The following is a 55,591-nucleotide window of genomic DNA, read 5'->3' on the forward strand; positions in this document are numbered from 1 at the left end:
ATGCCGAAGAGCGGCTGGGTGCCCAGTGCCACCAGGTTGGCGCCGACGACGAGCCACAGCGTGGTGGTGCCGTCCACGCCGGCAACCGTCTTGGCGTAGCTGATGGCGAGGGTGCCGAACACGGTGGAGACGGCGGCGATGAAGGCGCAGCAGATGACGCGGAGGACGTCGCGCCAGTGGCCCTTGAGGAGGTCGGCGACGGGGAGCTTGGAGATCTGCGCGGACTTCTGTGCTTCCTCGAAGGCCGGCGGCTCGTGCAGGGTGCGGCGGATGAAGAAGGCAACCACCACGACGACGGCGCTCAGCCAGAAGGGGACGCGCCAGCCGATGCCGTACTTGATCTCGTCCGGAAGCGCGAGCACGGGGATGAAGACGAGGGCGGCGAGGATCTGGCCGCCCTGGGTACCGGTGAGGGTCCAGGAGGTGAAGAAGGAGCGGCGGTTGTCCGGGGCGTGCTCCAGCGTCATGGAGGAGGCGCCTGCCTGCTCGCCGGCGGCGGAGAGGCCCTGGCAAAGCCGGGCCAGGACCAGCAGGGCCGGAGCCCACCAGCCAACGGTGTTGAAGTCCGGAAGGCAGCCGATCAGGAAGGTGGAGGCACCCATCAGCAGGAGGGTGAACATCAGGACCTTCCGGCGGCCCACCCTGTCGCCGAAGTGGCCCAGGATGACGGCGCCAACCGGCCGCGCCACGTAGGCGAAGCCGAAGGTGGCGAAGGACATGATGGCCGCGTTCGCGTCAGCATTGGGGAAGAAGACCGTGGGGAAGATCAGGGCTGCGGCGGAACCGAAGATGAAGAAGTCGTAGTATTCGACGGCGCTGCCCAGGAAGCTGGCGAGGGCTGCCTTCTTCGGCGTCCCGGCCGGGGCGGCGATGCCTGGCTCAGTGGACGGAAGTAACTGGCTCATGGAGTTCCTTAGATGTGACGACTTTGTCGCGGATGGATCAGGGGGCTCGCAGCCGGCGCGGCCTGGGGTAGGGGCTTGGCCCGGCACGGCTGGACGGTTGGGAAAACCCGAACAGTAGCCACATGGTGGGAGCTACTTGTGCGATACAGCAATGATGGCTGTGAGTGGAGTCACTTGTCAAGAAAATAATCATCATCTAGAAATAGCTCTCACTATGTGGCAACATCGAGGTATGAGTGTGAATCAAACCACAGCTGACGACGACGCAGCTGTCGACATCAAAGAGGACGCCAAGGCGGCCAAGGCGGACCGTACGGACATGGTGGGCAAGGCCTTGGGCCTCCTGGTCCTCCTGGGCGACGAGCCCCGCGGCGCGAGTGCCGCGGAAATCTCCCGCCGTGCGAACCTGCCCTTCAGCACCACCTACCGCCTGCTGGGATCGCTGACGCGGGACGGGTTCGTTGATTATGAACCGGACGGGCGCCGGTACCACCTGGGCCTGAGGATCTTCCAGCTGGGCCAGCGGGTCTCGAACCACCACGGCTTCGCAGGAACGGCCATGCCGGTTTTGCGCCGGGTGACCGAGCAGACGGGTGAGGCAACCATCCTGAGTGTCCGGGACGGCCACCACCACCTGACGGTGAACAAGGTGGACGGTCCGCAGATGTTCAGGGTCACCAGCGACCCCGGACACCTGGGCTCCCTCTCCACTACCGCCGTCGGCAAGGCCCTGGTGGCCTTCGCGGAGGATGCCGAGCGGGAAAAGCTGTTGGCGGAGCTTCCGCTGGAGCGGTTGACGGAGAAGTCCATTACGGACCGCGACGCCTTCCGCGCCGAAATCGAGAAGGTCCGGGCCCAGGGGTATGCGGTGATGGATGAGGAGAACGAGGCCGGCATGCGCGCCGTCGCGGTCCCGCTCCTCAACTCCCAGGGCCACGCGTTCGCCTCGCTGGCCACTGCCGTTCCTGTCTTCCGCCTGAGCCTTGAAGGCCTGGAGGCGCACGTTCCCCTGCTGCAGGAGGCCGCGGCGGAACTGGCCGCGCGCCTTCCGCAGCGGTGAGCCAGGGCGTGCCCCATCGCACGAATACCGCAGATTCAGGCCCATCTGTTCGTATGTAGAACAAGAGTGCGAGAAGTGAACATTTGTTATATCGTTATTCCAGTCACCTGCTGGCGGCGTGTGCCCGAGGGCAACGCCGGCCGCCCGGTGCCGTATCAAAGGAGCTGCACGGATGAGTAATCGAACTGAGTCCTACCTCGTGGGACTGGTCGGCGACGGCGTGATGCCGTCACTCACCCCGCCCATGCACGAACGCGAAGGTGATGTGCAGGGACTGCGCTACCTTTACCGGCCCATCGACCTCCTGGAACTGGGCCTTTCCGGGGAATCCGTGGGAGAGCTCCTCAAGAGCGCCCGGAACCTCGGCTTCAATGGCCTGAACATCACCCACCCCTGCAAGCAGCTGGTCCTGCAGCACCTGGATGAGGTTTCTCCGGACGCCCGCCGGCTGGGCGCCGTCAACACCGTGGTGATCGAGGACGGCCGGTTCGTCGGCCACAACACCGACTTTTCCGGCTTTGCCGCCGCACTGGCTTCCGGCCTCCCTGCCGCAAAGCTGGACCGAGTGGTGCAGCTGGGTGCCGGCGGTGCCGGTTCCGCCGTCGCCTACGCCCTGCTCTCCGCCGGTGTCCGCCACCTGGACCTCGTGGACATGGACGCCGCCCGCGGTGCCGCCCGGGCCGCTGAACTGGCCGGCTTCTTTCCGGACAGCACCGTGACGGCACGGACGACGACGGAGCTGCCGCGGCTGATGCCCTTGGCCGACGGCCTGGTGCACTGCACCCCCGTGGGCATGGCCGCCCACCCCGGCGTTCCCCTCGACCTGGACCTGCTGGAGCCCCGGCACTGGGTGGCGGACATCGTCTACCGCCCCATCGAGACCGAACTTGTCCGCGGCGCCCGCGCCAAGGGCTGCGACGTGCTGGACGGCGGCCGCATGGCCGTGGGCCAGGCCGCCGACGCCTTCCGCATCTTTACCGGCCTCGAAGCGGACCCGGACCGCATGCGCAGCCACTTCCTGGAACTTGTGGCCGCAGAGGAGGTGGCTGCCTGATGCGCACCGGAATTGCCACCGTCTGCCTCTCCGGCACGCTGAAGGAAAAGATGCAGGCCTGCGCCATCGCGGGCTTCGACGGCATCGAGATCTTCGAACAGGACCTGGTCACTTCGCCGCTGAGCCCCGAGGATGTGCGGAAGATGGCCGCAGACCTCGGTCTGGGACTGGACCTCTACCAGCCGTTCCGGGATTTCGACGGCGTCACCCCGGACCTGCTGAAGGCCAACCTTCGGCGTGCTGAAGCGAAGTTCAAGCTGATGTCCCGGCTGGGCATGGACACCATCCTCGTCTGCTCGAACGTGGCTACGGCCACCATCGACGACGACGACCTCCGCGCCTCCCAGCTCTCCGAACTCGCGGAGCTGGCAGGGGAGCACGGCATCAGGGTCGCCTACGAGGCCCTGGCCTGGGGCAAGTACGTCAATGACTACGAGCACGCCTACCGCCTGGTGGAGATGGTGGACCACCCCAACTTCGGCACGTGCCTTGACTCCTTCCACATCCTCTCCCGCGACTGGGACACCGCGCCCATCGAGAAGATCAACGCGGAGAAGATCTTCTTTGTCCAGCTGGCGGACGCCCCCAAGCTCTCCATGGACGTCCTGTCCTGGAGCCGCCACTACCGCGTGTTCCCCGGCGAAGGCCAGTTCGAGCTCGCCAAGTTCATGGGCCACGTGGTCCGTGCCGGCTACGCCGGCCTGGTCTCGCTGGAAGTCTTCAACGACGTCTTCCGCCAGTCCGACGTCGACCGCACGGCCGTGGACGCCATGCGGTCGCTGATCTGGCTGGAGGAACAGAGTGCCAAATGGCTGTCAGGCACCGCGGAAGCCGCAGGCGGCAGCAGTGCTGCCTCCCGCCGTCGTTATCCCATGGAACTGGCCACCCTGCCCAAGGTGAACGAACCGGCCGGCTTCAATTTCGCCGAGGTCAAGGCGGACGACACCGTGCAGCTTGAGAAGCTCCTGGGGCAGCTCGGCTTCGAATTCGAGGGCCGGCACCGCACCAAGGACGTCCAGCTGTGGACCATGGGCCAGGCCCGCGTGATCATCAACGAGCAGGCGGCATCACACGCCGAGCCGTCCATCGCCGCGCTGGGTTTCGACGTCGATTCCCCCGTGATTGCCTCGGCCCGCGCGCAGCAGCTGAAGGCGCCCGTGGTGGCCCGCAAGGTCCAGGCGGACGAGGAAGTATTCCAGGGCATTTCCGCCCCGGACTCCACTGAGATCTTCCTGTGCCAGGGTAGTCCCGACGGCACGGCCGCATGGACGCATGAGTTCGGCGAGGGGCTGGAGCACCCGCGGGTGGCGCGGAACGCGGTCATTGACCATGTGAACCTCGCCCAGCCGTGGCAGCACTTCGACGAAGCCGTCCTCTTCTACACCAGCGCCCTGGCACTGGAACCGCAGCCGTTCGCCGAAGTCCCCAGCCCCAGCGGGCTGGTGCGCTCCCAGGTCATGCAGACGTCCGACGGCGCGGTGCGGCTGGTGCTGAACCTGGCGCCGGTGCAGCAGGCCGCCGGGCAAGGTACCCAGAGCGTGCCCAAGACTTACCAGGAGCACATCGCCTTCGCCGTGGACGACCTCGTGGCCGCCGCCAGAGCCGCCCGTGACCGGGGGCTGGAATTCCTGCAGATCCCCGCGAACTACTACGAGGACCTGGACGCCCGCTTCGACCTCGAACCCGGATTCCTGGCCACCCTCAAGGACCTCAACCTCCTGTACGACCACGATGCCGACGGCGAATTCCTCCACTTCTACACGGCCACCGTTGGCAGCGTGTTCTTCGAAATGGTGGAACGCCGCGGCAACTATGACGGCTACGGGGCACCCAACGCCCCGGTCCGCCACGCAGTGCAGTACGACTCGCTGCACCGCACCTGAGCAGCACTGCCTGTACACCTGACAACCGCCCAAACCGAAAACCAGAAAGGAGCCAGCCGTGCCGGAAGACATCAACGCCGAGCTTGAAACGGACGAGTCTGTGCCGCCCGCCGAGCCCAAGGCAGCCCACCTGCCCCTGGACCTCGCCATCGAAACCCAGGCTGACCTCAGTGCGGAGATCAGTGCCCTGGGCGAGGCCTATGCCCGGGCCCTCAAAGACGGTGCGCCCGCCGAGACCCAGCCCCGGCTGGACTACCCGCCCTACCGCTCCAGCATCCTGCGGCATCCCACCAAGAGCCTGCAGCATGCGGACCCGGAGACCATCGAACTGTACTCCCCGGCCTTCGGGCACCAGGACGTCCATGCACTGGAATCGGACCTGACCATCCAGCACAACGGCGAGCCGCAGGGTGAGCGCATCATCGTGTCCGGCCGGGTCCTGGACGGCGACGGCCGCCCGGTGGCCGGCCAGCTGGTGGAGATCTGGCAGGCCAACTCCTCCGGCCGCTACATCCACAAGCGTGACCAGCACCCCGCGCCGATCGATCCCAACTTCACCGGCATCGGCCGCTGCATCACCGGCCCGGACGGCTCCTACCGGTTCATCACCATCAAGCCCGGCGCCTACCCGTGGAAGAACCACCTGAACGCCTGGCGCCCGGCGCACATCCACTTCTCCCTGTTCGGCACGGAGTTCACCCAGCGCATCATCACCCAGATGTACTTCCCCGGTGACCAGCTCTTCCCGCTGGACCCGATCTACCAGACCATCGTGGACCAGGATGCCCGCGACCGGCTGGTGGCCACATACGACCACAGCCTCACCGAGCCCGAGTGGGCCCTGGGCTACAACTGGGACATCGTCCTGACCGGGCCCAAGCGCACCTGGACCGAAAACGAGGCGTTCGGTACCGCAGGCGACAGCAATGAAGAGGCAGGGGAATAGGCAGATGAGCAACCAGACCAAACTTGTTCCGACCCCCGGCCAGACCGTCGGTCCCTTCTACGGCTACGCCCTGCCCTTCGAGAAGGACAACGAGCTGCTGGCCCCGGGTTCACCCGGCTCCATCCGGCTCCAGGGCACGGTGTACGACGGCGCCGGACACACCATCCCCGACGCCATCCTGGAAATCTGGCAGCCCGACGCCCAGGGCAACGTGGTCCAGAAGACCGGGTCCCTGGTCCGCGACGGCTACACCTTCACCGGGTGGGGCCGCGGCGCCGTGGGCAACTCCGGCGTCTTCACCTTCACCACGGTCAACCCCGGTCCCACCAAGCCGGGCGCGGCACCGTTCATCTCCGTGGCGCTCTTTGCCCGCGGCCTGACCAACCGGCTGTTCACCCGCATCTACCTGCCGGAAGACACCGGGGCGCTGGCCAGCGACCCCCTGCTCAGCTCCCTGGATCCGGAGCGCCGCAAGACACTCATCGCCCGCCGCGACCCTGACGGCGGCCTCACCTGGGACATCCGCCTGCAGGGTGAGGGCGAGACCGTCTTCCTGGACTTCCAGTGACCGGAGCCGCCGGCCTGGGAGATACGGCCGCCTTCGGAGGAGAGGGCGACGCCGGACTGCTGAGCCCCGTCTCGGCGTCGCCCCTTGTGGCGGCGCTGACCGGGGACCGCGCAGTCCTGGCAGCGATCCTCGCCGTCGAGTCCGGCTGGGCCGCCGTGCTGGAGAAGGAGGGCCTAGCACCTGCCGGTGCCGCCGCCGTCGTGTCCGCTGCCGCGGAACCCGGCCGGTACAGCGTGGCCGCCATCGCCCGGCGTGCCCAGGGCGGCGGCAACCCGGTCATCCCGCTGCTTGCCGACTTGCGGAAGCAGGTTGCCGCGCTGGATGCCGCCAATCTTGGGGCGGGGGAAGCCGTGCATACCTCCCTGACCAGCCAGGACGTCCTGGACACCGCCCTCATGCTGGTGGCCCGCAACACCGCGGCGGCGCTGCTGGGTGACCTGAAACGCACGACGGCGGCGCTCGCGGCCCTGGCGGAACGGCATGCGGATACGTTGTGCGTGGGCAGGAGCCTGACGCAGCATTCCCTGCCCTTCACGTTCGGACTGCGGGCCGCACAGTGGTTCCAGGGCACGGCTGCCGCAGGCCGGCAGCTGGCGGGCCTGGACTTCCCGGTCCAGTTCGGCGGCGCGGCGGGCACCCTCGCGGCTGCCACTGTACTGACCCGCGGTTCAGCTGCCACCCCCTTCGGGCTCGCCGATGCCCTGGCCTCCCAGCTCGGCCTGGCCACGGCCCCTGCACCGTGGCACACCAACCGGCTGGCCGTGACGTCGCTGGGCAACGCCCTGGCCGCGGTGCTGGACGCCTTCGGCAAGGTCGCGGCGGATGTCCTGTTCCTGAGCCGTCCCGAGGTCGGCGAGCTGGCTGAGCCGCGGGCCGCCGGCCGGGGGGTCTCTTCCGCCATGCCGCAGAAACAGAACCCCGTGTTGTCCGTGCTGGTCCGCAGCGCCGCGCTGCAGGCCCCGGCCCTGGCCGCCCAGCTGCACCTGGCCGCCGCCAACTTCAACGACGAACGCCCGGACGCCGCGTGGCACACCGAGTGGCCCGCCCTTCGGCAGCTCCTGGCCCTGTCCCTCGGGGCCGCCGGCCACGTCCGCGAGCTGGCCGAGGGCCTCCAGGTGTTCCCGGACGCCATGCGCCGGAACCTGGACCTCGCCGGGCCGCTGCTTTTGGCTGAAGGCGTGGGTGCGGCTGTTGCCCCGCTGCTTCCGGACAAGGGCGGGCTCAGCGGAAAGCAGCAGCTCCAGGCCGTGGTGGACCAGACGCTCCAGGCCCCGCCCGCGGAGCAGGCCGCCACGTACCGCAAGCTGCTCCGCGAGGCGGTCCCCGCCGGGGTCCTGAGCGACCTTCGGCTGGAGGAAATCCTCAACCCCGCCAGCTATCTCGGCGAGGCCCCGGAAATCGCGCGGCGGATCCTGGCCGCGTATCCGGACTTTGCCGCCAATCCACCTGCAGACACCGAACCGAATGGAGCTTCCCGTGGCTAAGCCAGCCCTGAAGGCAGCGCTGCTGTCCCCCCAGCGACCCCTCGGAGACCATCCGTTGGTGGTGGCCGGTCCGTCACTGGGCACGTCCACCATTCTTTGGAATCGCACCGCTTCCTTGCTGGGGAACGACTATGACGTGGTGGCCTGGGACCTGCCCGGCCACGGCGTCTCGCCCGCCGCCACCGAAACGTTCGACGTCGGCGCGCTGGCTGACGCCGTGGTGGACCTCGTTGATTCCATCGCCCCCGGCGCATCCTTTCACTACGCCGGCGTCTCGCTGGGCGGCGCCACCGGCCTGCAGCTGGGCATCAAGCACGGGGAACGGCTCAAGAGCCTGTCCGTGCAGTGCAGCGGCGCGAAGCTGGGCACCCCGGAGGGGTGGCTCGAGCGCGCCGAAACCGTGCGCAGCCAGGGCACGCCGGTGATGATCCAGGGATCGGCCGAGCGCTGGTTCGCGCCGGGCTTCATGGAGCGCGAGCCCGAGCTCAGCAGCCGGCTCCTGCACGCCCTGCGCGACGCCGACCGCTTCAGCTATGCGTTCTGCTGCGAGGCGCTCGCGGCTTTTGACGTGCGTGACGAACTGGGCAGCATCCGGGTGCCAACCCAGGTCATAGCCGGCGCGCTGGACGGGGTGGCCCCGCCGTCGTCCGCGGAGGAAGTGGCCGCAGGCATCACCGCCGGCGGCGGCACTGCCACGGCTGTCACGCTGGAGGGCGTGGCGCACCTGGCCCCCGCCGAGGCGCCTGCCCACGTGGCAGACCTGATGCGCAGCCTCATCTCCTGGGCAGAATCGCGGGGAGCAGGCGCATGAGCGGCTTCGAACAGGCGGGCGCGGAGCGTCACGGCGTGGTCCAGCCGGACGCCACCAGCCGGGACATTTACGACGGCGGCATGGTTGTCCGCCGCGAGGTCCTGGGCGATGCGCACGTGGACCGGGCCAACGCCAACAAGGACGAGTTCACCGAGGACTTCCAGGACATGATCACGCGGATCGCGTGGGGCGGCATCTGGACCCGGCCCGGCCTTTCCCGCCAGATGCGCTCCGCCGTCACCATCACCGCGATGGTGGCGCACGGGCACTGGGAAGAGCTGGCCATGCACATCCGGGCCGCCGTCCGGAACGGCCTCAGCAGGGACGAAATCAAGGAAATCCTGCTCCAGACGGCCATTTACTGTGGCGTCCCCTCGGCGAACACGGCCTTCAAGACAGCCCAAGAGGTCTTCCATGCAATGGACAGCACTGCACTGGACAACGCCGCAATGGACAACGCTGCAACGGACAACACACACACCGACGAACCCCAACCCAACTAGGTAGCGCGAAGTGTCGTTTTGACCCCCGAAAACGACACTTAGCGCTACCTAGTTGGGAAACCCAGACGCAAACCAGAGGAACGAGTTATGAACCAGGCTTTTGTGTACGACGCCGTGCGCACCCCGTTCGGTAAGTTCGGGTCCGGCCTCGCGGCCGTCCGCCCGGATGACCTTGCCGCGCACGTGATCAGGGAGTCCGTGAAGCGGGCCCCGGGGCTTGATCCGGAGCGGATTGATGAGGTGGTGTTCGGCAACGCGAACGGCGCCGGCGAGGAGAACCGGAACATCGCCCGGATGGGCACCCTGCTCGCGGGGCTGCCGGTGTCCATCCCGGGCACCACGGTCAACCGGCTCTGCGGGTCCTCACTCGACGCCGCGATTATCGCCTCCCGCCAGGTCAACGCCGGTGATGCCGACCTGATGCTGGTGGGCGGCGCCGAATCGATGTCCCGGGCGCCGTGGGTGCTGCCCAAGACGGAGAAACCCTACCCGGCCGGAGACATGACCCTGGCCTCCACCACCCTGGGCTGGCGGCTGGTGAACAAGGCCATGCCCAAGGAGTGGACCATCTCCCTCGGCGAGGCCACGGAGCGGCTGCGCGAGAAGTACGGCGTGACCCGTGAAGCGCAGGACGAGTTCGCCGCGAACTCGCACAACCTCTCCGCCGCTGCGTGGGATGAGGGGTTCTACGACAACCTGGTGGCACCGGTTCCGGGCACGGACCTGGTGCGGGATGAGGGCATCCGCCCCGGCTCGTCGGCGGAGAAGCTGGCCGGGTTGAAGACGGTGTTCCGGACCGAGGACGGCACGGTCACCGCGGGGAATGCTTCGCCGTTGTCCGACGGCGCCTCCGCGGCCTGGGTGGGGAGCGAGGCCGCCGCCGGGCTGCTGGGGCTGGACCCTTTGGCCCGGATCGCGGGCCGCGGCGCGCACGCGAACGATCCGCAGTACTTCGGGTACGCCCCGGTGGAGGCGGCGAACAAGGCCCTTGCCAAGGCGGGGATCGGCTGGGACCAAGTGGGCGCCGTCGAACTTAACGAAGCGTTCGCCGCGCAGTCCCTGGCGTGCATCAACGCCTGGGGGATCGACCACAAAATCGTGAACCGGCACGGCGGTGCCATCGCGATGGGCCACCCGCTGGGTGCGTCCGGAACCCGGATCCTGGGCACCCTCGCCCGGAGCCTGCAGGCCTCCGGGGAACGCTGGGGCGTGGCCGCGATCTGCATCGGCGTGGGCCAGGGCCTGGCCGTGGTCCTCGAAAACGTGACCGCTGCCGGAACCAACACTGGAAAGGACCAGTAATGCTGACTTTTGTAGATTCTGTCCGGGAGGCCGTGTCCGGCATCAAGGACGGTTCCACCGTAATGATCGGCGGGTTCGGCAACGCCGGCCAGCCGTTCGAACTTATTGACGCGTTGCTGGACTGCGGCGCCACGGACCTGACCGTGGTCAACAACAACGCCGGCCAGGGCGATCAGGGCCTGGCGCTGCTGATCAAGGAGGGCCGGGTGAAGAAGATGATCTGTTCCTTCCCGCGGCAGTCCGATTCCTGGCACTTTGACGCCAAGTACAAGGCCGGCGAGATCGAACTCGAACTCGTGCCGCAGGGCAACCTGGCCGAGCGGATCCGGGCCGCCGGGGCCGGGATCGGCGGGTTCTTCACCCCCACCGGGTACGGCACGATGCTGGCCGAGGGCAAGGAAACCCGCATCATCGACGGCCGCGGCCAGGTGTTCGAAACACCTATCCACGCCGACGTCGCCCTGATCAAGGCACTGAAGGCCGACGGCAAGGGCAACCTTGTGTACCGCAAGACGGCCCGGAACTTCGGTCCGATCATGGCCGCCGCGGCCAGGCAGACCATCGTCCAGGTCTCCGAGATCGTCCCCGTCGGGGGACTGGACCCGGAAAACGTGGTGACCCCCGGCATTTACGTCAACACTGTGGTCCGCGTGCCCGCGGCCAGTACCGCCTCCCCTGCAGGAAAGGTCGCTTGAGATGAGCACCGCAACAACCCTCCAGACCTCCGCCACACCCCTGGGCCGGGACGACCTCGCCCGGCTCGTGGCCAGGGACATCGCCCCGGGATCGTTCGTGAACCTGGGCATCGGCCAGCCCACCCTGGTATCCAACTACCTCACCGGGGAACAGAACATCACGCTCCACACGGAGAACGGGATGCTCGGCATGGGGCCCGAAGCCAAGGGCGACGAGATCGACGAGGACCTCATCAACGCCGGCAAGATCCCGGTCACCGAACTCCCGGGCGCCTCGTACTTCCACCACGCGGACTCGTTCGCGATCATGCGCGGCGGACACCTGGACATCTGTGTCCTGGGCGCGTTCCAGGTCTCCGCCACCGGTGACCTCGCCAACTGGCACACCGGGGCGCCCGGTGCGATCCCCGCCGTCGGCGGCGCCATGGACCTCGCCACCGGCGCCAAAGACGTGTTCGTGATGATGACCCTGCTGACCCGCGAAGGTGCCTCCAAGATCGTGGAGTCCTGCACCTACCCGCTCACCGGCGTCGGCTGCGTCACCCGCGTCTACACAGATAAAGCCGTCTTCCTCACCGGCCCCGACGGGGTCACCGTCCGCGAAACCTTCGGCTGCACCCTCGAGGAGCTGCAGGAGCTGGTCCCCGTCCCGCTGAGGGCCGCGGCGGCAGCGTAAAGGCCCCTAGGATTGGTTACCATGACCGACGCAGCAGCGGGGGCCCCGCAGGCCAGTGACCAGTATGTCCAGTCCCTGGCCCGCGGGCTCGCGGTGATCCGCGCGTTTGATACGGAGCATCCGGTCATGACCCTCACCGCGGTGGCTGCCCGGACCGGCCTCACCCGCGCCACTGCGCGGCGGTTCCTGCACACCCTGGTGGAGCTGGGCTATGTCAGGACCGACGGCAAGACGTTCGCGCTCACGGCCAAGGTGCTCCAGCTGGGGTACGCGTACCTGTCCGGATTGTCACTGCCGCAGCTGGCCCAGCCGCACCTTGAGGAACTGTCGCTGAAGCTTGGTGAGTCCACCTCCGCCGCCGTGCTGGACGGCACCGACATCGCGTACGTCGCGCGCGTGACGACGCGTCGCATCATGACCATAGGCATCACCGTGGGCACCCGTTTCCCCGCCTATGCCACCTCCATGGGGAGGGTGCTGCTGGCCGCGCTGTCCCCTGCCGACCTCAAGGCGTACCTTTCCGCCGCCGACATCAAGCCGCTGACCCCACGCGCGTTGGGGAGCGTCAAAGAGCTCCTGGCTGTCCTGGACACGGTCCGGGCCCAGGGCTGGTGCCTGCTGGACCAGGAACTCGAACTTGGCCTGATGTCCGTGGCCGCGCCGGTCTACGACGGATCCAAGGTGGTGGCGGCAGTGAACGTGTCCCTGCAGGCCCAGTCCGTGGCTGCCAAGCCGGACCCTGACGCCTACCTTTCATCGGTTGCCGAGGAAATCGTCGCCACCGCAAAGCTGATCTCGGCCGACCTCACGGCCCGGGGCTGACCACGCCCCTTCCGTCCTCAAACTGGAAGAGGCCGACGGCGGGTGCTTCCCGCCGTCGGCCTCTTCCTTTTTGTTGCCCGGCACTTACCGTACGTGGTTGCCCAGCTGCCGCAGCGGGGTTTTGCTCGTTTCGCGGGCCCACAGGGCACCGGCTACCGCGAGGACGGAGGAGCCTGCCACGATCCACGCGGCGGGACCCCAGTTGGCCTTGTCCGCGCCCACCAGGGCCGTGCCCAGCAGCGGGGTGAAGCCGGCGCACAGAATACCGATCTGCAGCCCGATGGCCATGCCGGAATACCGGACCTTGACATTGAAGAGCTCGGAGAACCAAGCAGGGTAGATCGCGTTGGACATGGCGTACGTGCCGGCCGTGATCAGCGTGCTGGTCAGGAAGATCATCGGGATGTTTCCGGTGGAAATCACCGAGAAGTAGACGAAGATCATGGCTCCGGATCCGAGGACGCCGGCGATGAACACCGGACGCCGGCCGAACCGGTCCGAGAAATGGGCCATGAGCGGCTGCGTGCCGATGGCCAGGACGTTTCCGAGGATGCTGACCCAGAGCATGGTTGATGCCGGCACGCCCACGGTGACGGCGTACGCGAGGCCGAAGGACTGCATGAACGTGTTCGTGACGGTTTCGAAGGACATCAGGGCCACCTGGAAGAACTGGGCCGGGTGGGTCTTGAACATCTTGGCGAAAGGGAGCTTCACCAGTTCGCCGTGGTCGTGCTTTTCCTCAAAGACTTCAGGTTCCTCCAGCGAGCGGCGGACCAGGTACGCGACGATCAGCACGATGATGGATCCCCAGAAGGGGATTCGCCAGCCCCAGGCGAGGCGGTCCGCCTCGCTCATGGCGGCCACGGGAAGGAAGGCCAAGGATGCCAGGACGATGCCGGCGGAGATGCCGCTCATGGCGAAGCTGGCGAAGAATCCGCGACGGCCTTCGGGAGCTTCCTCGGTGGAAAGGGCAGATGCGCCGGCGGTTTCCGCTCCTGCTGAGAGTCCTTGCATCAGCCGGAGCAGAACCAGCAGCGCGGGTGCCCAGTAGCCGGCGCTATTGAAGTCCGGCAGGATCCCAATGAGGAAGGTGGCAGCGCCCATGAGCACGAGGGTCAGGACCAGTGTGTTCTTGCGGCCGATTTTGTCGCCCAGATGGCCGAAGACGACAGCACCGAAGGGCCGGGCGACATAGGCGACGCCGAAGGTGGCAAACGACGCGATGAGCGCCACCGTGGGGTCTCCAGTGGGAAAGAAGATCTTGGAGAAGATCAGCGACGCTGCGGTCGCGTAGATAAAGAAGTCGTAATACTCGAGTGCCCCGCCAAGGAACGCGGCCAGGGCCGCTTTCCTGGCGCGCTTGAGCTGCCGTTCGGCCTCGGCAGATGTCTGGGCCTCGGTGCCTGCTGCGATGTTCGTCATTCCGGTGATCCTTCCACGCTGAAGGCGTTGGGTTTATCGTGGATTTGTACGCATATCGAACATATGTGCGCAATGCGTTTTATAAGAGCATACTAGGTGGTGAGGCCGATCACAACGCCTCCGCCCGCAGCCCCTCCCGGCAGCGCGATGACACGGACACGAAAGGCATCACATGGAAGACCCCACGCCACCGGCCCGGTTGTTCCTGATCGGCTCCGCTGCCTCAGAGGCAATGTCGCCCCGGGTATGGAATCCCGTGCTCCGCCGGCTCGGCATCCCCTGGGCGTATGAAGCCTGGGACGTGCCACCGCAGGGCGGCATGGACCGAGTGCGGAACCGTCTGCGGCAACCGGACATCATCGCCGCGAACGTGACCATGCCCCACAAGCACTGGGCAGCTGAAGCCGCCGACGAGGCCACGGAAGAAGTCCGACTAAGCGGTGCCTGCAACATGCTGCTGCGGAAGGGGACTGCGCTGTTCGGCCACAACACCGACGTCACGGCGGTGCGGGCTCTTCTGGGCAGCGGGCCCCAGCGGCATGCCCTTCTGATGGGGGCCGGAGGAGCGGCCAGGGCGGCTTTGATCGCACTCCTGGGGCAGGCCGGCACGGTGACCATTACCGACCGGGATCCCCGTGCCACGGCGGAACTGTCCAGCCTTGCCGGGGAGTTCGGGATGGATGCCCGCAGCGTCGGCTGGGAGCAGGCGCCGGGCCTGGCCGCCGAAGCCTCCCTCATTGTCAACGCCACGCCCATCGGTAAAGGCAGGTCCGACCGGCCCGTATGGGGCGAGGGCCCGCTCGCTGCCGATGCCCTGGTCTACGACTTCGTCTACGCCGGCCACGTCACGGGAACTATTGCCCGCGCCCGTGAACTCGGCGCACGGGTGGTGGACGGCTGGGACCACCTGCGTGAGCAGGCCGTCGCGATGGTTCCCCTCCTGGGCCTGGGCGGGCGGGCCAATTCCCTGCTTGCGGAAACGCTCGAGCAGCTGAGGGACGCCCACTGAAGGATATGATCTAACAGGCCTGGCCCGGGCCACAGGCCCACAGGGCCGAGCCAGGGCGGCCAGGGAGGAGCGCGCAGGTCATGGAAGAGCAGGCAGCCTACTTTGTGAAGTCGGTTGAGAAGGCCTTTGACGTCCTGCTCGCCTTCACGCCGGACCATCCGCGGCTCACCGTCTCCCAGGTTGCAGCCCGCACCGACATGACACGGGCCTCCGCGCGGCGCTTCCTCATGACCCTGGCTGACCTCGGTTACCTCCGCGCCGACGGTCCCGCCTATGAGCTGACCGCCCGCTCGCTGGATGTTGGCAGGTCCTACCTGGCCGGCCTGACGCTCCCCGGTGTGGCTGAGCCCCACCTCAAGAACCTGGCCGCCGACCTGAACGAAACAACGGCTTTGTGCATCCTGGAGGGTGCCGACGTCGTCTACGTTGCCTGCGTGCCGTCGCCTCGGCTGCTGAGCGTCACCATCACCGTGGGCACCCGGTTCCCGGCCTGGGCAACCTCCATGGGCAGGGTCCTCCTTGGCGGACTGCCGGAGCCTGAGTTCCAGCGGTACCTCGAAGCGGTCCAGCTGCACCGCTATACCCACCGTTCGGTCGCCAGCGTGGAGCACCTCCGTGCCGAAGTTGAGGCAGCCCGGGACAGGGGATGGTCCATGGTGTCCGAGGAGCTGGAGGAGGGCCTGCGGGGCGTGGCCGTACCTGTCTGGCGCGGCAACGACATTGTTGCCGCAGCCAACGTGTCGCTGCAGACCCACCGGGCCTCCGCCGCCGAAGTCGAAAAGACCGTCGTCCCCCGACTCATGGAGACGGCTCGGCGGATTGCCCTCGACTTTGGCGGGCCCGGCACGGCGCATGAGTCCCCGCACCCAGGCCCTGGGCGGCCTGACAGGCGAATCGTTACCGCAACGCCCGGCAGGCCACTCCCGCCGCCGCGGCTTGAGCCATAGACTCTAGCCAACTACGTGCAGCAGAGCCGCTCCGCGACGTTCCCGCCGGTCAGCCGGCAGGGCGCCACCCGTGAGGCCCTGCCGCGAGCTACTGCAGCGAGGGGAGTTGGCGTCGGGTGAAACTGGGCATACCGCGGGAACGCCGGGAGGGTGAACGGCGTGTGGCGGCCACACCGGAAACGGTGAAGCAACTGGCGGCGCTCGGCGTCGAGGTACTCCTGGAGGAAGATGCCGGTGCGGCGGCAGGGTATCCGGACCTGGCATACACCCAGGCCGGTGTGCACCTCGTCCGTGAACTCGACCTGGCCCAACTGGATGTCCTGGCCCACGTCCGGCCCCTGGACCCGGAAACCGCCCGCTCCCTGAAAAGGGGAGCCGTTACGGTGGGGCTCGCATCGCCGTCGTCCGAACTCCCAACGGTTGAAGCGCTCGCCGAGGCCGGGGTGACCGCCTTTGCCCTGGAACTGGTGCCCCGCATCTCCCGGGCCCAGTCCATGGACGCCCTCAGCTCCCAGGCCCTGGTGGCCGGCTATCGGTGCGTTCTGGAAGCGGCCATCCGGCTGCCCAGGTTTTTTCCGCTATACATGACCGCCGCCGGGACCGTTCCGCCCGCCCGTGTCCTGGTGCTGGGCGCCGGCGTGGCGGGCCTCCAGGCCATCGGCACCGCAAAACGCCTGGGTGCGCGCGTCTTCGCCAACGACATCCGCCCGGCCTCCGCGGACGAGGTGGCATCCATGGGCGGCACCTTCGTCCGGCTGGACCTGGAAGCAGGCGAGGCGGCGGGGGGTTACGCCCGCCAGCTCAGTTCCGACGCCGGCACCCGGCAGCGCCAGCTGCTCGCCCCGCATGTGGCCCAGGCGGACGTGCTGATTACGACGGCGGCCGTCCCGGGCAGGCGCGCCCCGCTCCTGGTCACCACCGAAATGGTGCAGGGCATGCGGGCCGGATCCGTCGTCGTCGACCTCGCCGCAGAGTCCGGCGGCAACGTCGAAGGCGTGGTACCCGGCCAGGACATCCCGGTGCCCACGGCGGACGGCTCCGGCTTCGTCACGCTGGTGGGCCTGAAGGATGCCCCCTCGGCCATGGCTTCGGATGCTTCCCGCCTCTACGCGAAGAACGTTGCCAACCTGATTGCGCTCATGGTCCGGGACGGCGCCCTGGTCCACGACTTCAAGGACGAAGTGCTGGCGGGCGCCTGCCTGACCCATGACGGGGAAGTGCAGCACCAGCCGACGGCGCAACTCCTGGCGGAGCGGGCCGGCAGCCGGCGGGAAGGGGTGCTCTGATGGACGGGATCAGCCTGCTGACCATCACGGTGCTGGCGGTGTTCGTCGGCTTCGAGGTGGTTTCGAAGGTCTCCAGCACCCTGCACACGCCCCTGATGTCCGGCGCCAACGCCATCCACGGGATCATCCTGGTGGGCGCCATCATTGTGGCCGGCCAGGCAGCGGACCCGTGGGTGCTCGCGGTGGCCCTCCTCGCCGTCGTCCTTGCCACCGCCAACCTGGTGGGCGGTTTCGTGGTGACCGACCGGATGCTGCACATGTTCCACGCAAAGAAACCGGCGGGCACAAAAGGGGCAGCGGGGAAGGTGGACGGCAGATGAGCATCCTCGATCCCGTGTGGACCTCGCTCCTGTACCTCATTGCCGCCGTGTTCTTCATCCTGGCGCTGCGCGGGCTCAGCTCCCCGCGGACGGCCCGCCGCGGCAACCTGGTCGGTGCTGCCGGCGCCCTGATCGCTGTCGTCACGGTGTTCCTGTCCGCCAGGCTGGAGAACATCCCCTGGATCCTGGCGGCCATAGCCGTGGGCTCAGCGGTGGCGGCCCCTGTGGCACGCCGGGTCAAAATGACGCAGATGCCGCAGCTCGTGGCGCTTTTCAACGGCGTGGGCGGCGGGGCGGCGGCGCTGGTGGCGCTCCTGGAACTCAGCCATGCCGGCGACCCCTGGATGCGGCTGGCGATTGTCTTCACGCTCCTGGTGGGCGCCGTGTCCTTCGCGGGCTCGGGGGTCACGTTCGCGAAGCTGCAGGAACTCATGACAACGAGGCCGGTGCTGTTCCCGGGCCTCCCCGTGGTGATGGCCGCGGTGCTGCTCGCCGCCGTCGCGGCCGCGGCCGCCGTCGTTTTCAGCGGTTCCCTCCCGCTCGCGGCGCTGCTGCTGGTCCTCGGCCTGGCGGCGGGCATCCTGCTGGTGCTGCCCGTGGGCGGGGCCGACGTCCCGATCGTCATCTCGCTGCTGAACGCCTTTACGGGCCTGGCCGTGGCGGCGTCCGGCGTGGTGCTGGGGAACGTGCTCCTGGTGGTGGCCGGCACGCTGGTGGGCGCCTCGGGCACCATCCTTACCCGGGCCATGGCGGCTGCCATGGGACGGAGCGTGGCCGGCATCCTGTTCGGTGCCTTCCGGGGAGGTTCGACGGCGGGATCCACCGCCGTGAGCGAGCGTCCGGTGCGGTCCTCCAGCGCGGAGGACGTGGCGGTGCTCCTGGGCTACGCGCAGCGGGTGATCATTGTTCCGGGCTATGGCCTGGCGGTGGCGCAGGGCCAGCACACGGCCGCCGAACTGGCGCTGGCCCTTGAAGGGCGGGGCATCGAGGTGGACTTCGCCATCCATCCCGTGGCAGGCCGGATGCCCGGTCACATGAACGTGCTCCTGGCCGAGGCGAACGTGCCGTACGAGTCGCTGAAGGAAATGGGCGAGATCAACCCGCAGTTCAAAACCGCGGATGTTGCCCTGGTGGTGGGAGCGAACGACGTCGTGAACCCCGCGGCCAAGACGTCCCAGGGCTCGCCCATCTACGGCATGCCCATCCTGGAAGTGGCCGACGCCCGGCAGGTGATCTTCCTCAAGCGGTCCATGCGGCCGGGTTTCGCCGGGATCGAGAATGACCTCCTCTACGAGCCCCAGACCTCCCTGCTGTTCGGCGACGCAAAGGATTCACTGGCGCAGGTGCTCGGGGCGGTCAAGGCGCTGTAGCTTCCTGCCTGCTGCCTGCCCGCTTCGAACCCCTCGCGGGGCAGGCTAGTCTTCTTTCAGAAGTAGCCTTTCCATTCGCCACCAAAGGACGCCATGACTGCCAACAGCTCCACTTCACTCCAGCGCGCTGCAATCATCGTCAATCCAGCCAAGCCCGTGGACATCGACGTGCGCGGCCTGGTGGCCAAGCACTGTGTGGAAAACGGCTGGGGCGAGCCGCTGTGGTTCGAAACCACCAAGGAGGATCCCGGCGTCGGGCAGGCCAAGGACGCACTTGCCCAGGGCGCGGACATTGTCATCGCGGCAGGCGGCGACGGAACCGTGCGGTGCGTCGCCGAGGTCCTCTCCGGGGGCGACGTCCCGATGGGCCTGCTCCCGCTCGGCACGGGGAACCTCCTGGCCCGCAACCTGGGAATGGACGTCACGGACTACGACGGCGCCATGGCCGGTGCCCTGATCGGAACCGAGCGGAAGATCGACGTCGTCCGCGCCCGCCGGAGCGATCCGGACAAGGAGCAGCTGTTCCTGGTCATGGCCGGGGTGGGATACGACGCCACCATCATGGCCGACACCAACGAGGACCTGAAGGACAAGGTGGGCTGGCTGGCCTACGTGGACGCCGGCATCCGCAACCTCCCGGGCAAACCGGTGAAGGCCACCATCGTGATTGACGGCAAGACTGCCGTGCACCGCGGGGTCCGCAGCGTCATGGTGGGCAACTGCGGCAAGGTCCAGGGCGGCCTGGAGATCTTCCCGGAAGCCAAGATGGACGATGGCCTGCTGGACGTTGCCGTGCTGGCCCCGCACCACGGAAAGCTGGGCTGGCTGTCCGTGGTTGCGGGGATGATCGGCAAGGGCCGGGGCAAGGACACCGCGGTGGAGTACTACCAGGGCAAGACCGTTGAGATCACCCTGGAGCACAACGACGACTACCAGCTGGACGGCGACCACGAAGGCCAGGGCAAGCACGTCCTGATGACCATGGACCCGTCGGCTTTGACCGTCCGGATGTAGCCGTCGCTAGGCCAGGAGTTTCCCCCACCGCGGATCAAGCAGCGGTGCGCCGGCGAGCCTGAGGGCGTGCCAGAGGGTCACTGCCACGGAATCCAGCACGGGCACGCCGGTGCCTTCCTCGATCCCGGCCGTGATGTTGGCACCGTAGAGGTTGGTGCACAGGTAGACAAGGGCGTCCGGCGCGGTCGAAGCGAGTTCCAGGGAACCGGGCCGCATTTCGTCATCGGTTACCCGGGCGAAGGACTCATTGTCGCTCAGGCCCAGGGCGCGGTGGTCCACCGTCTTGATGCCTTCCCGCTCGTAGGAGGCGATCACCTGGTGGTTCACGTCCTCCGTATAGGGCGTGAACAGCGCTATCCGTTCCGTACCGAAGCTCCGGAAGGCCTCGAGGTAGGCCAGGGTGGACGTGGTGGCAGGGAGGCCGGTGGCGTCGGTGATTTCGTGCACGAGTTCCTGGTCGTGGGCCGAGCCCAGCCAGGAGCCGGAGGTGCCGTTCCACGCGATAACGTCCACGTCCGCCGTCGCCAGCAGCCTGGCAGACTCCCGCATCACGGCGGGATCAAACTGCCGGTCCGAGGAGTCGTCCAGTGCGATCCTGGTGACGGGGATGCGCGTGAAATGGACGGTGACGTCAGTCCGGTCACCGAGGATACGGTAGGTCTGCGGTTCCAGGCAGGTGTTGGAGGACGGCACGATCATGCCGATCCTGTGCGGGCGCGTGGTTGAAGGCATGGGGGGCTCCTAGAGGGCTGCGGCGGCAACGCCGGCGGGGATGGCGGGCTGGTGGTGGCGGAAGCCGTTGCGGGCGACGAAGCGTCCGGCAGCGCCGGGATCATGGAATCCATCGGAATCCAGCACCACGCGGCCGTGGGACACAACGACGGCGGGCCAGCCGGTCAGTGCCATCCCGTGGAAGGGGGAGAAGTCCGTCCCCATGTGCAGGGCGCCGCCGTCGACGGAACGCTCCTCGGCCGGGTCGAAAACCACCAGGTCGGCGTCAAACCCTTCCTCGATGCGGCCCTTGCCGGGAACGGCGTTAATCCGGGCAGGACCGGCGGAAAATACCTCCACGAAGTCCTCCACGCTGGCGCCGGCGGAGGTCATGGCGGTGAAGGTGACAGGCATGCGCGTCTCCACGCCCGGCAGGCCGTGCGGCATGGCCCGGACGTCGTCGGTGCGCTCGCGTTTCTGGGACAGGTCGTAGCAGGAGTGGTCCGAGGACATGGCGTGGATCGCTCCTGAGTTCAGCCGTTCCTTCAGCGCGGCCACCGTTTCGGCATCGCGCATGGGCGGGCAGCAGGCATACCACTCCGGAAACCTTGAGGCGTATACGGAGTCATCGAGGGTGACGTAGTGGGGGCAGGTTTCGGAGAAGGCCGCCAGTCCGCGTGCGCGTGCTTCGGTTACCAGGTCCACCGCCCCCGGCGTTGACTGGTGGACAAAGTACACGGGAGCGGAGGTGTATTCCGCCATGGCGAGCGTTTCCTTGACAGACACTTCCTCGGCAAGTCCGGGCCGGGTCCGATGCAGGTGCCCTATGCCGATCCTGCCGTCCTGTGCGTGTTGTTCCGTGCAGTCGCTGATGATCGGATCATGTTCGGCATGGATATACGTGAGTCCGTCCAACCGGACCATCTCACGCATGACCTTGAGGATAGTGTCCCCGTCCGCCATAGTGGTGCCGCGGTTCGTGGTGTACATCTTCACGGAGCGCACACCCTCCGCGGCGAGCTGTTCGAGCTGCCACGGCACGGTTTCATCCCAGGTGATGACAGCGCCGTGGAGGGCGACGTCGCACCGGGACTCGGTGGCCAGCTCCTTCTTGTGAAGCACGGCTGCGAGCGGCGTTTCCTGGGCGTCCCGGGGAATTCCGAAGTCGATGATGGTGGTGGTGCCGCCCCAGAGGGCCGCGGTGGACGTGGTGCGGTAGTCGTCCAGGGTGCGGAAGCGCCCGGTCACCTGGGCCACGTGGCAGTGTCCGTCCACGCCCCCGGGGATGACCAGCATCCCGGTGGCGTCGATGGTCCGCACGGCCCCGGGCGCGGGTTCAGTGGCGTCGAGGAGTTGCGTGACCACACCGTCCCGGACAACGATATGGGCGATCCGGCGTCCGAAACTGTTGACGACGGTGGCGTTGGTAATGACAAGGTCTGGCTGGGGGACATCGGTGTCCTTCTTCTGATGAAAGCGGTCTAAGTGGCTGGTACCGCCGGAGCGGCGCTGTTCCGGGCTGCGGAGAGGGCGGCGTCGAGGTTTTCACTGAGCCCCTTGCTGTCCTTTGGCGGTGGCGGGGCGAAGGCGCCTGCGCGGTGCGGACCGGACTGGAGCCCCACCACGGCCTCCGCCATCCGGATTCCGGCGGAAATGCCGTCAACAACAGGCACGGGAATCTCCCCCTCGAGTTCCCGGGCCAGTCCTGCGAGGGGAGCCCCGGCCAGGATAACGACGTCGGCTCCGTCCTCCGCGATGGCCTGCCGGCTCAGTGCCAGGAGGGTCTCCTTGAAGTCCTGTTGGACTGAGCCGATGCTGTTGAGTGTTTCGTTGATGGATCGGATGGAAGCGAGCCTTCCGAGGAGGCCGAACCGTTCCACGCAGTCGCGGTACCAGGGCTTGATCCGGTCCGAGATGGCAATGATGGAAAACCGGTGCCCCTGCAGGGCGGCGGCGCAGAGCGCGGCTTCGGTGATGCCGATGACCGGCACGTTGGCCAGTTCCTTGAGGCCAGGCATGCCGGGATCGCCGAACGCAGCCACCACCACTCCGTCTACGGGATCGGCGCCGGGCCGGGTATGTTCGGCGATGATTTCGGCGACGGCGCCGGCGGCGATGAGGGATTCGAAGCGGGTCTCAATATATTCCACGCCGTGGCCGGCGGTACGGACCACCAGTTCGGTGCCCGGTGCAGCAGACCGCAGGGCTTCGGATTCGATCAGGGCAGTGACATCGTCGCTGATGTTGGGGTTGATGACGAGGAGTCTCATTTTTTCTTCCGGTGAAGTTGGGGTTCTGTTTTCTGGAAGTCCTCCGGGAACTGCTCGCGGTACTTGCCGATGTGTGAGGCGGACTGGGCCGCGGCCGTGTCCGGGTCTCCGCTGGCGATCGCGGCATACAGGGCGCGGTGTTCCTGGATGAGTTCGGGCAGGTCGCTGACGTGCCGGAACAGCCAGTGCATGCGCCCCTGGAGCGGTTCAAGCGCGGACTTGAGGAAGTTGTTGTCCGCAATGCGGGTGATGGCGTCGTGGAATTCGCTGTTGGCACGGTGGGCTTCGCGGACGGCGCCCTTCGCGAGGAAACCCTCGGCGTCGTCGAGCAGGCCCTTCAAATATGCCAGGTCCTCCTGGGTTGCCCGCACGGCGGCAAGCCGGCATGCCAGCACTTCAAGGGACTGCCGGACGTCAAAGAGGTCCTCTACGTCCTTGGGGCTCAGGGTGCTGACTTCTGCGCCCCGTGCACCGCGGTCGCTGATGAGGCCCTCCTGGCGGAGCATGCGGAGTGCTTCCCGCACGGGCAGCCTGGAGACGGCGAATTCCGCCGCCAGGTCCCGTTCCACCAGCCGCGTGCCGGGAGCGTAGTGTCCTTCGAAAATCCGGGTGCGGAGGGTATCCCGGACGGCCTCGCGCAGCGGGCGTTCCTTGTCCTGGGTATCTTCTGCGGTAAGCATGGTGCTCCATTCGGATTCTTCGTGTGGCGTTTGCTCCCGGCAGCGGGGGCGTGGATGGAATGTTGCCTTGGATGGCTAGCTTAGACAGGAAGCCGCTTGTTGTAGTTCAGGGTCAGGACGGAGGCGCCCATCACGATCGCGGAGCCTACGAAGTAGAGCAGTGCCCAGGTGTAGGAACCGGTGGCCCCGACGATCAGGCCTACGGCGATGGGAGTGACGAAGCCGGAGATGTTGCCGCTGAAGTTCATGGCACCGCCCAGCACGCCGGCATTGGTACGCCCGCCCAGGATGGAGGGGATGCTCCAGAAGAGGCCCACCCACCGGAGGAAGAACATCACCATCGACAGCAGCACTACAGCGGCTGTGGAATCCGGGACCACCGTGACACCGATGAGGCCGCCGATAACCACGGCGCTGGAGATGCCCAGCAGGGTGCGCATCACACGGTTGGCTGAGGCGCCGGAGGCACGCCACTTGTCGGCGATGGTGCCGCCAATGATTTCGCCCACGAACCCTGCTCCGAAGATCACGAAAGTGGACCAGCCGATGGTCTTGAGGTCAAACCCCTTGGCCTGGGCGAGGTAGAGCGGTCCCCAGGTCAGCAGGCCGTAGAACACGCCGTTGAAGCCCAGCCAGCCGAAGCACATGGCCCAGAAGGAACGGAACCGCAGGTAGGGGAGCAGGGCGCGCTTGCCCTGGCTGCCGTCCAGCTTTGCCTCGGCGTCCTCTGCAGCGTGGGAAGCCTCGATGTACGCCGCTTCTGCCTCGTTGACGCCGCGGTGGTCACGGGGGTTGTCGCGGACGTACCACCAGACGGCGAGGCCCATGAGGACAGTTGCAGCACCGGCGATGACGAAGGCCATGCGCCAGCTGCCCGTTGACGCGATCAGCCCCGCGATGATGATGCCGCCGAGGCCGGCGCCCAGGGGTGCGCCCGCGTCGAGGATGGTTGCGCCGCGGCCACGCTCGGATTTGTGCATCCAGATGGCGTTCAGTTTGCCGCCGGCAGGCATGACCCCGGCCTCGGTGACCCCGATGCCCATGCGGGCAATGAACATGCTGAGGAAACCGCCGGCCATGCCGGAGGCAGCAGTGGCCGCACCCCAGCCGACGCAGGACGCCGTCATGACCTTGCGGGGTCCGAATTTGTCGATGAGCCAGCCAACGGGAATCTGCATCAGGGCGTATGTCCAGAAGAAGGCGGAAAGCAGGAGGCCCACGAGCTCCGGGGCAAGGTTGAATTCTTTCTGGATGATCGGGAGCGCAACGGAAATGGAACCGCGGTCGATGTAGTTGACTGCGACCAGGACCAGCAGCAGCAGGAAGAGCTTCCAGCGGACAGCGGTGCGTCGTTGCACCCCGTCCTTCTGTGGTTCACCTGCGGTGGCGGAATCCAGGCTGCCGTCAGCGGCGGCTGTTTCAGTATTCGGGAAAGACACGGCTTCTCCTTCACGGGGAAGTTTGCGGATAGGGGAGGAACGAACGGGCGGGCGCGGCCGGCATTCGAGGGGCCCGGCCTGCGGGTGGAGGACAAACGAGAGAGTGGGCGATCCGGAGCGCATACCTGCTCTTTGCCATTTTTGGGATCCCAATTTGGGATCCCAAAATCAAAGGTAGAAGTGACCGGGACCACTGTCAAGGCTTTTTTCCGTGCGGGACCGTTGCAGCTCGAAAAACCGCTTTGTGACTGCCGCGAACCCCAACTGAGTAGCGCTAAGTGTCGTTTTGGAGGGTCATAACGACACTTAGCGCTACCTAGTTGGGGAGGCCCGGGGCCGGACGGTGGGCCAGGATTTCGGCCAGCTCGGCAAGCCGGTGGGCGCGGGCCGATTCCGCCGGGGTGAACGGCTCCCCGGGACGCACAAAGGTGATGGGGCCGTGCCAGGCCGTGGGAATCTTGAGCCGCGTTCCGGCGTCGTGCCTTTCCAGGCGCGCCTCGGCCGGGGAAAGAATCCGTGCCCGCAGCAGTTCGGCCACGGCAAGCGGCAGTTCATCCGGCGCGTCGGCGATCCGCGCCGCGAGGCTGAGCGCCTTCGTCTGGCCGTCCGCCATGGCCAGGGCTGTGGTGGGCCAGGCGCGGGACCGGGTGCCGCCGGCCTGCTGCAGCGCCTCGAGCAGCTGGTGTTCGTCCACATCACCGGGCGTCGACAGGACGAACTCGTCCAGCACGCCGCCGGCCACGGGGTGCACGTGGATGCTCAGGATGTTCGTGTCCAGGCGGGCCAGGGCCTTGGTCACCTTCTGCAGCGATCCCGGCTCGTCCCGCAGGACGGTGCGGGCCCGCCACAACGCCGGCGCCACAGCCAGCCGCCGCCGCTGCCGCAGGGCCGGAGCATGCAGCCAGCCGCGGAGCACCCGCGCCGCGGAGGGTTCCGCCACCCAGATGACCAGGACGGTGGCGGTGACGGTCAACACGAGGACCTTGGCCAGGTAGGGGAGCTCGGTGCCCACCACCAGGGCGTGGACCAGGAGTTCGATCGGAAGCATCACGGCCACGTTGGCCAAGGTCAGGCGCGTCCGGGTGGGTTCCGGCATTAGGCCGCAGACCTCGCAGCTCAGTTCAGCCTCGGGAGTGGTCCTTGCGCTGGGCTTCATGGTCCAAGGATTGCGCGGCGCTGTTTCGCGGGTGTTGCCCGGCTGTTCCGATCTCGCGACGCGCGCCGGGCGTAGGATTCTGGAGGAACGTCAGCGCAGCCGCCCCGTCAAACCGGAAACCGGGCCTCCCAGGCACCCTGTCCCGCAGGAAAGGCGCTATTCCACGTGAAGCTGCTCGCTGAAATGTTCAGCATCGCTCCCGGCAACAAGGACCACCACCCGGCCCTGAGGTGCGCGGTGGGCGTCTTCGTTCCGCTCTTCTCCCTGGTGCTGCTGGGCCGGCTGGACCTGGCCATCTTCGCGTCCTTCGGTGCCTTCACCGGGATTTACGGCCGCGGCGAACCCCACGGCACCCGTTTTGCCCTGCAGCTGCGGGCGGGGTCGCTCATGCTGCTGGTTATCCTCCTCGCAGCGCTCGCCGCCCGCGCGGGTGCGGCCTGGGGACTGGATGACGCCGGTGCCACCTGGCTCCTGGTCCTGGCCACCACGCTGGTGGCAGGCGGCTGTTCGGTGGCCATTTCCTGGTTTCGGCTGCGGCCTGCGGGGTCCCTCTTCCACATCTTCGCCTTCGCTGCCATCGCCTCGATCCCCAACCAGCCGCCGCTGTGGGAGGGCATGCTGGTTGCTGCCGCCACCACGGCCTTTTCCCTGCTGGTGGGCTTCTCCTCACGGGTGCTGCCCAGCCACCGCACGGCATGGGTCCGGCCGCGGCCCATCCGCCGCACCCCGGAAGAAAAGCGCGCCGCCTGGCTTGAGGGCCTCGGTTACCTGGTGGCTGCCGGGCTGGCCGGTGCGCTGGCCACCTGGGCCGGCAACAGCCTCGGGTTCGGCCACAACTACTGGGCCATGGTGGCGGCCGTCGTTCCGCTGGTGGGCCACACCACGCGGCACCGTGTCCGCCGCGGCGTGCAGAGGATCATCGGCACCGTGCTCGGGCTGGTGGTGATGGCGGGGATCCTGGTGCTGGGGCTTCAGCCGTGGCAGACCGTGCTGGTCATGGCGCTGTGCCAGTTCGGCGCCGAAATGTTCATCATCCGCCAGTACCTGCTGGCCCAGGTATTCGTCACGCCGCTGGCATTGGTGTCCACCCTCCTGGTGGTCCCGTCCTCGCCCGGGATCCTCCTCCGCGACCGCATTATCGAGACGGTCATCGGAGCCGTCGTCGGCATTGCCGTGGTGCTTGCCCCCGGAGCCGGGCGCCGCTTCCGGAAACGGACGACGACGGCGCCTGCCAGGGGTGCGCCGCCCGCCTGAGATTCCGCCTGGGTAGGCTTGAACCATCCATTCAACGGAAGCGCGGGTGTGCGGTGGCCAATTCTGCCTCGGGTGACTCGGTGGTTGACCGGATCGTCCGGCTGATCTCTGCCTTTCCGGAGGACGTCAGCGCCCTGCAGCTGGCGGAACTCGCTGAACGCGCGGGTTTGCCGCTCACCACCACCCACCGGCTGGTCCGGCAGCTCGCAGGCCACGGCCTGCTGGAGTCCGCTCCTGGAGGCATGGTGCGCCCCGGGCTCCGGCTCTGGGAACTCGTCAACCGCACCGCCCCAACCCTTGCCCTGCGCCAAGCGGCCATGCCGTTCATGGAGGACATCCAGCAGGTCCTTAACCAAAACGTGAACCTGGCGGTGCTGGACGGCTGGGAAGCCCTCTTCGTCGAGCGCCTGTCCCGCCGCGGCTCGGTGGCCAACCGGGCCCGGGTGGCCGGCCGGATGCCCGTGCATACCTCGTCCGCGGGCCTGGCGCTGATGGCGCACCAGGACAAACTGCTCCAAAGCCGGTACCTCGAGCAGTTTGAGGACCCCGACGGGAAGATCGGCACGGACGCTGTCCGGGTGCTGCTCAGCGAAACGTTCCACCAGGGCTATGCGCAGCTGAAGGGCGTTGTGGATCCGGACACCTGGGGCATCGCCGTCCCCGTGCTGGACCTGCGCCAGCGCGCGGTGGCCTCGCTCGGCGTCGTGGTTCCCTTGCAGGAGATGCGCCTGCAGGCCCTGGTGCCCGCCCTGCAGACAGCCGCACGGGGCATTGCGCGGAGGCTCGCGGAACCGTAACCGGAAAGATCTGCCTTCCGTTCAACGGAATTGGAATATCACGGTGCACCGGCCGGCGCGCACACTGGAGGCAGAAGCACCCATCGGCCGGCAGCCGGCCCCGCAACGAAGCGAGAATGCCATGGCACGAACAATCATCACCACCCAGGTGGCCATCATGGGCGCAGGCCCGGCCGGCCTGATGCTGTCCCACCTGCTGGCCAAGGCCGGGATCGACTCCACCGTCATTGAAGTCCGCAGCCACAAGGAGATCTCCGAGACCGTCCGCGCCGGCATCCTGGAGCACGGCACCGTCAACCTGCTGGTGGAAAGCGGCGTCTCGGACCGCGTGCTGCGCGACGGCGACCGGCACGACGGCATTGAACTGCGCTTCAACGGCGAAAGCCACCGGGTGGACTTCAAGGATCTGGTGGGGGAATCCGTATGGCTGTACCCGCAGACTGACGTCTTCCTGGACCTCGCCGCCCGCAGGAAAGCCGACGGCGGCGACGTCCGCTACAGCGTCACGGACACCACGGTGCATGACCTTGAGGGCAAGCCGAAAGTCTGGTTCACGGACTCCGATGGCGTGGAGTACGAAGTCCGGGCCGACTTCCTGGTGGGGGCGGACGGGTCCCGCAGCCACTGCCGGTTCCAGATCCCGGAGGCGCACCGCAAGTGGTACTTCCATGAGTACCCCTTCGCCTGGTTCGGCATCCTGGCCGAAGCCCCCCGCAGTGCCGACGAGCTCATCTATGCCAACTCCGCCAACGGCTTCGCCCTGATCAGCCAGCGCACCGAGACAGTCCAGCGGATGTACTTCCAGTGCGACCCCAAGGAGAACGTGGCCGAGTGGGATGACGAACGGATTTGGGCCGAGTTCCGCAGCCGGGTCAACGGCAACGGCTTCGTGCTCAAGGAAGGCCCCGTCATCGACAAGATGGTCCTGCCCTTCAGGAGCTTCGTCCACACGCCCATGCGCTACGGGAACCTGTTCCTCGCGGGAGATGCCGCCCACACGGTCCCGCCCACCGGCGCCAAGGGCCTGAACCTGGCCATCCACGACGTCAAGATGCTCTTCGAAGGGCTGGACAGCCACTACAACTCCGGCTCGGAGCACCTGCTGGAGACGTACAGCGACCGTGCCCTGGAGCGGGTGTGGAAGGCCCAGCAGTTCTCCTACTGGATGACCACCATGCTGCACACCCCTGCCGATGCGGATGACTTCTCCCGCGCCCGCCAGCTAGGGGAACTCAATTCAGTGGTGTCGTCCAGGCACGGCATGGCCTACCTCGCCGAGGCCTACACGGGCTGGCCGGGCACGCCTTAGAAGTACGCGCGCGGAGGTACTCGTGTGGAGGTACGACGGCGGGGCTGGCGCCGCCTCAGGCGGCAGGCCGGCGTCGTGCACGGCAGCGAAAGGCGCGCTCAGGGCGCAAGCAGCCGCCGGACTGCTGCGGCGATGGCTGCAGCATCAGGCTGCCCGTCCCGCCGGACCGTGAGCAGGTGGAGCATCACGCCGTCGCCGTAGTCGGCCACGTCCCGGGCCCGGGCGGCCGCATCGGTTACCCCAAGCGCCGCGAGGGTATTTTCCATGCCGCCCACCAGCCGGAAGTGCCCTGCCTTAACCGCGTCCGGCTGGTCCAGGGACAGGGCAAGGCGGGCGCGGGTGAGGGCCGCATGCTTCCCGGTGAGGGACAGCACCAGCCCGGCCAGCTGGTCTGCCAGTTCCGCAACGGTTCCCGGCGGGCCCGACGGGGCGAGGTCCTGGAGCAGCTGGCCGTCGAGCTGCTCCATGCGGCCCAGCGCGGCCTCCACGAGCGCCGCGCGGGTCCGGTAGTAGTTGGACGTTGTGCCTTCCGCGAGCTGCGCCGCCGCGTCAACGGCCCGGTGCGTGAGGCCCTTCATGCCTTTGTCCGCCACCACCCGGAGGGCGGCGTCCATCAGTTCCGTGCGGCGGTCAGGCATGCGCCCAGTCTAATTGACCGTTTCGCAAATACTACAAAAGTAGTAAAGTCGCCAGCATGGAGACAATTGCGATTGTTGGCGGCGGCATTGCCGGCCTGGCGCTGGCCGCGGGCCTGGACCACAGCCGGTTCCAGGTGACGGTGTACGAGAAACGGCCCGGGCTGCCGGCCGTGGGCAACACGCTGGGGATGTGGCCCAACGCCCAACGTGCCCTTGCGCGTCTGGGAATCCTTGAAGAGGCGCGGGCGGTCAGCCCGGTGCTCGGCAGCGGATCGGTCCGTGACGCCCAGGGAGAGCCCTGGATCACCGTCAACGCGGGGGAGATGTTCGGCATTTCCCGGGCTGACCTGCTGCGGTTGCTGGACGGTGCCGTCCCGGGAACCGTCCGCCGGATCACCAGCACCGTCAGGTCACTTCCCGACGACGGCAGCCTGGTGGTCGGGGCCGACGGCGTGCACAGCGCAGTCCGGCGGGAGGTCTGGGGCGCCGGAAAGGAGGCCCGCCTCACCCCGTACCTTGCCCTCCGCGGGACCCTGCCTGCTCCGGTCAGCCACGACGAGGTGGGCGAATACTGGGGCCGCGGCGACCTGTTCGGCATGGCTGCCGCCCGGGGAGGGTCCTTCTGGTGGGCCAGCTACCGGTCCGCGATGGGCCCGTACGGAATTGACGCAGCATCAGCCCTGGAATACGCCCGGGAGCGCTATTCCAGCCACGCGCCCGCCATCCGCCGCACGCTGGCCGCAGCCACGCCCGAAGCATGCCTGGTCCAGCGGCTCTGGACAGTTCCGCATCTTGGCTCCTACGTCCGTGGACGTGCCGTGCTCATCGGCGATGCCGCACACGCCATGATGCCCACCTTGGGGCGTGGCGCCTGCGAGTCGTTGGTGGATGCCGTAACACTGGCTGGCCTCCTCAACACGCTGCCAGAAGGCCAGGCACTGCATGCCTACAACCGCCAGCGGTGGCTTCGCACGCGGGCTCTGAGCCTGGCATCCGCCGCGCTGGGACGCGTCGCCTTTGCGGACGGTGCCCAGCCGCTGCGTGACGGCCTCCTCAGGCTTGCCCGACGGCGGAACGGACGCACCGCCGTCGTCAGCGGTTCTGCCGGGTGATCACCGGACGGTAGCGGCCGGCTGCGGCGCGTCCGCCCCGGACCCGGCGGCCCCGGGGACCCCGGGGCCAGGGGCGGCAGATGCGGGCGGAAGGGCCGGCAGCCGCTTTTTCCGCGACCCGCCCCGGCTGGAGCGGCCGTACACCAGGTACATGGTCACCCCGGTGATGATCATCAGGAGCACGGTATACACAAAGGTGTTGGCGACGCCGTCCACACCCTCCGCGCCATCCGTGTTCGCCTTGATGACCAGGCCCAGCGGCTGGACCAGGGGGTGGGCCAGGAAGATCGCGGTGTCGTAGTCGTCGAGCAGGCTGTTGAAGTTCAACGCCGTAATGGCGGCGGCAGCCGGGAGCACCAGCGGCAGGAGGATCCGCCGGAAGACATACAGGGTCTTTGCGCCCATGATGGCCGCCGCTTCCTCCAGGGAGGAATTCACGGAAGCAAAGGACGCTTTGAGCATGCGCAGCGTGAACGGGATTTTGACCGTCACGAAAGCGATCAGCAGGATCACGGTGGTGCCGGTGAGCACTGCCCCGCCCACCAGGGGATTGGGGTGGTCGTAGCTGATGATGAGGCCAAGGGCCAGCAGTGCGGACGGCAGGATCCAGGGGATGTGGAGCAGGTATTCGAAGACCGACGCCACCCAGTTTTTGTACTTCTGCAGCAGCCTGGCCACAAACAGCAGCCCGCCCACGGCAATCACGGCGGCCAGGGCGCTGTACAGCACGCTGACGATGAACGGCCGCAGCCCCGACGGCTGGGTGAGGACCCGCTGGTAGTTCTCGAGCGTCAGGCTGCCGAGCGAAAGCTGGCCGGTCTGGATGGCAGCGCCGTCGGCGAACGAGTACAGGACAATCAGCACCACCGGCAGCGTGTAGACGGCAAACAGCAGGTGGGCAACAGCATGGACAGCCGCATTGGCCACCGGATGGGTGATGTCCTGCTTCTGCAGGGCCGAGGACACCTTGGACACCGAGAAGTAGGTGCCGCCCTTTTCCAGCCGCGACATCACGGCGAGCATCAGGATCGTGGCCAGCCCAAGGATCACCGCCAGCAGCGCCGCCAGGTCCCTGGAGGTGGGGCTGTTGGTGAAGGTCAGGATCATGGGGGTGATGGTCTGGAAGTCACGCCCGCCCAGCACCTGAGGAGCGCTCAGGGCGCCCAGCCCGGTGAGGAAGGACAGGATGGTGACGGCGAACAGGGTGGGCTTGAGCATGGGCAGCACGATCCGCCGCAGGATGGTCCAGGTTGATGCCCCCAGGTTCCGGGCCGCTTCAATGGTCTGGTAGTCAATGCCCTTCAGCGCGTTGGCCACGAACAGCATGTGGTTGGTGGTGGTGGCGAACGTCATCACCACCAGGACCGCGAAGAAGCCCGAGAACCAGCCGGGGTCCATGCCGGGGAACACCTTCACCAGCAGGGAGGTGACGATTCCCTTGTCCCCGTAAATGAACTTGTACCCGGCGGCCAGGACAATGCCGCCGTAGATGAAGGTGGATGCATAGCCGAGGAACAGGATCCTGGAGCCGCGGATCCGGAAGTAGTGGGTCACCAGGACAATGAACACGCCTACCAGGTTCACCGTGATGGACAGGGCCACCGCCAGCAGGAAACTGTTGCCGAGCGCCTTCATGGCCCGCTGCGACGTGAAGAGCTTTTCGGCCGCCCTCCCGGAGAAGCTGCCGTCCGGGAAGAACGTGGCGATCAGGACGTTGATGTTGGGCCACACCAGGAACGCCGCAATGAACCAGGTCAGGACCACGCCAACCACCAGCACGAAGGGGGAGCGGGCCATGCCGCGGACCGCAGTGCTGCTCATGGCAGGACTGCTGCCGGGTCCTGCTGCCGAAGGGCAGCCCCCGTCACCGGGTGGTACTGCAGGACGTGCCCGGGCTGGAGGTAGACCGTGGTTTCCGTGCCCCGTTCCGGGTGGGCGCCGCCGTCCTCCTTCACGAGCAACCGGATGTCCGCTCCGTGGCTGCGAACCACATAGCGGCTGTGCAGGCCGTGGTAGGTGCGGGACACCACCATGCCGGAAAGTCCGACGGCGCCGCCTCCTTCAGCCCCGCGGGCCAGGGACGCCTTTTCCACCCGAAGGTAGGACTTGGCGTCCGTGCTGAGCCCTGCCCCCGCAAGCCGGTTCAGTTCCGCCACGAACTCCGGGGTCAGTGCGGAGCTGTCGCCGATGAAGTTGCAGACAAACTCGGACGCAGAGTGGTCGTAGATCTCCTGCGGCGTCCCCACCTGTTCCACCACGCCCTTGTTGAACACGGCCACGCGGTCGCTCATGGCCAGGGCCTCGTCCTGGTCGTGGGTGACGTACACAGTGGTGATGCCGAACTCGCTCTGCAGGTCCTTGAGCTGCTGCCGGAGCTGGTGGCGCAGTTTGGCATCCAGGTTGGACAGCGGTTCGTCCAGCAGGAGGATTTTGGGCCGCAGCACGAGCGCCCGTGCCACGGCAACCCTCTGCTGCTGGCCGCCGGACAGTTCCGCCACATTCTTGGACAACTGTTCATCGCTGAGCTCCACCCGCCGCGCGATGTCCCGGACCAGGCGGTCACTGTCCGCCGGTTTCTCCTTCCGGACCCGGAGGCCGAAGGCGATGTTTTCCCACACGCTCATGCTGGGGAAGAGGGCGTAGTTTTGGAACACCATCCCCACCTGCCTCTTGTCGCTGGGAAGCCGGGTAACGTCCTTGCCGTCAACGTGCACCGTGCCGGTGGAAGGCTGGATGAAGCCCGCCAACGTCCGCAGGGCCGTCGTTTTCCCGCAGCCGGACGGCCCCAGGAGGGTGAAAAACTCCCCCGGACGCACGTGCAGGTCAAGGTTGGGGATGGCGGTGAAATCACCAAAGGAAACTTCGATGTTGTCCAAGCGGATCATGGCAAACCTGTCTGATGAAGCGAAGTTCGGGTTGACGGGGCCGGCAGCGGACCGGTTACGTCATGTACTCGAGCTCGATCTTCTCCACCCAGGCGCCCATGTTCTCCTGCACGAACTCCCAGTCGATGTCCTGCTGCTTGAGGTCAGCGAAGAAGTCCACCACCTCGGGGTTGGCCTGGGCTTCGGCTTCCTTGTTGACCGGCATGGAATTGAACTGCTTTGCGAACTCGCCCTGGACCTCGGAGCTGCCGAACCAGTCGATGAATTTCCTGGCCTGCTCCTCCTTCTTGGTGCCCTTCACCAGGGCGATCTGTTCCACGGCGAGCGGGACACCCACGGAGGGGACCACTGTCTCGATATTCACCTTGAAGGATTTCTCGCGCTCGGCGATGATCGAGGACGGCATCTGGCCCATGTCCACTTCGCCGGACGCGATACGGGCAAAGAGGTCGGTCTTTGCTACCGCCGGGCTGCCGTTCTGGAAGTACTGCTCCACCTGCTTCCAGCCCTCGTCGGAGATGCCAAGGTCGCCCGAATCGTCACGGTAGCGGCTGAGGATTCCCGCGAAAACGAGCTGGGCGGTGGCGGTGCCCAGGCCTGTCACGCGCTCGTAGCGGTCCTTGAACTCGTCCTTGGTCCACAGGTCGGTCCAGTCCTGCGGGGCCTTGTCCTTCGAGATCTTGTCCGAGTTGTAGCCAAGGAGGATTGCCTGCTTTACCAAGGGCCAGTAGGCCTCGCCGTCACCCAGTCCCTTGTCCACTTCGCCGGCCCAGGCCGGCTCGTAGGGCTCCAGGGCGTCTGCGGCCTTGATCTGCGAGAAGTACATGTTGTTCAGCCCGAACGCGACGTCGGCAATCGGGTTGTTTTTCTCGGCAATCAGTTTGTTGGTGGCATCTGCGCCGCCGGCACCGACGATCTCGATTTTGAAGCCCGCTTCAGCGGCCTTGGCGGTCAGCCAGTCCCCGCGGCCCTCGCCGTTGGAGTTGGTGTAGACAACCAGGGTCTCCCCCGAGCCGCCTTCCGGAGCTGGGGAGGACTCCCCTGACGCCGCGGGGGTAGCGGCCCCACCGCCGCATCCGGCAAGAAGCGTGACGGCGACGGCGGCGGCAACCAGGGTCTTCAATTTACGCACGATCTGGACTCATTTCTGGACTGGAATCGGAGCATGTCCGGCAAGCCTAACGCCGGGCATGCGGAATTCACGGCTGTTATGGCTATCGATTCGATAAACAGCCCGGCTGTCCACTCTGGTCCAGGCAGGAGAACGGTCGGAGGCGCGTGGGTGAACGGGCGGCAAAAGCTGCGCAGGGCTCCGCGGCGGGCGGCTGCAACGGCGGCCCGGCGGCGGAACGGACGCGCCGCCGTCGTCAGTCCTGGCTCAACGTCTCCGTGAGGTGGTGCGTGGGGATCCTGTCCCGGTCGTAGGTGATCTCGGTATAGCCGTGCGGCTCCGGCTTGCCGGATGGGTTGAGGTTCACGAAGACGATTTCCTCGATGGTGAGGATGCTTTGGCGGGTGATCATGTTGCGGACCTCGGCGCGCATGGTCAGCGAAGTCCTGCCGAAGCGCGTGGCGGTCAGCCCCATCTCGATGAGGTCGCCCTGCACCGCCGAGCTGACGAAGTTGATTTCCGAAATGTACTTGGTGACGGCACGGCCGTTGCCGAGCTGGAGGATGGCATAGATGGCAGCTTCCTCATCGATCCACTTCAGCAGGCTGCCGCCGAACAGCGTCCCGTTCGCGTTGAGGTCCTCGGGCCGGACCCACTTGCGGGTGCGGAAAGTGATGTCTGCTGTTTCCATAGGGCGAGGTTAGCTGAGAGCGGCGCCGGCGCACCCATGTGACGCCTCCGCGCCCCTGGCGGGGGCGGACTGCCGGGCGCCGGCGGGCCTAGGCCATGGCGGTATGGGCCGCGCTGCGTGCGTTGATGCTCTTCGCGTAGCAGTAGGAGTGCGCAACACCTATGTAGGGTCCAAAGTTGGGAACGGCTTCAAAACCCGAGTTTTCGTAGAAGTTCCGCCCGTCCGGCTGAGCCGATCCTGCTTCCGCCTTGATCCGCGTGATTCCCTGCTTGAAGGCTTCCGCCTCAAGGGCTGCGAGGATGGAACTGGCCACGCCGGAACCCCGGGTGTACGGAACGACGTACAGCCGTTTGATCTCCGCCGTCTCCGCATCGAGCATGCGCAGGCCGCCGCAGCCCACGGGCTGCCCCGAGCCCTTGTCATGGGCAACAAGGAAGACTGCGCAGTCGGCGCCCGACGGCGGCGGCCCGGGTTCGTGGTCCGGGGTGCCAAAGCGGGCGTCCAGTTCGGCCTGCTGGGCGTGGCGCAGAGCGGCGCCCACGGGGTTGGACCAGGGGACCTGCCTGATGTTAAGGCGCGGATTGGTCTGCATTGTGCCTCGATTCGCCGAAGGGTTATGCAAACCCAGAGTAGGAGGCTGCCGTTACGCCGGTGTTTCTTTCCGGTTAGCTCCGGGATAACGTGCCGTTCATGCCGTGGCCAACTCACTTGGCTGTCTAGTTATCAGCTGGTCTAGTATGATTCCATGCGTTCTATGGGTAATGAAGGCTCCGGGTATTGGTACGGGCCGGACGGTCAACTGGACTACGGCGCGGCGGTGCTGAAGTCGTTGCGGGACTACCGGACCGCTGAAACGGCGGTGCGCCGGTCCACCCGCGACTCCATGGGAATGGGTGAAACGGACATTCTTGCCCTGCGCTACCTGCTGCGCGTCCAGGCATCCGGCAAAACGGTGGTACCCAAGGACATCAGCCAGTTCCTGGGCATCACCAGCGCCTCCACTACCTCCCTCATTGACAGGCTTGTGGCGAGCGGGCACGTGCGCCGCGAGGCGCATCCCACGGACAGGCGCTCCGTGGTTGTGGTTCCCACCGTCGAATCGGACAAGGAAGTCCGCGTAACGCTCGGCGCCATGCACCGGCAGATGATGTCGGTGGCCGAAGGGCTGACCGCAGAGGAGGCCCGGGTGGTAGTCAAGTTCCTGGAGCGGATGACCGAGGCACTGCAGCAGGCGCAACACGACGAGAAGTAACTAGCCTAGCTAGCTAGATTGGCTAGCAATATGTATGCTTACGATTATTCCCGTAATCCTTACAGCCGGAGTCGTGAGCGTCTTGGTTACCTTTACTGAGCTTTTGCCCTTGGAATCCCTTGCGTGCAGCGCGCCCTTCAACGCTTCGCCCCAGCAGGGCGGGGCTGCCATCAGTCCCGCCGTCCACTGCGGCTCCGCCATGGAACTCGTCACCCCCGCCGTGGGGCCTGCCGCCGTCGGCTATACCTTCGAACCGGAGGACGGCGGTCCCGTGCACCTGCCGCCCGTGTGGCGGTGCGGGTGCGGTTTCCAGCTGGACGCCTGGATCCAGTCCCCTTATGGCCGCGTGTCCCAGCGCGGGGCAGTTGTAGCGGTTCCGGATCCTGTGGCGCTCTCCGCATGACCGCGCCCGCGCACCTTCGATCAACCGCGGCCCTCAAAGCCGCCGCACCTACAGTGGCGGGGCGCTACCAGCTCAAGGACCTTCTGGGCCGCGGCGCGCTCGCGCAGGTCTTCCGCGCGGCGGACCTGGAAGGCGGGGCCGATGTGGCAGTGAAGGTGGCCGTGGACGTTTCGGCCAAACACTTTGAGCGGATCAGCAACGAAGCCGCCGTCCTGTCGGGCCTGCAGCACCCATCGATCGTCAAATTCATCGGCCAGGGCGTCGTATCCGGGAACTCTGCACTCGCCGGCCGCCCTTTCCTTGTGGAGGAACTTGCATTGGGCCCCAGCCTCGCGGAGGCTGGCCGCACCAGCCAGTACCACCCCGACGTCGTTGCCGGCTGGGCCCGGGGACTCTTCGAGGCCCTGGCCCACCTCCACGGGCAGGGGATGGTGCACCGCGACATCAAGCCCGCCAACCTGATGCTGAGCGGCCTGCGGCGTAGCCCTGTCCGCATCATCGATTTCGGCATCGTGGCGCCCGCCGGCTCGGCCCCGGAACCCGGCATGTCATCCGGAACCGTGCACTACATGAGCCCTGAGCAGGCATCGGGAGGACCGGCGCGCGCCTCCTGGGATGTCTACGCCACGGGGCTGGTCCTGCTGGAGCTGCTTACCGGAGCCAAGGCGTTCCCCGGCACTGCCATCGAGTCCCTCGTGGCCAGGACCCTTCGCAGTCCGCAAGTGCCGGACTCCCTGGGTTCCGGCTGGCGTTCCTTCCTCCGGTCCCTGACGGCCATGGACAGCGCAGAACGTCCGACGGCGGGGGAGGCAGCGGGCATGGCCCCGCGGCTCGTCCCCGTACCCGCCGGCGAAATGGTCAGCCCCTGCCGCGGGAGGGCGGTTTTCCCTGCCCGGCGGATCCGCCAGCTCGCCTAGGCCAGGTCCCGGCCGGTGGGGTCCTCCGCGGTTGGGTCGGCGAGGGCAAGTCCGCCCACGGGGCTTCCGTCCCAGTGGATGAGCTTCCACCCGCGGTCCGGATCCCCTTCCAGCGCCACGATTCCGGTATTTGCCAGCACATGGCGTGCGGCGAATTCGTGGTCCGCGTCCTCCGCCCGGCGTCCAGCCCAGGTGCGGATCGCCGCACCGTGGCTGACCACCGCAGCGGCCTCATGCTGCTGGTCGAGTGCCCGCTCCACGACCCGGCGGATGGCAGCGTCGAAGCGGTCAAAGAACGTGTGCCCGTCCGGACCCGCCGGCATCCGCCGGTCCAGGTCCCCGGCGGCCCAGGAGAAGACGGTCCCCATGTAGCGCTTGTGGGCTTCATGGTCCGTCAGTTTCTCGAGGGAACCGGCTTCGATTTCGTGCAGGCCGTCCAGCACCTCGATATCCAGGCCGTGCAGCCGGCCCAGCGGCGCCGCGGTGATCTGGGCCCTGATCAGCGTGGACGCGTACAGCGCCCCGATGGGCTCGTTCGCCAGCGAGCGGGCCATGGCCTCGGCCTGCCGTTCACCGAGTTCCGTCAGCCCGGGGCCGGGATGCGCCGTATCGAGTTGGCCAAGCACGTTACCGGGAGTCTGTCCGTGGCGGATGAGCAGCAGCTTCATGCTTCCAGTTTCGCACTCCCGGCAAGCCGGGATGACCCGGAAGAAAGGCGCCGGGCCCTTGGGAGCCCGGCGCCGTCGTCGTACTTTTACTTAAGGTGGTCCACCAGCTGGTCCGCGATGCCGGTGTACTTTCCGGGGGTCAGGGCGAGCAGCCGGGCCTCGGCTTCCGGTGACAAGCCAAGGCTTTGCACGAATTCCTGCATGCGGGCCGCGTCCACCCGCTGGCCCCGGGTGAGGTCCTTGAGCCGCTCGTAGGGGTTCTCCATGCCTTCGACGCCGGCGATCGCCTCAGCGCGCATGACCATCTGGATGGCTTCCCCCAGCACTTCCCAGTTGGTGTCCAGGTCGCCGGCCAGGACGTCCTCGGCCACGTCCAGGCGCTCCAGGCCCTTGGCCACGTTGGAGATGGCCAGGAGGGAGTGGCCGAATGCCACACCGATGTTGCGCTGGCTGGAGGAGTCGGTGAGGTCGCGCTGCCAGCGGGACGTCACAAGGGTGGACCCCAGGACGTCCAGCAGGCCCGAGGAGATCTCCAGGTTGGCCTCGGCGTTCTCGAAGCGGATCGGGTTCACCTTGTGCGGCATGGTGGAGGAACCCGTCGCGCCGGCCACCGGGATCTGCGCGAAATAGCCGATGGAGATGTAGCTCCAGATGTCCGTGCAGACGTTGTGGAGGATGCGGTTGAAGCGTGCAACGTCCGCGTACAGCTCTGCCTGCCAGTCGTGGCTCTCGATCTGCGTGGTCAGCGGGTTCCAGGTCAGCCCCAGGGCCTCCACGAAGGACTTGGACACCTGCTGCCAGTCGGCGCCGGGGACCGACGCCACGTGCGCCGCGTACGTGCCGGTGGCGCCGTTGATCTTGCCCAGGTATTCGGTTTTCGCGATCCGGTCCAGCTGGCGCGTGAGGCGGTGCGCGATGACGGCCAGTTCCTTGCCCAGGGTGGTGGGGGTGGCCGGCTGGCCGTGGGTCCGGGACAGCATGGGAACCGCCCGGTTTTCCTGGGCCATCTTGCTGATCTGGGCCACCAGGGCCCGCGCGGCGGGCAGCCACACGTCCTCCACAGCGCCCTTGATGCCCAGGGCGTAGGAGAGGTTGTTGATGTCCTCGGACGTGCAGCCGAAGTGGACCATCGCCGTCAGGTTTTCGATCCCGATGGCGGGCAGTCGCCGGCCGATGTAATACTCCACGGCCTTGACGTCGTGGACGGTGACGGCCTCGATGTCAGCAAGTTCTGCCACGGACGCCGCGTCGAATTCAGTGACGATCGCACGCAGCTGCTCCTGCTGTTCCGGGGTGAGCGGGCCGGCCCCGGGAAGGACGTTGTTGCTGGTCAGGTGGATGAGCCATTCAACTTCCACCGCCACGCGGTCCCGGTTGAGGGCCGCCTCCGAAAGGTAGTCCACCAGGGGTGCGACAGCCGACTGGTACCGGCCGTCCAGCGGGCCGAGCGCAATTCTTTCCGGGGACGCGGCAAGGGCCAGGCGTCCTGAGGGCGTACGGGTGTCAGCTGTGGCGGCAGTTTCAGGCATGTGCTGATTCTTTCATGAAGTCCGGCACCCCCTTAAGCGGCGGCTGTCCACGTTACTTGTCCACATACACCACGAGGGATCTTCAGTCCGGAGCGGCCGCTCCGTAGCGTCGGGAATGGAAAGGCAGCTCCCGGATAGGGCGGGGAGTTTCGGATGCAACGGCAAAGGTGTGGTGGAGGGGCAATGGGCAGAGAACTGGCGGGCCCTGACCTGCAGGCCGACATGCTCCGTGCTGCCCAGGTGGACCAGTTGGCCGATCGCATTGGGGCCTGCCTGGTCCGGGCAGAGGAAGTCCTGGCAGGATTCAGGGATATCCAGTTGCTGCAGTGGGAGTCACCGGCCGGCAGGGCCTACCGGGACTCTGTGTCACTGCAGGCCGTTGCCCTGCGCCGTTCCCTTGAATTGTTGATTGAGGCAAGGGCAGCTGTGGCCAGGCACAGCCAGGAGACCTTGGTGGCTGCCTGCTCCTACAGCGGCAGGCCCTGATGGCCGAGGCCACCCCTTCCGGCAGCGGCGGGCCCATCCGGGTTTCCGGCCCGGCGGACGATGGGCCCCTGGCGATCCGGGGCGGCGTGGGCGGTATCCGCTTCCAACTGGAGGAGCTCGCGGGAGGCGCCGAAAAACTGGACGATCTTGCAGGCAGGTTGGCCGCGATTGAGGTTGAGGTCCGCCGCATCTGGGAGGACCTCACTCCTTTCCAGGATCTGCCCCGGTGGACGGGAACCATGGCCCTGAATGCGGTGGGTGAGGCTGGGCGGAGCGTCCAGGTGGTGCGGACCGAGTTGCAGCACATCAGCAGCAAGGTCCGGGCCTGCAAGCACGAGTACGAAATGGCGGAGCGGCTGGCAGGCGCTGCCCGTGGTCTTGGAGTTCCAAACGTCGAAGGAGAGCTGCAACGCCACACGGACTTCTGGCGGACAGGGTTTCTCAGCCGAAGCGCCACCGAAAACATCATCGGCAATGCCGCCTTTGTCTCCCCCTTCCTCAAGGCGCTGGCGGAGGTCGTGATTCCAGCACTAAAGCCTCGTCCGTTGGCAGTCACCAGGGAGGAAAGTATTCCGATTGTCCTGGATCCTTCTCCGTCCGGCCTGCTGGAACGCGTCCGGGTAATTGATGAACGCGGAGCCGGCTATATCGAGGTCATCGAAGTTGATGGCGGCGGACGTAGAGCCTATGTGGTGGTGATCCCGGGGACCCAGCTGCGTGACGCTGCGGGGGGCGCAAATCCCTTTGACCTGGACGGCATAGTCGAAGGCGTGGGAGACAGCTCGGAAAGTGTCAACAAGGCTGTGCGGGAAGCCCTTGAAGCGGCCGGCGCCAGGAAGGGTGACCCTATAGTGGGCGTCGGTTACAGCCAAGGGGGCATCCACGCGATGAACCTGGCAGCAAGCGACGCCTTCCTGGAGGAATACGACCTCAGGTACGTCCTGACCGCGGGATCGCCCGTAGCCCACATTGCATCAAAGCCGGACGTCAGCAGCCTCCACCTTGAGCACCGGACGGACTGGGTCCCCGGGGCCGACGGTGCACCAAACCCGGACGCCAGAAACCAGGTCACGGTCACCATGACCAATGACTTGTACGTTCAGACGGGAGAGGACGTAGGCATAGGTCCGGGCCATCAGCTAGGCAGCTACCAGGACGGTGCCCGGCTGGTGTCACAAAGCCGCGACCCTTCGCTGGTGGAGTCCACCGCGGCGCTGGGCGCCATACTCGGGACGGGAGGCGCCGCCACGGCCACGCGGTTTTCCCTGTCGAGGACAAAGGCCCCGGCACCTGCTGCGGCGTCGGCGGATTCCCACAAACCGGCACGTGGTTATGCAGGACGTTAGGCCCGGGCAAGGCCGGGCGGGGAAGTGCAGGCTTACCGGCGGACGCCGACGAGCCGGCCGGCCACCAGCGAGATCAGGGTGATGATGATGGCTCCGAGCACTGCAGTCCAGAAGAACGAATTAATGGTGAAGTGGACCGGCGTGAAACTGCTGATCCAGGACGTCACGTACAGCATCGCGGCGCTGATGACGATGGTGAAGAGACCCAGCGTCAGGATGGTGATTGGGAGGGACAGGAAGCTCACTAAAGGGCGGATGAACGCATTGACCAATCCGAAGATCAGGCCGATGAACAAGTACGCCAGGACAGTTCCTGCCACGTCCGTTCCCTCTGCCACGCCGGTCTTGGCTACCGCGTCTGTTGTAGCCGATGTGGTGATATCCAAGCCGGGAAGAACCCAGCTGGCAATCCACAAGGCCAGCGCGTTGATGAGGACCCGGCCGATGAATGAACGCATGGTCCTATGTTTCCATACCTCCCTGTCAGCTGCTTGAGGGAGGGGGCAGCCTGCGCTTCCCTCCTGCATCCAGCGAAGTAGGCTGGTCTGCATGACGTCATCTGAGACAGTGACGGGCGGCGTCCAGCCCCGTCCCGTGGTGGCCCGGTTACCCCGCTACGCCGCCGGAAAACCCCCCGCCGCCGTTGACGGGCTGGCCAGTTACAAGCTGTCTTCCAATGAGAATCCGCTGCCCCCGCTCCCCGCGGTCCTGGATGCCATTGCGCACCAGACCGACTTCAACCGGTACCCGGACCCGCTGAGCAGCAGGCTCCGCGGTGAGCTGTCCGCATTCCTGGGTGTCCCCGCGGAGGACATCGTCACGGGCGCCGGCAGCCTCGGCGCCCTGAACCAGCTCCTGGCAACTTTCGTGGGACGGAACGACGACGGTACGCCGGATGAGGTGGTCTACGCGTGGCGCTCCTTTGAGGCGTACCCCATCAGTGTGGGCCTCTCCGGGGGTGAAGGCGTGCGCATCCCCGTCACTGCCGAGGGCCGGCACGACCTTCCCGCGATGGCCGCCGCCGTGACGCCCCGGACCAAAATGGTCCTCCTCTGCACACCCAACAATCCCACCGGCCCGGCCCTTCGCGCAGCGGAAACCGAGGAATTCATCCGGCTCGTCCCCCCTCACGTGGTGGTAGTGATTGACGAGGCCTACAAGGAGTTCGTGCGGGACGACGAAGCGGTGGATGGACTCGACATGTACCGCAGGTACCCCAACGTGGTGGTGCTCCGGACCTTCTCCAAGGCGCACGGACTGGCCGGGCTGCGGGTTGGTTACAGCGTGTCCAACCCTGCGCTGACGCAGCACCTTAGGGTGGCCGCAACCCCCTTCGCCGTGTCGCAGATTGCCGAAAAGGCCGCGATTGTGTCGCTGCAGAACTTCCCCCAGGTTGTAGAAAGGGTACAAAGCCTGGTTGATGAGCGGGAGCGGGTCACGGCAGGCCTGCGAAGCCTGGGGTGGGCCGTTCCCGACGCCCAAGGGAACTTCGTCTGGCTGGACCTGGGCGAGCACAGTGCCGAGTTCGCCGAGGCGGCCGGGGCACAGGCGCTGTCCGTCCGCGCATTCCCGGGCGAAGGCGTGAGGGTGAGCATCGGCGAGGTCGAGGCGAACTCCCGGTTCCTTCGGCTGTGTGCGAACTATACAAAGGCGCCACGGGGTTCCTAGCGCTTAACAAGTAGCTCTGCGGCTACCTACTGAAGATAAAGTTAGGATCAGTACAGCAATATATATGCCCCGCAGGGAATCTATTCCTTATGAGGCATATATCCCAGCGACATTGCACTGCATCCGCATGCGGCAAGCGAGGAGACGGTATGGGCACACATCTGCCTTCCACCGAGTTCGACGAAACAGCGGTAGACGACCAGCGCGAGGCTGATGCCGAGGCGGTCATGGGGGAACCCCCGGCGCAGATGGTCCAGCTCCTGGGCCCGGACGCAAAGCTTGGGTTCGATCCCGTCTTCACCGAGTACGCGGAGAAGATCACTCCTGAAGCCCTGCGCGGCCTTTATGCAGACATGGCGGCCATTCGCCGGTTCGACGTCGAGGCAACGGCCCTGCAGCGCCAGGGACAGCTTGCACTCTGGGTCCCGCTGACCGGCCAGGAAGCCGCGCAGATCGGCTCCGGCAGGGCCAGCCGGCCGCAGGACTACATCTTCCCCACCTACCGCGAACACGGCGTGGCACTGACCCGCGACGTGGACCTGGCCGAACTCCTCCGGCAGTTCCGCGGAGTGTCGAACGGCGGCTGGAACCCGAAGGACACCAACTTCCACCTCTACACGCTGGTCCTTGCCGCCCAGACGCTCCACGCCGTGGGCTACGCCATGGGCATCCAGCGCGACCAGAAGCTGGCGGCAGCTACGGGAGCCTCCGGTTCAGGGGAGGACGCTGCCGTTATCGCCTATTTCGGTGACGGCGCCAGCTCCGAGGGCGATGTCCACGAGTCCATGGTTTTCGCTTCCTCCTACAACGCCCCGGTGGTGTTCTTCTGCCAGAACAACCACTGGGCCATTTCCGTGCCCACCAACGTTCAGACCCGTGTGCCGCTGTCCAACCGCGCCAAGGGGTACGGCTTCCCGGGCATCCGCGTGGACGGAAACGACGTGATCGCCGTCCATGCCGTCACCGAGTGGGCTCTGGAGCACGCGCGCCAAGGCAAGGGCCCGGTCCTGATCGAGGCCTTCACCTACCGTGTGGGCGCCCACACCACTGCCGATGACCCCACCAAGTACCGCCAGTCGTCAGAAGAAGACGCCTGGCGGGCAAAGGACCCGCTGGCCCGCGTGGAGAAATACCTCCGCTCCGAGGGCCTGGCCGACGACGCCTTCTTCGCGAAGGTGAAGGCCGACGGCGATGAGCTCGCCGCCTACGTCCGGCGCACCACCCACGACCTCGAGACTCCTGACATCCGCTCTGCTTTCGCCAACACCTACGCAGAAGCCCACCCCCTCGTGGCGGAGGAGCTTGCATGGTTCGAGGAATACAGTGCAGGGTTCGCAGCCGGTGAGCATGGCGAAGAATCGGCGCAGGCAGCAGCAAAGGCAGGCCACTGATGACCACAATGACTATCGCCAAGGCCATCAACGAAGGCCTCCGCGCGACGCTCACGCAAAACCCTAAATCACTGCTGATGGGTGAAGACATCGGGCCCCTGGGCGGGGTGTACAGGGTGACCGACGGACTGATCGGCGAGTTCGGCCCGGACCGCGTGGTGGATACACCACTGGCCGAATCCGGGATCATCGGAACCGCGATTGGCCTCGCGCTGCGCGGCTACCGGCCGGTCTGCGAAATCCAGTTCGACGGTTTTGTCTTCCCCGGCTTCAACCAGATCACCACCCAGTTGGCCAAGATGCACGCCCGCAGCAACGGCAACCTCACGGTCCCGGTGGTCATCCGCATCCCGTACGGCGGAGGCATCGGTTCGGTTGAGCACCACTCGGAGTCCCCGGAGGCGCTGTTCGCGCACACCGCAGGCCTGCGTATCATCACGCCGTCCAATGCGCATGACGCGTACTGGATGGTCCAGCAGGCCGTGGAGTGCCAGGATCCTGTCATCATTTTCGAACCCAAGCGCCGGTACTGGCTCAAGGGCGAGGTGGACGTGCAGGCGCCGGGCCGGGCGGGGGACCCCTTCAAGGCCCACGTCCTCCGCAGCGGCACGGATGCGACCCTGGTTGCCTACGGCCCGCTGGTTCCGGTTGCGCTGGCCGCCGCCAACGCAGCCGAGGAGGACGGCCACAGCGTGGAGGTGATCGACCTCCGGTCCATCTCGCCGCTGGACTTCGATACCGTCACGGCCTCCGTTCAGAAGACCGGACGGTTGGTCGTTGCCCATGAGGCACCCACGTTCGGCGGTATCGGCGGTGAAATCGCGGCCCGGATCAGCGAGCGTGCCTTCCATTCACTGGAGGCTCCGGTGATCCGCGTTGGCGGATTCCACATGCCCTATCCGGTTGCCAAGGTGGAGGAAGACTACCTTCCGGACATTGACCGCATCCTGGAGGCGCTGGACCGCGCCCTCTCCTACTGAGGCTTTCCAACCAAGGACACCATGACTCTCAACAAGTTCAACCTGCCCGACGTCGGCGAGGGACTCACCGAGGCCGAAATCGTCTCCTGGAAGGTCAAGCCGGGCGACGCCGTCGCCATTAACGACGTCCTCTGCGAAATCGAAACGGCCAAGTCCCTCGTGGAACTGCCGTCTCCGTTCGCGGGAACCGTCACTGAACTGCTGGTCCCCGAAGGCGTGACCATCGACGTCGGCACCGCGATCATCAGCGTCAGCGATGACGTCGCGGGGGACCCGACCCCCGCGGACGTCCCTGCGCCTGAGATGCCTGTCCAGCCGCTCTACGGAAAGCTTCCGGCGTCCGACGCCGACTCAACGGGAAGTGCCCCCGCCGCCGACAGTGCGTTGGCCGGAGGGCCCCTGGTTGGCTCCGGGCCAAAGGCGGACGCCGTCAAGCGGCGGCCAAGGATTTCGACCAGCTCCACCACCAGGGGCCCGGCGGGTGCACTGTCCGTCAACGCGCCGGAGGTGGAGCCGGTCCAGCCCCGCACGCCGGCCGAGGTGTCCGCAAGGCCGGGGACACCGGCAGGCACTGCCACCCGGCTGCCAGGCGAAACCGCCGTCGACGCCGTGGACAACCGCCCCACGCTGGGCGGCACCATCACCGGCCTGGTCAACAAGGTCCTGGCGAAGCCCCCGGTCCGCAAGATCGCCCGGGACCTGGGCATTGACCTGGCGGACGTGGTGGCAACCGGATCACGCGGCGAGGTCACCCGGGAGGACCTGGTCAGCTACCAGGCCCAGCGGGACGCGGAACTGGACAAGGCGGACGGGTTCTGGGGGAAGGCCGGCAAGCCGCAGGACCAGAGGATCGAACGGATTCCCGTCAAGGGCGTCCGGAAAGCCACGGCGAAGGCCATGGTGGATTCCGCGTTCGCGGCGCCGCACGTCAGTATTTTCGTCGACGTTGATGCCAGCCGCACCATGGAATTCGTCAAGCGGCTCAAGGCGTCCAGGGATTTTGAGGGCATCAAAGTCTCGCCGCTGCTTATCCTTGCCAAGGCCGTGATCTGGGCGGCCGCACGGAACCCCAGCGTCAATGCCACGTGGGTGGACAACGCGGACGGAACCGGCGGCGCCGAGATCCATGTGAAGCATTACATGAACCTGGGCATCGCGGCAGCCACACCCCGCGGGCTGATGGTGCCCAACATCAAGAACGCCCAGGACCTGTCCCTGAAGGAACTGGCGCTGGCGCTCAACAACCTGGCCGTCACCGCCAGGGCCGGCAAAACCCAGCCCGCCGAGATGCAGGGCGGCACGCTCACCATCACCAACATCGGTGCCCTCGGGATTGATACCGGCACGCCCATCATCAATCCGGGCGAGGTTGCCATCGTGGCCTTCGGAACCATCAAGCAGAAGCCCTGGGTCCTGGACGGGGAAGTGATCCCGCGCTGGATCACCACCCTTGGCGGATCATTCGACCACCGCGTGGTGGACGGCGACCTCTCCGCCCGCTTTATGGCCGACGTCGCTGCCATCCTTGAGGAGCCGGCGCTCCTCCTGGACTAGGGCAGCACTGTGGCCGCCGACAGCAGCAGCACCATCCGGCTGAAAAACCGTGCCGCACGATGGCTGACGGAGGTGTTCCAGCCGCCCGTGGTGGTGAGCATCCAGTTGCTGATCAGCCCCATGACGCAGCCGGGGTTCCCCGGAACCATCAGCTACGGAGCGCTGGCCGCCCTGTTCGTCTGCGTGCTACCGCTGTTCCTGCTCCTCCTGCTGGTACGGATGGGGAAGGTGACGGACCACCACGTCAGCGACCGCCGGCAGCGTGCGCCTGTGCTGCTGATGGCGTTGGCCTGCATCCTGGCCGGGCTCCTGGTGCTGGAAGCGGTGGGGGCGCCGCAAAGCGTGGTGGCAATGGTCCTTGCGGTGGTGGCGGGGGTCGTGGTGCTGGCGGCCGTGAGCCCGTTCTGGAAGATCAGCGGGCATGCGGCAGCGGTGTCCTCTTCAGCCGTGATCGCCGTGCTCATGCTTGGGCCGGCCTGGCTTCCGCTGCTGCTCCTGGTACCCGCCGTGGGCTGGTCCCGCGTGGTGCTGCGCGCGCATTCACGGGCACAGGTGATCGCCGGCGCGCTCTTTGGCGGCGTGGTGATGGGCGGCATCTGGTGGGCCCTCGAAGGCTGGATGGTTCCTTAGCCAAGCACCCGGCAGGACGGGTGTCCGCTCCCTAGTAGGAGGTATGCGCGGCCAGCATCTCAAGAGTTGCCGGGTCTGCGGTGGTACCCAGGACCACTGCGGCACCCGTCATGAGTACAGCCATGGCCGCTGCCATGCCGGCCCAGGCCGTCAGGAGCTTCCAATCCTCCCGCAACACGCTGCCCACGGTCTCGGGAAGCCTCAGGCCTGGGGCGATGAGGTTCGGCGCGCTGTCCACGCTGCCGTCGTCCAGCAAGGCGACCACCCGGTCATTGCTGCGGTCAACCCGCATGGAGCAGATGTGGTTGCCGTGGCGGGCAAGGAGGATGTCGTGGCCTGCCAGATGGCGGCGCTGGAGGGTAATCATTGGGGCCCCTTGATGGTGGTGGTAGTGGGTGTCCGCACCGTTGGGGGCTTATCCAATTTTATCGTCGGGGCAGCGCCGGAAAGGCGCTTTCGGGCGTGAGAACGGACACCATGCAGGGGCGTGGCTCCCGCATGGTGTCCGTAAAGCCGCTACTCGGCGTCGTACGTGTTTGCGATGTAAACGTCGCAGGGGGCATTGTGGGCAACGCTGTTTGCTACGCTGCCAAGCACGCGGCCAATACCGTGCATCCTGCGGTTTCCCACCACGATGATCCGGGCTTCCATCCGCAGGGCCTCCTTGATGAGTGCATCGGCCGGCCGGCCGCGGGCGGCGGAGTACGTCACCTTGATGTCCCTCCCCAGCGATTCTGCGACTGTCCGTGCCACGTGCTCGGCGGCATCCGCGTCGGACACGATCCACCGGTCGCTGCCGCTGCCAAACACCTCGGTCTTGTCGCTGTCGAAGGCGGACACCACATGGAGGGAGGCGCCGAGGGCCGCGGCGAGGTCCCGCGCCGCTTCGGCTGCTTTCTTTGCCGTCCCGCTGCCGTCCACCCCTACAACGATGATTCCGCTCATGTGTGCTCCTTTGCTTGGTTTCGGTGGCGCTTGGTCAGGCCAAGGCTACAGCGCGGCGATGGCTTCCTGCAGCACCGGCGCCAGGCGGCGCACGCCTTCGGTGATGGCTTCCGGGGGCACGGCGCTGAACGCCAGGCGCAGCTTGTTGGACGGTTCGTCCGACGGCGTGAAGGCGGCCCCGGGGATGAACACCACTCCGGCGTCGATCGCCTTCTGCAACAGGGGATAAGTGTCCACCCCCTCCGGGAGGGTCACCCATACGAAGAAGCCGCCCTCGGGGCTGGTCCAGGTGGTTCCGGCCGGCATGTGCTCGGCCAGGGCGGCGAGCATGGCGCTGCAGCGTTCGGCGTACAGCTCGCGGTAGGTCTGGATCTGGCCCCTCCAGTCGTAGTCGCGGAGGTACGCCGAGACCAGCATCTGGTTGAAGGCCGGCGGGCAGAGCGTCACGGCCTCGGCTGCCAGGTAATACCGGCGCTGCAGGTGTTCGGGAACCAGGGCCCAGCCGATCCGCAGGCCGGGGGCGAAAATCTTGGAGAAGGAACCCATGTAGATGACGTCGTCCGGGTTTTCTGCGCGGAGCGGCTTAAGTGGCTCACCGCCGAAGCGGAGCAGGCCGTAGGGGTTGTCCTCGATCACCAGGATATTCGCTTTGCGGCATATGTCCACCACCTGCTGGCGGCGCTCCTTGGCCAGCGTTATCCCCGAGGGGTTGTTGAAGTTGGGGATGGTGTACAGGAACTTGACGTTCTTTCCGGCCGTCTGGAGGGCGGCAATCCGCGCCTCCAGCAGTTCCGGCACCAGGCCGGACTGGTCCATCCCTATGGTTTCCACCTGCACCTGGTACGCCTCGAAGGTGTTGAGTGCGCCCACGTAGGTGGGCTCCTCCACGAGGACCACGTCGCCCGGATTGCAGAAGACCTTGGTGGCCACGTCCTGCGCAGACTGCGAACCGGCGGTGATCACCACGTTCTGCGGAAGGGCGTCGAGAATGCCTTCTGCCGCCATCACCTCGCAGATCTGGGCGCGGAGCTCCTCGGATCCTTGCCCGCTGCCGTACTGCAGTGCGGTCAGCCCGTCGTCGGCGATGATTTTCGCGGCCGTCGCGGCGAGCCGGTCCAGCGGGAGGGACTGCAGGTAGGGGCTTCCGCCGGCAAGCGAGACAAGCCCTGGACGCATGGAAATGTCAAAGACATCCCTCACCGCTGACTGTCGGATGTTCGCGGCGCGTGCTGAAAACAGTTCTTCATGGCGGTGGGCGGAGGTTGCCGCCCGCTCGATGGCATCAATGGCTTCGGCCGGCAGCGTCCCTGCTGCGGCGTCAAGTGTTTCGTGGGTCACATCATCAGGATACCGCGGAGTGTTGCCTAAAAAGCAACACCTGTATATCAGTGAGTCACCCGGCCTGTGGGCCCGGCCGTTGGAAGCAGGGCAGCCCTAGTCGAGCTCCAGCGCCTCCGCCAGGCTGCGTCCGTTCACGTAGATCTCTGCCCTGATGGCGCCGGCGGCCGCTACTGCTGTTTGCGTGAGCTGTGCTTCCATGCGGGGCACATCGCAGGTCCCTCCGGGCCTAAGGACGCCGGTGAGGTACACCGTGACGGTGGTGCCGTCGAAGCTGCCGGAAAGGAACTTCAGCCGCGACCCGGACAGGGCGTTGTAGGCCTTCGGTTCATGCTCGGACAGCGCCTCCCCGGGCGGGTCCAGCAGCGCGCCGATGGCAGCAGGAAGCGCCTCCGCGGCAGGGCCGGCGTGGGCTATGCCCACCAGGCTGTCATTGCAGCCAAAGCGCACTCCGTTCCTGCCGCCGTCGTCCACGAGCACGTAGTACGCGGTGACCGTGCCGGCCTCGGATTCGCCATGGATGGTGCCGTCCGGGAGCCCAGCTTGCGCCGCCCCGGCTTCGGAGCTGCCGGTTGCCGGAACGGATGTAGCCCGCGCGTCCGGTCCCGCAGCGGGGCCGGATGAGTCCGGCGGTGCGGCGGGAGCCTCCAGCGGCGCGGCGTCCCGGGGCTGCGGTGCGGGGGTAAGGGACTGCGGGGCTTCTGCCGGCGCGCCCCTGTTGACTGCCAGCGGGGCGGAAGGCGCCTGCCTGGGCTCCTGGGGGGCCTGGACTACGCAGGCGCCGAGCCACAATGGAAGCGTGAGGCTGGCCACTGCTGCTGCCCGCAGCCTGGCCCTGCGTTCTCCTGCATTCCACCCTGCTGGCATGCCTGCACCGCAATCCTTGTCCGGTCCGGTGGATTAACGTTACGGCCGGGGTTTTGGAGCGGGAATGCCGGGAAGGTACCGGTTGGGATAAGAGTTGGTCACGGGAGCGCGGCAGGCAGCGCCGCAGTCAGGACGTCGGCTGGCCCGGCCATACCCTGCCTTCCCATGGATCGTAGTCCGCAATGAGTTCCTCCTGCTCCGGGCGCTCCGCCTCCGGGACGTGCTGCAGGTTCACCCGCACCCGGTACCAGAGCGAGCTCGATCCGCGCATCCCGTCCACCATGACGTCTGCTGGATGGAGGTCTTGGACAAGGCCGGCATGCCGGGACTTCCACTCCCCAAGGGCGGCCAGCGCCTCGGGCTTGGTCCTGGTCCGGGCCACTTCGATGAGCGGCATCACCGATTGCCGGCGGCCGGAGCCGTCCCCGGCACGCGGCGCCTTCTCGGCGGGTCCCAGCTCGGCAGCCAGGGCCAGGAGTGCATCCAGGGTGCCCACGGCGTCGTCGATCCCCGCGTGGGGGTCGCCCATATCAGCGAAGCGCCCGGGCACTGTTAGGACCGTAAACTGTTCGGGCCGGGCGGAGCGGACTTCATCCCACGTCAACGGCGTGGAGACCCGGGCGTCGGGCAGGGGCCGGATCGAGTAGGCCGATGCCACGGTGCGGTCCTTGGCGTTCTGGTTGAAGTCCACAAACACACTCTCACCGCGCTCCTCCTTCCACCACCGCGCGGTGGCCAGGCCCGGAGCGCGGTTCTCAACCTCACGGGCGAGGGTCTCTGCGGCGAGCCGGACGTCACGGTAGGACCACTGCGGCGCGATCCGCACCAGGATGTGGAGCCCGCGCGAGCCGCTGGTTTTTGGCCACCCCGCCAGGCCGACGTCGTCGAGCACCTCCCGCGCCACATAGGCGACGTCGACGATCTGCGACCAGTCCACGCCCGGCATCGGGTCAAGGTCCACGCGGAGCTCATCGGGGTGCTCCAGGTCCTCGGCGCGCACGGGATGCGGGTTAAGGTCCAGGCACCCGAGATTCACCACCCAGGCCAGGCCGGCGGCGTCCCGGATGACCGCCTCTTCGGCCGATGTCCCGGACGCGTAGTGCAGTGTTGCGGTGTCAATGAAGTCCGGGTGGTTTTCCGGCACGCGCTTCTGGAAAAACGGCTCTGCGCCGATGCCCTTGGGGAAGCGCTTGAGGACCATCGGCCGCCCGCCTGCACCGCGCAGTGCGCCCTCCGCGACGGAAAGGTAGTACCGCACCAGGTCCAGCTTCGTCAGCCCCGGTTCCGGGAACACCATCTTGTCGGGGCTTGAGATGCGGACTTCTGTCCCGGCAATGGAAAGGGTCTCGGCCGGGGTCTTCGACGGGCTCATTCCGTCACGCTAGCAACGATCGGATGCGGCAGCCAGAGCGGGAGCGGCCGCCGCGTTAAACCGAAGTGCCCGGCGCAGATCTCTGCACCGGGCACCGCGGACGGCCAGCTGGCTAGGCTGCCGGCCGGGCGGCCGCGAGGGCGTCGAACACACCCTTGATCTGCTCCACCACCTCAGCGTCGTCCTTCGGGTGGATCTCAGCGAAGCGCACCATGGAGCCGGGCACGGCGAGCTTGACGTCCTCGAGAACCCGGGCGCCGGCGATGCCTGCAGCCTTGCGGGCCTCGTCCTGGGCCCAGACCCCGCCGTACTGGCCAAAGGCAGTTCCGACGACGGCGGTGGGCTTGCCGGCGAGGGCGCCGGCGCCGAAGGGGCGGGACAGCCAGTCGATGGCGTTCTTCAGGGCGGCCGGCACCGTGCCGTTGTGCTCCGGAGTGACGAGCAGCAGCGTGTCCGCCCCGTTGGCGGCGGCGCGCAGCGCGGCAGCCGCCTCGGGCACCTGGCCCTCGACGTCGATGTCCTCGTTGTAGAACGGAATGTTGCCCAGGCTCTCGTGGATCACCACGTCCACCTGCTCCGGTGCGTTCAGCTGGATTGCCTCGGCAAGTTTCTGGTTGGTGGAGTCGGCGCGGAGGCTGCCGACGAGGGTGAGGACGGTGCTCTTGGTCATGGGAACTCCTGGATCAGGGCTGCGGGAGGGCCGCTGCCGTTGGAAAGCTGGGGCAGTTACTGCCTTCACCAGAGTAAACGGACCGTAGTCCGTTTATTATTCCCGGGCCTTAGAATAACTGATGTGAGCTTCATCCCACTGCGGCCCGGCCTGACCCCGGAGCCCTCCCCTGAACGCAGCGACGCCGCGCGGAACCGGGAACGCCTGCTGAAGGCTGCGCAGGAACTTATTGAGGAGTGCGGCGCCCAGGGCCTGACCATGGACCGGCTCGCTGAACACGCCGGTGTGGGGAAAGGCACCGTTTTCCGCCGGTTTGGCAGCCGGGCCGGGCTGATGCTTACCCTCCTGAGTGAATCGGAGGCTGCCTTCCAGGCGCGCTTCATGTTTGGACCGCCGCCGCTTGGGCCGGGCGCTCCGGGGCTGGAACGGCTCATCGCGTTCGGTGCCGAAAGAATCGCCTACGTGATGGAATTCGGCGAGCTTGTGCTCGCGGCGGAGAACGCAGCCCGGGGCCGCTTCGAAGCGCCTCCCGCGGCGCTCTGGCACCGCCATATCGAGGTGCTGCTCCGGGACGAGGGATTCGAGCCCGACCCCTGGCTGATGGCGGGATCCTTGAGCGCAACCCTTGATCCGGAGCGGCTGCTGACCCTGGTGAGGGTGCACGGAGTTACCCCCGAACGGTTGGCGGCTTCGTGGCGGGAGCTTGTCACACGGGTGGTCCGCGGCGCGTAGATTACGCCAGTTTCGTGCCGGCCGTCCAGTCACACGAACTTCACAAACTTATTCATAACGATCTGATACGGGCGGGTAGCTTTCCGGGCGTCCGCCCGCATTTTCGCTCGGGGCTTGTGATAGTTTCCTCTGGAATGTGACCCGCGACATAGTCCATCAGGACCTGGCCTGCCAAGGCTGCGGGAGGCCAGCTACCCGCTGGTGGAGGACCCGATGACGCGGCACAACCCCCGCTGAACCGGGGATGACGGAAGGATCCAGCACGTGATTGTTGACAGGGCCAAGAACCCGGCGCACCAGTGGATACTGCTGTGCTCCTTCCCCCGGCCCGTGGCGGCGAAACGGAAATAGCGCCCCATGCTCAGGTACCTCGCCAAGCGCGGCATCACGTACATCTTCATGATCTTCCTGACTACCTCGGCCGGGTATTTCCTGGCGGTCAGTTCCCTGAAGCCCGCGCTGCTTGAGCAGGAACGGATTCCCCGCCCCACCCCCGAGCAGGTGGCAAACTCCATGCGGCTGAAGGGCCTCGATCCAGACCTCAGCCCGTGGGAACGGTACGTCGAATGGCTGACCGGGATCGTGACTCGCTGGGACTGGGGCCGGAGCCCCAACGGCGCCTTCATCAACGCCGAGTTCGGAGACCGTGTCTGGATCTCCACGCGGCTCTTCCTGGCCTCCATCATCCTGACGCTGGTGATCGGCGTGGCCCT

Annotated in this window: 57 protein-coding genes (2 of these 57 cut by a window edge); 34 read left to right on the forward strand and 23 right to left on the reverse strand. The window is 66.8% G+C overall.

The window, feature by feature from the left end; all coding sequences use genetic code 11:
• On the reverse strand, window positions 1-905 hold the 5' portion of the coding sequence (locus GK109_RS10420) for an MFS transporter (protein WP_157240247.1). Its footprint begins 415 nt before the window's first position; only the first 905 of its 1,320 coding nucleotides appear in the window; the start codon lies at window positions 903-905; its stop codon lies off the left edge, out of view.
• A 232-nt stretch (window positions 906-1,137) separates the two neighbouring features.
• Here GK109_RS10420 and GK109_RS10425 point away from each other — a divergent pair, with 232 nt between their 5' ends.
• The 12 genes from GK109_RS10425 (at window position 1,138) to GK109_RS10480 (ending at window position 12,709) form a co-directional block, all read left to right on the forward strand.
• Window positions 1,138-1,965, forward strand: a complete 828-nt coding sequence (locus tag GK109_RS10425) for an IclR family transcriptional regulator (RefSeq protein WP_197432444.1) — start codon at window positions 1,138-1,140, stop codon at window positions 1,963-1,965.
• A gap of 172 nt (window positions 1,966-2,137) precedes the next feature.
• On the forward strand, window positions 2,138-3,019 hold the full coding sequence (locus GK109_RS10430) for a shikimate dehydrogenase (RefSeq protein ID WP_157240249.1): 882 nt from the start codon (window positions 2,138-2,140) through the stop codon (window positions 3,017-3,019).
• The gene (locus GK109_RS10435) at window positions 3,019-4,902 is read left to right on the forward strand and encodes a bifunctional sugar phosphate isomerase/epimerase/4-hydroxyphenylpyruvate dioxygenase family protein (protein WP_157240250.1); all 1,884 of its coding nucleotides are present in this window, start codon (window positions 3,019-3,021) and stop codon (window positions 4,900-4,902) included. The genes GK109_RS10430 and GK109_RS10435 overlap by 1 nt, the downstream gene beginning before the upstream one ends.
• 58 nt (window positions 4,903-4,960) lie before the next feature.
• Window positions 4,961-5,848 (forward strand): protocatechuate 3,4-dioxygenase subunit beta, encoded by an 888-nt coding sequence (gene pcaH / locus GK109_RS10440; protein WP_323057988.1) that lies wholly within the window; start codon window positions 4,961-4,963, stop codon window positions 5,846-5,848.
• A gap of 4 nt (window positions 5,849-5,852) precedes the next feature.
• Window positions 5,853-6,416 (forward strand): protocatechuate 3,4-dioxygenase subunit alpha, encoded by a 564-nt coding sequence (pcaG, locus tag GK109_RS10445; RefSeq protein ID WP_157240252.1) that lies wholly within the window; start codon window positions 5,853-5,855, stop codon window positions 6,414-6,416.
• Window positions 6,413-7,900 (forward strand): lyase family protein, encoded by a 1,488-nt coding sequence (locus tag GK109_RS10450; RefSeq protein WP_370460527.1) that lies wholly within the window; start codon window positions 6,413-6,415, stop codon window positions 7,898-7,900. The genes pcaG and GK109_RS10450 overlap by 4 nt, the downstream gene beginning before the upstream one ends.
• A complete protein-coding gene (locus GK109_RS10455; RefSeq protein WP_370460528.1) occupies window positions 7,893-8,711 on the forward strand; it encodes an alpha/beta fold hydrolase in 819 nt (272 codons plus the stop codon). The genes GK109_RS10450 and GK109_RS10455 overlap by 8 nt, the downstream gene beginning before the upstream one ends.
• Window positions 8,708-9,214, forward strand: a complete 507-nt coding sequence (gene pcaC / locus GK109_RS10460) for a 4-carboxymuconolactone decarboxylase (RefSeq protein WP_157240257.1) — start codon at window positions 8,708-8,710, stop codon at window positions 9,212-9,214. The genes GK109_RS10455 and pcaC overlap by 4 nt, the downstream gene beginning before the upstream one ends.
• 87 nt (window positions 9,215-9,301) lie before the next feature.
• Window positions 9,302-10,516, forward strand: a complete 1,215-nt coding sequence (locus tag GK109_RS10465; protein WP_157240259.1) for a thiolase family protein — start codon at window positions 9,302-9,304, stop codon at window positions 10,514-10,516.
• Complete coding sequence (locus tag GK109_RS10470; RefSeq protein WP_157240261.1) at window positions 10,516-11,211, forward strand: 3-oxoacid CoA-transferase subunit A; 696 nt, start codon at window positions 10,516-10,518, stop codon at window positions 11,209-11,211. Before GK109_RS10465 ends, GK109_RS10470 begins: the two co-directional genes overlap by 1 nt.
• 1 nt (window position 11,212) lies before the next feature.
• Window positions 11,213-11,887, forward strand: coding sequence for a 3-oxoacid CoA-transferase subunit B (locus GK109_RS10475; protein ID WP_157240262.1), 675 nt, complete (start codon window positions 11,213-11,215; stop codon window positions 11,885-11,887).
• Between the two features lie 21 nt (window positions 11,888-11,908).
• Window positions 11,909-12,709: an IclR family transcriptional regulator C-terminal domain-containing protein gene (locus GK109_RS10480; protein WP_157240264.1), complete on the forward strand. Its 801-nt coding sequence runs from the start codon at window positions 11,909-11,911 to the stop codon at window positions 12,707-12,709.
• A gap of 84 nt (window positions 12,710-12,793) precedes the next feature.
• Here GK109_RS10480 and GK109_RS10485 read toward each other — a convergent pair whose 3' ends face one another.
• The gene (locus GK109_RS10485; RefSeq protein WP_157240266.1) at window positions 12,794-14,131 is read right to left on the reverse strand and encodes an MFS transporter; all 1,338 of its coding nucleotides are present in this window, start codon (window positions 14,129-14,131) and stop codon (window positions 12,794-12,796) included.
• Window positions 14,132-14,303: 172 nt separating this feature from the next.
• Here GK109_RS10485 and GK109_RS10490 point away from each other — a divergent pair, with 172 nt between their 5' ends.
• From GK109_RS10490 to GK109_RS10515, 6 genes are all read left to right on the forward strand, one after another.
• A complete protein-coding gene (locus tag GK109_RS10490; RefSeq protein ID WP_157240268.1) occupies window positions 14,304-15,140 on the forward strand; it encodes a shikimate dehydrogenase in 837 nt (278 codons plus the stop codon).
• Between the two features lie 80 nt (window positions 15,141-15,220).
• On the forward strand, window positions 15,221-16,087 hold the full coding sequence (locus GK109_RS10495) for an IclR family transcriptional regulator C-terminal domain-containing protein (protein WP_157240270.1): 867 nt from the start codon (window positions 15,221-15,223) through the stop codon (window positions 16,085-16,087).
• Window positions 16,088-16,203: 116 nt separating this feature from the next.
• Window positions 16,204-17,373: a Re/Si-specific NAD(P)(+) transhydrogenase subunit alpha gene (locus GK109_RS10500; RefSeq protein WP_321214781.1), complete on the forward strand. Its 1,170-nt coding sequence runs from the start codon at window positions 16,204-16,206 to the stop codon at window positions 17,371-17,373.
• On the forward strand, window positions 17,373-17,693 hold the full coding sequence (locus GK109_RS10505) for an NAD(P) transhydrogenase subunit alpha (protein WP_157240271.1): 321 nt from the start codon (window positions 17,373-17,375) through the stop codon (window positions 17,691-17,693). Before GK109_RS10500 ends, GK109_RS10505 begins: the two co-directional genes overlap by 1 nt.
• Window positions 17,690-19,063, forward strand: a complete 1,374-nt coding sequence (locus tag GK109_RS10510; RefSeq protein WP_157240273.1) for an NAD(P)(+) transhydrogenase (Re/Si-specific) subunit beta — start codon at window positions 17,690-17,692, stop codon at window positions 19,061-19,063. Before GK109_RS10505 ends, GK109_RS10510 begins: the two co-directional genes overlap by 4 nt.
• A gap of 93 nt (window positions 19,064-19,156) precedes the next feature.
• On the forward strand, window positions 19,157-20,077 hold the full coding sequence (locus GK109_RS10515; protein ID WP_157240275.1) for a diacylglycerol kinase family protein: 921 nt from the start codon (window positions 19,157-19,159) through the stop codon (window positions 20,075-20,077).
• Between the two features lie 6 nt (window positions 20,078-20,083).
• Here GK109_RS10515 and GK109_RS10520 read toward each other — a convergent pair whose 3' ends face one another.
• The 6 genes from GK109_RS10520 to GK109_RS10545 form a co-directional block, all read right to left on the reverse strand.
• On the reverse strand, window positions 20,084-20,809 hold the full coding sequence (locus tag GK109_RS10520) for an aspartate/glutamate racemase family protein (RefSeq protein WP_157240277.1): 726 nt from the start codon (window positions 20,807-20,809) through the stop codon (window positions 20,084-20,086).
• A gap of 9 nt (window positions 20,810-20,818) precedes the next feature.
• Complete coding sequence (locus tag GK109_RS10525) at window positions 20,819-22,153, reverse strand: amidohydrolase family protein (RefSeq protein ID WP_370460529.1); 1,335 nt, start codon at window positions 22,151-22,153, stop codon at window positions 20,819-20,821.
• A 116-nt stretch (window positions 22,154-22,269) separates the two neighbouring features.
• Window positions 22,270-23,058: an aspartate/glutamate racemase family protein gene (locus GK109_RS10530; RefSeq protein WP_157240279.1), complete on the reverse strand. Its 789-nt coding sequence runs from the start codon at window positions 23,056-23,058 to the stop codon at window positions 22,270-22,272.
• Entirely contained in the window at window positions 23,055-23,738 is a 684-nt protein-coding gene (locus tag GK109_RS10535) for a GntR family transcriptional regulator (RefSeq protein ID WP_157240280.1), read from the reverse strand. Before GK109_RS10535 ends, GK109_RS10530 begins: the two co-directional genes overlap by 4 nt.
• 80 nt (window positions 23,739-23,818) lie before the next feature.
• Complete coding sequence (locus tag GK109_RS10540; protein WP_370460530.1) at window positions 23,819-25,177, reverse strand: MFS transporter; 1,359 nt, start codon at window positions 25,175-25,177, stop codon at window positions 23,819-23,821.
• 316 nt (window positions 25,178-25,493) lie between these two features.
• A complete protein-coding gene (locus GK109_RS10545; RefSeq protein ID WP_157240282.1) occupies window positions 25,494-26,333 on the reverse strand; it encodes an ACT domain-containing protein in 840 nt (279 codons plus the stop codon).
• A gap of 165 nt (window positions 26,334-26,498) precedes the next feature.
• Here GK109_RS10545 and GK109_RS10550 point away from each other — a divergent pair, with 165 nt between their 5' ends.
• The 3 genes from GK109_RS10550 (at window position 26,499) to GK109_RS10560 (ending at window position 29,693) form a co-directional block, all read left to right on the forward strand.
• A complete protein-coding gene (locus GK109_RS10550; protein ID WP_370460531.1) occupies window positions 26,499-27,587 on the forward strand; it encodes an FUSC family protein in 1,089 nt (362 codons plus the stop codon).
• A 53-nt stretch (window positions 27,588-27,640) separates the two neighbouring features.
• Window positions 27,641-28,384 (forward strand): IclR family transcriptional regulator, encoded by a 744-nt coding sequence (locus GK109_RS10555; RefSeq protein WP_370460532.1) that lies wholly within the window; start codon window positions 27,641-27,643, stop codon window positions 28,382-28,384.
• 121 nt (window positions 28,385-28,505) lie between these two features.
• The gene (locus tag GK109_RS10560) at window positions 28,506-29,693 is read left to right on the forward strand and encodes a 4-hydroxybenzoate 3-monooxygenase (protein ID WP_157240284.1); all 1,188 of its coding nucleotides are present in this window, start codon (window positions 28,506-28,508) and stop codon (window positions 29,691-29,693) included.
• 98 nt (window positions 29,694-29,791) lie between these two features.
• Here GK109_RS10560 and GK109_RS10565 read toward each other — a convergent pair whose 3' ends face one another.
• Window positions 29,792-30,331, reverse strand: coding sequence for a TetR/AcrR family transcriptional regulator (locus GK109_RS10565; protein ID WP_157240286.1), 540 nt, complete (start codon window positions 30,329-30,331; stop codon window positions 29,792-29,794).
• 56 nt (window positions 30,332-30,387) lie between these two features.
• Between GK109_RS10565 and GK109_RS10570 the strand changes: the two genes are divergently transcribed.
• Entirely contained in the window at window positions 30,388-31,443 is a 1,056-nt protein-coding gene (locus tag GK109_RS10570; protein ID WP_157240288.1) for an FAD-dependent monooxygenase, read from the forward strand.
• On the opposite strand, the gene GK109_RS10575 is transcribed toward GK109_RS10570, so the two are convergent.
• The 5 genes from GK109_RS10575 to GK109_RS10595 form a co-directional block, all read right to left on the reverse strand.
• Complete coding sequence (locus GK109_RS10575) at window positions 31,444-33,264, reverse strand: iron ABC transporter permease (protein WP_157240289.1); 1,821 nt, start codon at window positions 33,262-33,264, stop codon at window positions 31,444-31,446.
• Window positions 33,261-34,328, reverse strand: a complete 1,068-nt coding sequence (locus GK109_RS10580; RefSeq protein WP_157240291.1) for an ABC transporter ATP-binding protein — start codon at window positions 34,326-34,328, stop codon at window positions 33,261-33,263. Before GK109_RS10580 ends, GK109_RS10575 begins: the two co-directional genes overlap by 4 nt.
• A 55-nt stretch (window positions 34,329-34,383) precedes the next feature.
• Window positions 34,384-35,460: an extracellular solute-binding protein gene (locus GK109_RS10585; protein ID WP_370460533.1), complete on the reverse strand. Its 1,077-nt coding sequence runs from the start codon at window positions 35,458-35,460 to the stop codon at window positions 34,384-34,386.
• 235 nt (window positions 35,461-35,695) lie between these two features.
• Window positions 35,696-36,130, reverse strand: coding sequence for an acyl-CoA thioesterase (locus GK109_RS10590; RefSeq protein ID WP_139030952.1), 435 nt, complete (start codon window positions 36,128-36,130; stop codon window positions 35,696-35,698).
• A gap of 88 nt (window positions 36,131-36,218) precedes the next feature.
• Window positions 36,219-36,722: a GNAT family N-acetyltransferase gene (locus tag GK109_RS10595; protein ID WP_157240292.1), complete on the reverse strand. Its 504-nt coding sequence runs from the start codon at window positions 36,720-36,722 to the stop codon at window positions 36,219-36,221.
• 153 nt (window positions 36,723-36,875) lie between these two features.
• On the opposite strand from GK109_RS10595, the gene GK109_RS10600 reads away from it, so the two are divergent.
• The 3 genes from GK109_RS10600 to GK109_RS10610 all read left to right on the forward strand — a co-directional run bounded on the left by GK109_RS10600 (window position 36,876) and on the right by GK109_RS10610 (window position 38,702).
• Window positions 36,876-37,382, forward strand: coding sequence for a MarR family winged helix-turn-helix transcriptional regulator (locus GK109_RS10600; protein ID WP_157240293.1), 507 nt, complete (start codon window positions 36,876-36,878; stop codon window positions 37,380-37,382).
• A 73-nt stretch (window positions 37,383-37,455) separates the two neighbouring features.
• On the forward strand, window positions 37,456-37,785 hold the full coding sequence (locus GK109_RS10605) for a hypothetical protein (RefSeq protein ID WP_157240294.1): 330 nt from the start codon (window positions 37,456-37,458) through the stop codon (window positions 37,783-37,785).
• Complete coding sequence (locus GK109_RS10610; protein ID WP_157240295.1) at window positions 37,782-38,702, forward strand: serine/threonine-protein kinase; 921 nt, start codon at window positions 37,782-37,784, stop codon at window positions 38,700-38,702. The genes GK109_RS10605 and GK109_RS10610 overlap by 4 nt, the downstream gene beginning before the upstream one ends.
• On the opposite strand, the gene GK109_RS10615 is transcribed toward GK109_RS10610, so the two are convergent.
• Both GK109_RS10615 and purB read right to left on the reverse strand, forming a co-directional pair.
• Window positions 38,699-39,370 carry a histidine phosphatase family protein gene (locus tag GK109_RS10615; RefSeq protein ID WP_157240296.1) on the reverse strand — a complete coding sequence of 224 codons (672 nt, stop codon included), beginning with the start codon at window positions 39,368-39,370 and terminating at the stop codon, window positions 38,699-38,701. The genes GK109_RS10610 and GK109_RS10615 overlap by 4 nt on opposite strands.
• A gap of 86 nt (window positions 39,371-39,456) precedes the next feature.
• Window positions 39,457-40,899 carry an adenylosuccinate lyase gene (purB, locus tag GK109_RS10620; protein ID WP_157240297.1) on the reverse strand — a complete coding sequence of 481 codons (1,443 nt, stop codon included), beginning with the start codon at window positions 40,897-40,899 and terminating at the stop codon, window positions 39,457-39,459.
• A gap of 183 nt (window positions 40,900-41,082) precedes the next feature.
• On the opposite strand from purB, the gene GK109_RS10625 reads away from it, so the two are divergent.
• Both GK109_RS10625 and GK109_RS10630 read left to right on the forward strand, forming a co-directional pair.
• The gene (locus GK109_RS10625; protein WP_157240298.1) at window positions 41,083-41,385 is read left to right on the forward strand and encodes a hypothetical protein; all 303 of its coding nucleotides are present in this window, start codon (window positions 41,083-41,085) and stop codon (window positions 41,383-41,385) included.
• A complete protein-coding gene (locus GK109_RS10630) occupies window positions 41,385-42,731 on the forward strand; it encodes a hypothetical protein (protein WP_157240299.1) in 1,347 nt (448 codons plus the stop codon). The genes GK109_RS10625 and GK109_RS10630 overlap by 1 nt, the downstream gene beginning before the upstream one ends.
• A 32-nt stretch (window positions 42,732-42,763) precedes the next feature.
• On the opposite strand, the gene GK109_RS10635 is transcribed toward GK109_RS10630, so the two are convergent.
• Complete coding sequence (locus GK109_RS10635; RefSeq protein WP_157240301.1) at window positions 42,764-43,189, reverse strand: phage holin family protein; 426 nt, start codon at window positions 43,187-43,189, stop codon at window positions 42,764-42,766.
• 91 nt (window positions 43,190-43,280) lie between these two features.
• On the opposite strand from GK109_RS10635, the gene GK109_RS10640 reads away from it, so the two are divergent.
• The 5 genes from GK109_RS10640 to GK109_RS10660 all read left to right on the forward strand — a co-directional run bounded on the left by GK109_RS10640 (window position 43,281) and on the right by GK109_RS10660 (window position 48,954).
• The gene (locus tag GK109_RS10640) at window positions 43,281-44,399 is read left to right on the forward strand and encodes a histidinol-phosphate transaminase (protein ID WP_157240303.1); all 1,119 of its coding nucleotides are present in this window, start codon (window positions 43,281-43,283) and stop codon (window positions 44,397-44,399) included.
• 149 nt (window positions 44,400-44,548) lie between these two features.
• Window positions 44,549-45,790 carry a pyruvate dehydrogenase (acetyl-transferring) E1 component subunit alpha gene (pdhA, locus tag GK109_RS10645; protein WP_157240305.1) on the forward strand — a complete coding sequence of 414 codons (1,242 nt, stop codon included), beginning with the start codon at window positions 44,549-44,551 and terminating at the stop codon, window positions 45,788-45,790.
• Complete coding sequence (locus GK109_RS10650) at window positions 45,790-46,770, forward strand: alpha-ketoacid dehydrogenase subunit beta (protein WP_157240306.1); 981 nt, start codon at window positions 45,790-45,792, stop codon at window positions 46,768-46,770. The genes pdhA and GK109_RS10650 overlap by 1 nt, the downstream gene beginning before the upstream one ends.
• A 21-nt stretch (window positions 46,771-46,791) precedes the next feature.
• Window positions 46,792-48,324: a dihydrolipoamide acetyltransferase family protein gene (locus tag GK109_RS10655; RefSeq protein WP_157240308.1), complete on the forward strand. Its 1,533-nt coding sequence runs from the start codon at window positions 46,792-46,794 to the stop codon at window positions 48,322-48,324.
• A 9-nt stretch (window positions 48,325-48,333) separates the two neighbouring features.
• Window positions 48,334-48,954, forward strand: a complete 621-nt coding sequence (locus tag GK109_RS10660) for a phosphatase PAP2 family protein (protein WP_370460534.1) — start codon at window positions 48,334-48,336, stop codon at window positions 48,952-48,954.
• 31 nt (window positions 48,955-48,985) lie between these two features.
• Here GK109_RS10660 and GK109_RS10665 read toward each other — a convergent pair whose 3' ends face one another.
• From GK109_RS10665 to GK109_RS10690, 6 genes are all read right to left on the reverse strand, one after another.
• Window positions 48,986-49,321, reverse strand: coding sequence for a hypothetical protein (locus GK109_RS10665; RefSeq protein ID WP_157240310.1), 336 nt, complete (start codon window positions 49,319-49,321; stop codon window positions 48,986-48,988).
• Between the two features lie 149 nt (window positions 49,322-49,470).
• Complete coding sequence (locus GK109_RS10670) at window positions 49,471-49,899, reverse strand: universal stress protein (protein ID WP_157240312.1); 429 nt, start codon at window positions 49,897-49,899, stop codon at window positions 49,471-49,473.
• Between the two features lie 45 nt (window positions 49,900-49,944).
• Window positions 49,945-51,237 carry a PLP-dependent aminotransferase family protein gene (locus tag GK109_RS10675; protein WP_321214755.1) on the reverse strand — a complete coding sequence of 431 codons (1,293 nt, stop codon included), beginning with the start codon at window positions 51,235-51,237 and terminating at the stop codon, window positions 49,945-49,947.
• Window positions 51,238-51,333: 96 nt separating this feature from the next.
• Window positions 51,334-52,104 carry a hypothetical protein gene (locus GK109_RS21915; RefSeq protein ID WP_197432445.1) on the reverse strand — a complete coding sequence of 257 codons (771 nt, stop codon included), beginning with the start codon at window positions 52,102-52,104 and terminating at the stop codon, window positions 51,334-51,336.
• Between the two features lie 127 nt (window positions 52,105-52,231).
• The gene (ligD, locus tag GK109_RS10685) at window positions 52,232-53,476 is read right to left on the reverse strand and encodes a non-homologous end-joining DNA ligase (RefSeq protein ID WP_157240315.1); all 1,245 of its coding nucleotides are present in this window, start codon (window positions 53,474-53,476) and stop codon (window positions 52,232-52,234) included.
• 112 nt (window positions 53,477-53,588) lie between these two features.
• On the reverse strand, window positions 53,589-54,146 hold the full coding sequence (locus GK109_RS10690) for an NAD(P)H-dependent oxidoreductase (protein WP_157240317.1): 558 nt from the start codon (window positions 54,144-54,146) through the stop codon (window positions 53,589-53,591).
• A gap of 123 nt (window positions 54,147-54,269) precedes the next feature.
• On the opposite strand from GK109_RS10690, the gene GK109_RS10695 reads away from it, so the two are divergent.
• Window positions 54,270-54,878 (forward strand): helix-turn-helix domain-containing protein, encoded by a 609-nt coding sequence (locus GK109_RS10695; protein WP_321214752.1) that lies wholly within the window; start codon window positions 54,270-54,272, stop codon window positions 54,876-54,878.
• A gap of 357 nt (window positions 54,879-55,235) precedes the next feature.
• Window positions 55,236-55,591 carry the start of an ABC transporter permease gene (locus GK109_RS10700; protein WP_157240320.1) on the forward strand. Its footprint extends 628 nt past the window's final position, so the window shows 356 of its 984 coding nt (coding positions 1-356); its start codon is at window positions 55,236-55,238; the stop codon falls past the right edge of the window.

The sequence above is a fragment of the Pseudarthrobacter sp. GA104 genome (assembly GCF_009741265.1).
GTDB lineage: Bacteria > Actinomycetota > Actinomycetes > Actinomycetales > Micrococcaceae > Arthrobacter.

Excerpts from the sequence above, each read along its gene's own strand:
- GK109_RS10425 (WP_197432444.1), top strand. The coding sequence starts at position 1,138 with ATGAGTGTGAATCAAACCACAGCTGACGACGACGCAGCTGTCGACATC.
- GK109_RS10430 (WP_157240249.1), top strand. The coding sequence starts at position 2,138 with ATGAGTAATCGAACTGAGTCCTACCTCGTGGGACTGGTCGGCGACGGC.
- GK109_RS10435 (WP_157240250.1), top strand. The coding sequence starts at position 3,019 with ATGCGCACCGGAATTGCCACCGTCTGCCTCTCCGGCACGCTGAAGGAA.
- pcaG (WP_157240252.1), top strand. The coding sequence starts at position 5,853 with ATGAGCAACCAGACCAAACTTGTTCCGACCCCCGGCCAGACCGTCGGT.
- pcaC (WP_157240257.1), top strand. The coding sequence starts at position 8,708 with ATGAGCGGCTTCGAACAGGCGGGCGCGGAGCGTCACGGCGTGGTCCAG.
- GK109_RS10465 (WP_157240259.1), top strand. The coding sequence starts at position 9,302 with ATGAACCAGGCTTTTGTGTACGACGCCGTGCGCACCCCGTTCGGTAAG.
- GK109_RS10470 (WP_157240261.1), top strand. The coding sequence starts at position 10,516 with ATGCTGACTTTTGTAGATTCTGTCCGGGAGGCCGTGTCCGGCATCAAG.
- GK109_RS10475 (WP_157240262.1), top strand. The coding sequence starts at position 11,213 with ATGAGCACCGCAACAACCCTCCAGACCTCCGCCACACCCCTGGGCCGG.
- GK109_RS10480 (WP_157240264.1), top strand. The coding sequence starts at position 11,909 with ATGACCGACGCAGCAGCGGGGGCCCCGCAGGCCAGTGACCAGTATGTC.
- GK109_RS10485 (WP_157240266.1), bottom strand. The coding sequence starts at position 14,131 with ATGACGAACATCGCAGCAGGCACCGAGGCCCAGACATCTGCCGAGGCC.
- GK109_RS10490 (WP_157240268.1), top strand. The coding sequence starts at position 14,304 with ATGGAAGACCCCACGCCACCGGCCCGGTTGTTCCTGATCGGCTCCGCT.
- GK109_RS10495 (WP_157240270.1), top strand. The coding sequence starts at position 15,221 with ATGGAAGAGCAGGCAGCCTACTTTGTGAAGTCGGTTGAGAAGGCCTTT.
- GK109_RS10505 (WP_157240271.1), top strand. The coding sequence starts at position 17,373 with ATGGACGGGATCAGCCTGCTGACCATCACGGTGCTGGCGGTGTTCGTC.
- GK109_RS10510 (WP_157240273.1), top strand. The coding sequence starts at position 17,690 with ATGAGCATCCTCGATCCCGTGTGGACCTCGCTCCTGTACCTCATTGCC.
- GK109_RS10515 (WP_157240275.1), top strand. The coding sequence starts at position 19,157 with ATGACTGCCAACAGCTCCACTTCACTCCAGCGCGCTGCAATCATCGTC.
- GK109_RS10520 (WP_157240277.1), bottom strand. The coding sequence starts at position 20,809 with ATGCCTTCAACCACGCGCCCGCACAGGATCGGCATGATCGTGCCGTCC.
- GK109_RS10530 (WP_157240279.1), bottom strand. The coding sequence starts at position 23,058 with ATGAGACTCCTCGTCATCAACCCCAACATCAGCGACGATGTCACTGCC.
- GK109_RS10535 (WP_157240280.1), bottom strand. The coding sequence starts at position 23,738 with ATGCTTACCGCAGAAGATACCCAGGACAAGGAACGCCCGCTGCGCGAG.
- GK109_RS10545 (WP_157240282.1), bottom strand. The coding sequence starts at position 26,333 with ATGAAGCCCAGCGCAAGGACCACTCCCGAGGCTGAACTGAGCTGCGAG.
- GK109_RS10560 (WP_157240284.1), top strand. The coding sequence starts at position 28,506 with ATGGCACGAACAATCATCACCACCCAGGTGGCCATCATGGGCGCAGGC.
- GK109_RS10565 (WP_157240286.1), bottom strand. The coding sequence starts at position 30,331 with ATGCCTGACCGCCGCACGGAACTGATGGACGCCGCCCTCCGGGTGGTG.
- GK109_RS10570 (WP_157240288.1), top strand. The coding sequence starts at position 30,388 with ATGGAGACAATTGCGATTGTTGGCGGCGGCATTGCCGGCCTGGCGCTG.
- GK109_RS10575 (WP_157240289.1), bottom strand. The coding sequence starts at position 33,264 with ATGAGCAGCACTGCGGTCCGCGGCATGGCCCGCTCCCCCTTCGTGCTG.
- GK109_RS10580 (WP_157240291.1), bottom strand. The coding sequence starts at position 34,328 with ATGATCCGCTTGGACAACATCGAAGTTTCCTTTGGTGATTTCACCGCC.
- GK109_RS10590 (WP_139030952.1), bottom strand. The coding sequence starts at position 36,130 with ATGGAAACAGCAGACATCACTTTCCGCACCCGCAAGTGGGTCCGGCCC.
- GK109_RS10595 (WP_157240292.1), bottom strand. The coding sequence starts at position 36,722 with ATGCAGACCAATCCGCGCCTTAACATCAGGCAGGTCCCCTGGTCCAAC.
- GK109_RS10600 (WP_157240293.1), top strand. The coding sequence starts at position 36,876 with ATGCGTTCTATGGGTAATGAAGGCTCCGGGTATTGGTACGGGCCGGAC.
- GK109_RS10610 (WP_157240295.1), top strand. The coding sequence starts at position 37,782 with ATGACCGCGCCCGCGCACCTTCGATCAACCGCGGCCCTCAAAGCCGCC.
- GK109_RS10615 (WP_157240296.1), bottom strand. The coding sequence starts at position 39,370 with ATGAAGCTGCTGCTCATCCGCCACGGACAGACTCCCGGTAACGTGCTT.
- purB (WP_157240297.1), bottom strand. The coding sequence starts at position 40,899 with ATGCCTGAAACTGCCGCCACAGCTGACACCCGTACGCCCTCAGGACGC.
- GK109_RS10625 (WP_157240298.1), top strand. The coding sequence starts at position 41,083 with ATGGGCAGAGAACTGGCGGGCCCTGACCTGCAGGCCGACATGCTCCGT.
- GK109_RS10630 (WP_157240299.1), top strand. The coding sequence starts at position 41,385 with ATGGCCGAGGCCACCCCTTCCGGCAGCGGCGGGCCCATCCGGGTTTCC.
- GK109_RS10635 (WP_157240301.1), bottom strand. The coding sequence starts at position 43,189 with ATGCGTTCATTCATCGGCCGGGTCCTCATCAACGCGCTGGCCTTGTGG.
- GK109_RS10640 (WP_157240303.1), top strand. The coding sequence starts at position 43,281 with ATGACGTCATCTGAGACAGTGACGGGCGGCGTCCAGCCCCGTCCCGTG.
- pdhA (WP_157240305.1), top strand. The coding sequence starts at position 44,549 with ATGGGCACACATCTGCCTTCCACCGAGTTCGACGAAACAGCGGTAGAC.
- GK109_RS10650 (WP_157240306.1), top strand. The coding sequence starts at position 45,790 with ATGACCACAATGACTATCGCCAAGGCCATCAACGAAGGCCTCCGCGCG.
- GK109_RS10655 (WP_157240308.1), top strand. The coding sequence starts at position 46,792 with ATGACTCTCAACAAGTTCAACCTGCCCGACGTCGGCGAGGGACTCACC.
- GK109_RS10665 (WP_157240310.1), bottom strand. The coding sequence starts at position 49,321 with ATGATTACCCTCCAGCGCCGCCATCTGGCAGGCCACGACATCCTCCTT.
- GK109_RS10670 (WP_157240312.1), bottom strand. The coding sequence starts at position 49,899 with ATGAGCGGAATCATCGTTGTAGGGGTGGACGGCAGCGGGACGGCAAAG.
- GK109_RS21915 (WP_197432445.1), bottom strand. The coding sequence starts at position 52,104 with ATGCCAGCAGGGTGGAATGCAGGAGAACGCAGGGCCAGGCTGCGGGCA.
- ligD (WP_157240315.1), bottom strand. The coding sequence starts at position 53,476 with ATGAGCCCGTCGAAGACCCCGGCCGAGACCCTTTCCATTGCCGGGACA.
- GK109_RS10690 (WP_157240317.1), bottom strand. The coding sequence starts at position 54,146 with ATGACCAAGAGCACCGTCCTCACCCTCGTCGGCAGCCTCCGCGCCGAC.